The 57671-nt window shown below is 42.5% G+C and carries 46 protein-coding genes and 1 other RNA gene (1 of these 47 running past the window's edge); 17 read left to right on the top strand and 30 right to left on the bottom strand.

What is annotated here, in order from left to right; translation table 11 throughout:
* Both ACO052_RS13085 and ACO052_RS13090 read right to left on the bottom strand, forming a co-directional pair.
* Positions 1-1082, bottom strand: the 5' portion of a protein-coding gene (locus tag ACO052_RS13085; RefSeq protein ID WP_422104220.1) for a lamin tail domain-containing protein. 1588 nt of this gene lie to the left of the window's left edge; only the first 1082 of its 2670 coding nucleotides appear in the window; it begins with the start codon at positions 1080-1082; the stop codon falls past the left edge of the window.
* A gap of 26 nt (positions 1083-1108) precedes the next feature.
* Positions 1109-8422, bottom strand: a complete 7314-nt coding sequence (locus ACO052_RS13090) for a BspA family leucine-rich repeat surface protein (protein WP_422104224.1) — start codon at positions 8420-8422, stop codon at positions 1109-1111.
* A gap of 636 nt (positions 8423-9058) precedes the next feature.
* Here ACO052_RS13090 and ACO052_RS13095 point away from each other — a divergent pair.
* Positions 9059-9226, top strand: a complete 168-nt coding sequence (locus ACO052_RS13095) for a hypothetical protein (RefSeq protein WP_422104222.1) — start codon at positions 9059-9061, stop codon at positions 9224-9226.
* A gap of 233 nt (positions 9227-9459) precedes the next feature.
* Here ACO052_RS13095 and ACO052_RS13100 read toward each other — a convergent pair whose 3' ends face one another.
* From ACO052_RS13100 to ACO052_RS13120, 5 genes are all read right to left on the bottom strand, one after another.
* Positions 9460-18603 (bottom strand): HYR domain-containing protein, encoded by a 9144-nt coding sequence (locus ACO052_RS13100; protein WP_422104225.1) that lies wholly within the window; start codon positions 18601-18603, stop codon positions 9460-9462.
* Positions 18600-18974 carry a hypothetical protein gene (locus tag ACO052_RS13105; protein ID WP_422104226.1) on the bottom strand — a complete coding sequence of 125 codons (375 nt, stop codon included), beginning with the start codon at positions 18972-18974 and terminating at the stop codon, positions 18600-18602. Before ACO052_RS13105 ends, ACO052_RS13100 begins: the two co-directional genes overlap by 4 nt.
* A 224-nt stretch (positions 18975-19198) precedes the next feature.
* Positions 19199-20359, bottom strand: coding sequence for a sensor histidine kinase (locus ACO052_RS13110; protein WP_422104227.1), 1161 nt, complete (start codon positions 20357-20359; stop codon positions 19199-19201).
* A gap of 381 nt (positions 20360-20740) precedes the next feature.
* A complete protein-coding gene (locus ACO052_RS13115) occupies positions 20741-21388 on the bottom strand; it encodes a response regulator (RefSeq protein WP_422104228.1) in 648 nt (215 codons plus the stop codon).
* Positions 21385-23397 (bottom strand): tetratricopeptide repeat-containing sensor histidine kinase, encoded by a 2013-nt coding sequence (locus ACO052_RS13120; protein WP_422104229.1) that lies wholly within the window; start codon positions 23395-23397, stop codon positions 21385-21387. Before ACO052_RS13120 ends, ACO052_RS13115 begins: the two co-directional genes overlap by 4 nt.
* A 310-nt stretch (positions 23398-23707) precedes the next feature.
* Between ACO052_RS13120 and ACO052_RS13125 the strand changes: the two genes are divergently transcribed.
* Both ACO052_RS13125 and ACO052_RS13130 read left to right on the top strand, forming a co-directional pair.
* Positions 23708-23860 carry a hypothetical protein gene (locus tag ACO052_RS13125; RefSeq protein WP_422104230.1) on the top strand — a complete coding sequence of 51 codons (153 nt, stop codon included), beginning with the start codon at positions 23708-23710 and terminating at the stop codon, positions 23858-23860.
* A gap of 95 nt (positions 23861-23955) precedes the next feature.
* Complete coding sequence (locus ACO052_RS13130; protein WP_422104231.1) at positions 23956-24318, top strand: DUF4870 domain-containing protein; 363 nt, start codon at positions 23956-23958, stop codon at positions 24316-24318.
* A gap of 133 nt (positions 24319-24451) precedes the next feature.
* Here ACO052_RS13130 and dnaN read toward each other — a convergent pair whose 3' ends face one another.
* The 6 genes from dnaN to ACO052_RS13160 form a co-directional block, all read right to left on the bottom strand.
* Entirely contained in the window at positions 24452-25570 is a 1119-nt protein-coding gene (gene dnaN / locus ACO052_RS13135) for a DNA polymerase III subunit beta (RefSeq protein ID WP_422104232.1), read from the bottom strand.
* Positions 25571-25659: 89 nt separating this feature from the next.
* Positions 25660-27324 carry a gliding motility-associated ABC transporter substrate-binding protein GldG gene (gene gldG, locus ACO052_RS13140; protein WP_422104233.1) on the bottom strand — a complete coding sequence of 555 codons (1665 nt, stop codon included), beginning with the start codon at positions 27322-27324 and terminating at the stop codon, positions 25660-25662.
* A complete protein-coding gene (locus ACO052_RS13145) occupies positions 27311-27823 on the bottom strand; it encodes a hypothetical protein (RefSeq protein ID WP_422104234.1) in 513 nt (170 codons plus the stop codon). Before ACO052_RS13145 ends, gldG begins: the two co-directional genes overlap by 14 nt.
* Positions 27820-28542: a gliding motility-associated ABC transporter permease subunit GldF gene (gene gldF / locus ACO052_RS13150; RefSeq protein ID WP_422104235.1), complete on the bottom strand. Its 723-nt coding sequence runs from the start codon at positions 28540-28542 to the stop codon at positions 27820-27822. Before gldF ends, ACO052_RS13145 begins: the two co-directional genes overlap by 4 nt.
* 164 nt (positions 28543-28706) lie before the next feature.
* Positions 28707-29003, bottom strand: coding sequence for a putative quinol monooxygenase (locus tag ACO052_RS13155; RefSeq protein ID WP_422104236.1), 297 nt, complete (start codon positions 29001-29003; stop codon positions 28707-28709).
* An 81-nt stretch (positions 29004-29084) separates the two neighbouring features.
* Positions 29085-29954, bottom strand: coding sequence for an SAM hydrolase/SAM-dependent halogenase family protein (locus tag ACO052_RS13160; protein WP_422104237.1), 870 nt, complete (start codon positions 29952-29954; stop codon positions 29085-29087).
* A 120-nt stretch (positions 29955-30074) separates the two neighbouring features.
* Here ACO052_RS13160 and ACO052_RS13165 point away from each other — a divergent pair, with 120 nt between their 5' ends.
* The gene (locus ACO052_RS13165; protein WP_422104238.1) at positions 30075-31028 is read left to right on the top strand and encodes a PhoH family protein; all 954 of its coding nucleotides are present in this window, start codon (positions 30075-30077) and stop codon (positions 31026-31028) included.
* A 162-nt stretch (positions 31029-31190) separates the two neighbouring features.
* Entirely contained in the window at positions 31191-32138 is a 948-nt protein-coding gene (locus ACO052_RS13170) for a phosphoribosylaminoimidazolesuccinocarboxamide synthase (protein ID WP_422104239.1), read from the top strand.
* A gap of 6 nt (positions 32139-32144) precedes the next feature.
* Here ACO052_RS13170 and ACO052_RS13175 read toward each other — a convergent pair whose 3' ends face one another.
* From ACO052_RS13175 to rlmD, 10 genes are all read right to left on the bottom strand, one after another.
* On the bottom strand, positions 32145-32888 hold the full coding sequence (locus ACO052_RS13175) for a DUF6090 family protein (RefSeq protein ID WP_422104240.1): 744 nt from the start codon (positions 32886-32888) through the stop codon (positions 32145-32147).
* A gap of 23 nt (positions 32889-32911) precedes the next feature.
* Positions 32912-33235 (bottom strand): hypothetical protein, encoded by a 324-nt coding sequence (locus ACO052_RS13180; RefSeq protein ID WP_422104241.1) that lies wholly within the window; start codon positions 33233-33235, stop codon positions 32912-32914.
* Positions 33236-33237: 2 nt separating this feature from the next.
* Positions 33238-33678: an SRPBCC family protein gene (locus ACO052_RS13185; RefSeq protein ID WP_422104242.1), complete on the bottom strand. Its 441-nt coding sequence runs from the start codon at positions 33676-33678 to the stop codon at positions 33238-33240.
* Positions 33679-33753: 75 nt separating this feature from the next.
* Entirely contained in the window at positions 33754-34848 is a 1095-nt protein-coding gene (locus ACO052_RS13190) for a helix-turn-helix domain-containing protein (protein WP_422104243.1), read from the bottom strand.
* 173 nt (positions 34849-35021) lie between these two features.
* Positions 35022-35546, bottom strand: coding sequence for a DinB family protein (locus ACO052_RS13195; RefSeq protein ID WP_422104244.1), 525 nt, complete (start codon positions 35544-35546; stop codon positions 35022-35024).
* A 41-nt stretch (positions 35547-35587) separates the two neighbouring features.
* A complete protein-coding gene (locus ACO052_RS13200) occupies positions 35588-36781 on the bottom strand; it encodes a flavin monoamine oxidase family protein (RefSeq protein ID WP_422104245.1) in 1194 nt (397 codons plus the stop codon).
* 24 nt (positions 36782-36805) lie between these two features.
* Positions 36806-37564: a DUF6048 family protein gene (locus ACO052_RS13205; protein WP_422104246.1), complete on the bottom strand. Its 759-nt coding sequence runs from the start codon at positions 37562-37564 to the stop codon at positions 36806-36808.
* A complete protein-coding gene (locus ACO052_RS13210) occupies positions 37530-38030 on the bottom strand; it encodes a DUF6452 family protein (protein WP_422104247.1) in 501 nt (166 codons plus the stop codon). Before ACO052_RS13210 ends, ACO052_RS13205 begins: the two co-directional genes overlap by 35 nt.
* A gap of 73 nt (positions 38031-38103) precedes the next feature.
* Positions 38104-38466, bottom strand: a complete 363-nt coding sequence (locus tag ACO052_RS13215) for a four helix bundle protein (RefSeq protein WP_422104248.1) — start codon at positions 38464-38466, stop codon at positions 38104-38106.
* Positions 38467-38498: 32 nt separating this feature from the next.
* Complete coding sequence (rlmD, locus tag ACO052_RS13220; RefSeq protein WP_422104249.1) at positions 38499-39953, bottom strand: 23S rRNA (uracil(1939)-C(5))-methyltransferase RlmD; 1455 nt, start codon at positions 39951-39953, stop codon at positions 38499-38501.
* Positions 39954-40124: 171 nt separating this feature from the next.
* On the opposite strand from rlmD, the gene ACO052_RS13225 reads away from it, so the two are divergent.
* The 4 genes from ACO052_RS13225 to rocD all read left to right on the top strand — a co-directional run bounded on the left by ACO052_RS13225 (position 40125) and on the right by rocD (position 43016).
* Positions 40125-40631 carry a hypothetical protein gene (locus tag ACO052_RS13225; protein WP_422104250.1) on the top strand — a complete coding sequence of 169 codons (507 nt, stop codon included), beginning with the start codon at positions 40125-40127 and terminating at the stop codon, positions 40629-40631.
* Positions 40632-41189, top strand: coding sequence for an RNA polymerase sigma factor (locus ACO052_RS13230; RefSeq protein ID WP_422104251.1), 558 nt, complete (start codon positions 40632-40634; stop codon positions 41187-41189).
* A complete protein-coding gene (locus ACO052_RS13235; RefSeq protein WP_422104252.1) occupies positions 41179-41565 on the top strand; it encodes a DUF6768 family protein in 387 nt (128 codons plus the stop codon). The genes ACO052_RS13230 and ACO052_RS13235 overlap by 11 nt, the downstream gene beginning before the upstream one ends.
* Before the next feature lie 170 nt (positions 41566-41735).
* Positions 41736-43016 (top strand): ornithine--oxo-acid transaminase, encoded by a 1281-nt coding sequence (gene rocD / locus ACO052_RS13240; RefSeq protein ID WP_422104253.1) that lies wholly within the window; start codon positions 41736-41738, stop codon positions 43014-43016.
* A gap of 75 nt (positions 43017-43091) precedes the next feature.
* Here the strand turns inward: rocD and ACO052_RS13245 are convergent, their stop codons facing one another.
* Together ACO052_RS13245 and ACO052_RS13250 are read right to left on the bottom strand one after the other, a co-directional pair.
* Positions 43092-43430: a CCC motif membrane protein gene (locus ACO052_RS13245; RefSeq protein WP_422104254.1), complete on the bottom strand. Its 339-nt coding sequence runs from the start codon at positions 43428-43430 to the stop codon at positions 43092-43094.
* A gap of 7 nt (positions 43431-43437) precedes the next feature.
* Positions 43438-43731: a DUF2752 domain-containing protein gene (locus tag ACO052_RS13250; protein ID WP_422104255.1), complete on the bottom strand. Its 294-nt coding sequence runs from the start codon at positions 43729-43731 to the stop codon at positions 43438-43440.
* A gap of 132 nt (positions 43732-43863) precedes the next feature.
* Between ACO052_RS13250 and ACO052_RS13255 the strand changes: the two genes are divergently transcribed.
* Entirely contained in the window at positions 43864-44034 is a 171-nt protein-coding gene (locus ACO052_RS13255; RefSeq protein ID WP_422104256.1) for a hypothetical protein, read from the top strand.
* On the top strand, positions 44024-44581 hold the full coding sequence (locus ACO052_RS13260) for a Smr/MutS family protein (protein ID WP_422104257.1): 558 nt from the start codon (positions 44024-44026) through the stop codon (positions 44579-44581). Before ACO052_RS13255 ends, ACO052_RS13260 begins: the two co-directional genes overlap by 11 nt.
* Here the strand turns inward: ACO052_RS13260 and ACO052_RS13265 are convergent.
* Positions 44578-45513 (bottom strand): hypothetical protein, encoded by a 936-nt coding sequence (locus ACO052_RS13265; RefSeq protein WP_422104258.1) that lies wholly within the window; start codon positions 45511-45513, stop codon positions 44578-44580. The genes ACO052_RS13260 and ACO052_RS13265 overlap by 4 nt on opposite strands.
* Before the next feature lie 87 nt (positions 45514-45600).
* Here ACO052_RS13265 and ACO052_RS13270 point away from each other — a divergent pair, with 87 nt between their 5' ends.
* On the top strand, positions 45601-46746 hold the full coding sequence (locus ACO052_RS13270) for a cysteine desulfurase family protein (protein ID WP_422104259.1): 1146 nt from the start codon (positions 45601-45603) through the stop codon (positions 46744-46746).
* A 194-nt stretch (positions 46747-46940) separates the two neighbouring features.
* Here the strand turns inward: ACO052_RS13270 and ACO052_RS13275 are convergent, their stop codons facing one another.
* The 3 genes from ACO052_RS13275 to ACO052_RS13285 form a co-directional block, all read right to left on the bottom strand.
* Entirely contained in the window at positions 46941-48785 is a 1845-nt protein-coding gene (locus tag ACO052_RS13275) for a T9SS type A sorting domain-containing protein (protein WP_422104260.1), read from the bottom strand.
* Between the two features lie 158 nt (positions 48786-48943).
* Positions 48944-51433, bottom strand: a complete 2490-nt coding sequence (locus ACO052_RS13280) for a carboxypeptidase-like regulatory domain-containing protein (RefSeq protein WP_422104261.1) — start codon at positions 51431-51433, stop codon at positions 48944-48946.
* Positions 51434-51444: 11 nt separating this feature from the next.
* Positions 51445-53133 (bottom strand): M23 family metallopeptidase, encoded by a 1689-nt coding sequence (locus tag ACO052_RS13285; protein ID WP_422104262.1) that lies wholly within the window; start codon positions 53131-53133, stop codon positions 51445-51447.
* Positions 53134-53311: 178 nt separating this feature from the next.
* Here ACO052_RS13285 and ACO052_RS13290 point away from each other — a divergent pair, with 178 nt between their 5' ends.
* The 4 genes from ACO052_RS13290 (at position 53312) to rny (ending at position 55749) form a co-directional block, all read left to right on the top strand.
* Complete coding sequence (locus ACO052_RS13290) at positions 53312-53602, top strand: hypothetical protein (protein ID WP_422104263.1); 291 nt, start codon at positions 53312-53314, stop codon at positions 53600-53602.
* A gap of 18 nt (positions 53603-53620) precedes the next feature.
* Positions 53621-53908 (top strand): cell division protein ZapA, encoded by a 288-nt coding sequence (locus ACO052_RS13295; protein ID WP_422104264.1) that lies wholly within the window; start codon positions 53621-53623, stop codon positions 53906-53908.
* Positions 53909-53968: 60 nt separating this feature from the next.
* Positions 53969-54115, top strand: a non-coding RNA gene (gene ssrS, locus ACO052_RS13300) — 6S RNA.
* A gap of 56 nt (positions 54116-54171) precedes the next feature.
* Positions 54172-55749, top strand: coding sequence for a ribonuclease Y (gene rny, locus ACO052_RS13305; RefSeq protein ID WP_422104265.1), 1578 nt, complete (start codon positions 54172-54174; stop codon positions 55747-55749).
* Positions 55750-55801: 52 nt separating this feature from the next.
* Here rny and ACO052_RS13310 read toward each other — a convergent pair whose 3' ends face one another.
* On the bottom strand, positions 55802-56710 hold the full coding sequence (locus ACO052_RS13310; RefSeq protein WP_422104266.1) for a site-specific tyrosine recombinase: 909 nt from the start codon (positions 56708-56710) through the stop codon (positions 55802-55804).
* 217 nt (positions 56711-56927) lie between these two features.
* Between ACO052_RS13310 and ACO052_RS13315 the strand changes: the two genes are divergently transcribed.
* Positions 56928-57425 carry an outer membrane beta-barrel protein gene (locus ACO052_RS13315; RefSeq protein WP_422104267.1) on the top strand — a complete coding sequence of 166 codons (498 nt, stop codon included), beginning with the start codon at positions 56928-56930 and terminating at the stop codon, positions 57423-57425.
* Positions 57426-57671: the final 246 nt, after the last annotated feature.

Here is a 57671-nt window from a genome sequence, read left to right on the forward strand (position 1 = left end):
CTTCCGGGGGATCCCAGGTCCGGGGATATGCCCTCCGCGGCAGTAGCGGCCTGCCAAAGGGCCCCGCTGTTGTTGTTCTCGATATTGCTTCCCGTATATATCATGGCCTTACCGTCGGGGTTGGGCCAATTGGTGCCGCCATCGTATTCCACGCGGTCGATCTCGGTAGAGGCCCCATTCGTTAAAATGATCTCGTCGGCGGTATTGTCCATGGCGATTCCGGAATACTGGTAATGCACGGTCACGCCTCCATTGGTCGTGGAATTGCTGTTTCTGCCAAGAACGATAAAGCCATCGGGCTTTACTATCAGTCCGTTGCCTATGGTATGGGTATCGGTCCCACCGTCCGAAACGGTCCAGCCCTGGAGGTTGACGGGCGAGGTCTCATCGTTGTAGAGCTCAAAGTACTCGCCATTGGCATCGGTGACCCCGCTGGGGTTTTTCATGATCTCGCTGATGACGAGTTTTCCCGTACTTTGGAATGCCGCTCCCGAAGAGCTATAGCTGTCATCGGTAATCTGTGTGCCGGGGTTATTGGTACAGTCCGCTATGGCGGTTCCGCCACATGCGGTAAAGAACTGGTCCTGGAATACGCCATCACTGAAAAAACGTATGCCGGGAGCCTCGACCGCATTGGTGTAGCGTATCTTGATATGCAGCAGTACTTTCGGTGTGGAGGTGACCTGTATGGCCGTCGCGGTCTGTAGGCCTGCCAAAGCAATGTTCTGCTGGAAGGACAGTGAGACCCTTGATGCGGTATTGTCGTTCTGTACGAAATCCTTGTATGCCGGCGAGAACATGCCGAAGCTATGGGCTAGTATGGCCCCCGCTGGCCGTCCGTAGTCCAAATTGTTGTTGGCGGATATATTGCTCCCAAAAGCTGCGGTATTATAGTCCAGGTAAACTTGGCCCGAACCGAGATAAAAGTCCGTGGTACTTGCGATGAGGATATCTGCTTCGTAAAAATCGTCGGTACCGTCATTGGTGATCTGCGGATTGGCAAATGTCAGTGTAATGGCCTGGGAATTAATGATGTTCGTGCCCAGGAGCACCAACAGTACCGTGCATAGTTTTGTTTTCATGGTCGTTTTATAATTATCGGTTTGTGTCAATGGCTTTTCTTTATCAATCGTTTGGTTACGGCCCCCCTTGCATTGCCGATCACCACCAGATAGACCCCGTCGTCATAGGGGCGCATATCTATCGGTCTGTCATCGTGCCTTTCCTCCTGTACGATGAGCCTTCCGCTGATGTCGTATACCCTCACGCTGTGCATGGTGCCCAGTCCTTTTATGCTGAAGCTGGCGCTTGCGGGGTTGGGATATAGCGCTATGCGATTATCTTCGTTGCCGGCTATACCGAGTGTACCCACTCCGGCTTGCGAACAGTCATAGGTATCATCGGTGATCTGTGTGCCGGGGCTATTGGTACAGTCCGCCGTTCCGGTTCCTCCGCATGCGGTAAAGAACTGGTCCTGGAAGACCCCGTCGCTAAAGAAACAGATACCGGCATCCTGTGCGGCGTCTTGATAGCGTATCTTGATATGGAACAGGACCTTCGGTGCTGCGTTCACCTGAAGTTCCGTTGCGGTTTGCAAGCCTGCCAGGGCGATGTTCTGCTGGAATGACAGTGAGACCCTGGATGCGGTGTTGTCGTTCTGCACAAAATCCTTGTATGCCGGTGCGAAGGCCCCGAAGCTGTGCCCGAGTATGGAGCCGTCGGGCTGGCTGTATTCTATGTTGCCGTTGGCCGATACGTTCTGCCCGAAGGCCCCGTTGGCGTAATCGATATAGACCTGTCCCGAGCCGATGTATAGGTCCGTAGAGCTCGATATGAGGATATCCGCCTCGTAGAAATCATCGGTGCCGTCATTGGTGATCTGCGCATTGGCAAAGGCCAGAGCGACGTCGTTGGACATCGGTCCGGTCGGCATGTTCCTGCCGGACTGCGCCCCACGGCCAATGTTGGGGCTGATCAGTATGTTGACGTCCGTGTTCTGTACCTGTGTATTGGCGTCCATGTCTGCGGCATCGTAGCCCGACCCGCCTATCAACTGGATCACGGCATTGGCGTCCGCGTTCTGTACCTGTGCATTGCCGTCATGGTCGCCGCTGTACATCCCGTACGATCCGTTGGCCAACAGTACCAGTGCATTGCTTCCGCCCTCTACCGCGGTCAGGTTGGAGGATAGGTCCACAGCGGCTGTGGTAGTGCCCAGCGTCTGCGTTGCGGCGGTCATGATGCCGACATGGTTGCGGTGTTTAATGGCCACATAGTAATTGCCTGAGGATTGATAGAATACCAATGATGATGTACCATTTATATCAACAATATCCCCATCGCGCTGCAAGAGTGCCGAACGGCCATCGATTACGATGGTGCTATCCGTAGCATCGCGCAGCTCCACCCATACCCAGTCTACGATAGCGTTGCTTCCCGTGGTGCTGAAGACCGATGCGTCACAGGTAAGCCCATCGGTATAGGGACTGGTGGTGGGTAAAAGATTACCTGCCCTCAGGTCATCACGCATCAACGTCTCTTCGTTAGTAATGGGGGATATAGCAGCACCTTGCAGATATGCTTTTGGTGCTAAGCTCACATAACAATCTGTGGCTTGCCCATTATCGGTAATCACCCAACTGTATGGATCACTGGTTAAAATTAGACGTGCTGCTGCTGCTAAACAGTATTTGCTGGTGCCTGCATGGAAAGTGATTACGGAAGGGATGTCATCGGTATTATCATCTGCAGAACCACTGGTGTCGGTGCTCCAGCCAATCAAGGTAGAATCATAGTTGAGTGAGGATAAGCCTGCAGATTCGAACATATTTTCGGCAGTGCTCAAACTACTGAGGTCCCAATCGCCAAGGTTCTGATTAAAGGCACTTGCCTCTTTGAACATACCGGTCATATTAGTAACATTGTTAACATTCCAGCTACTTATATCCTGATCAAAGGCGGATGCTTCCAGAAACATATTTGCCATAGTGGTCACACTATTTGTGTTCCAACCACTAATGTCCTGGTTGAAGGCACTGTTACTTGCAAACATACCCGACATATTGGTGACGCTAGCCGTGTTCCAGGAACCGATGTCCCGGTTAAATGACGTATTATCGAACATTCCGCCCATAGTCTCCACTTTGGCCACATTCCATAAACTGATATCCGCATTGAAGGCGCTTGCATCCATAAACGTCTGATCCATTAAAGTCACATTGCTTGTGTTCCAACCGCCAATGTCCTGATTGAAGGCAGTTGCATTCCAAAACATTCTGTTCATATTCCAGACACTGCTCGTGTTCCAAGAACCGATATCCTGGTTAAAGGCGCTTGCATTCATAAACATCTGACCCATTCTTTGCACGTTGCTAGTGTTCCAAGAACTGATGTTCCCGTTAAAGGCAGTTGCTCCCGCAAATGTGTTGGTCATATTAGTCACGATGGACGTGTTCCAGGAACCGATATCCTGGTTAAAGGCGGATGCATTCCAAAACATCCCACCCATATGAGTCACATTGGCTGTGTTCCAGGAACCGATGTCCTGGTTAAAGATTGTTGCTCCATTAAATGTTCTTCTCATATTGGTTACGCTACTCGTGTCCCAAGAACTGATATTCCCATTAAAGGAGTTTGCAGATTCAAACAGGGCTTCCATATTGGTCACGTTGCTTGTATTCCAGTTAGGGAAGCTTGTCGTTCCGATAAGTGCCCCACATCCATCGAACATACGGGACATACTGGTGACTCCACTCAGATCGGGGGCGTCGGTCGCCTTGATCTTCAAATTGTTACAGCCGCTAAATGCATTCTGCATTGCGCTCCAGGATATGTTGCTTCCCCATTGGTCTACGGAGAGCAGCTTTTCTTTATCTCCCCCATAGTTGAACTTTATCCCGGTCAGAGTCCCAGCCCCGGAGGCGGCATTGCGAAGGACTAACTTTATCTCCCCAGCGGTATAGTTATAGAGGGTAACATCCACAGTGGTGGTCCCGTTCTTATCGAATAGGTCATAGGTGCCGTCATTACCCACGTCAATATCGTAGGTCCCTACAGCGGGTATAACGATAAGGTTACCGCTAGAGCCATTATTGGTCGTGTTCCAAGTGGTGACGAAATTTTCGCGAACAACTGTCACTATAAAGGAGCAGGTCTCAGAGCTTCCGGAGTCGTTCTCGGCATAGAATACATTGGTTGTTATCCCCACGGGGAATGTGGAACCCGAGGGCAGTCCAGAGGCCAGGATCGGGCCTGCGCTGTAGTCGTGGTACTCGATGACTACTTTTCCGGTAAAGGATCCACCTGCATCACTCCACTCTCCGTTGGTCCCCATTGTTGCATAGGCGCCAGTATCGTTTGGTTCGCCGTTGGCCCAGTTGGTGTAGGTGGCGGGCTGCCCGCTCTGCCACGCATAGGTATCGTCTGTGGTAGCATCATTGATCCCGATAATGATAGACGCACTTATTTGGTCTTTCAGGTAATCGTTCTCTGCCTGTGAGTTGATGGTCACCAGTTCATAGCCGTTGGTCTGTGCGTTGTTATAGGCCGCAGTTATGGAAGTGGTACCGGTTGAAATAAAATAGGTACTGTTGCCAAAGCTCCCCAACTCCTCAAACCCGGAGACTGAAGTCGGAACGGTGGGGAGGGATCCGCAATTATTCAATGTGGGCGGGGTATAGATGATGGTATTGTTAAAGTCCGCTATGATGTCCGCAGGACAATTGTTCAATATGGCATTGCTTATGGTTACGTTGAACGCACAGGTATTAACGTTTCCGGAGATGTCCTTGGCATAGAACGTATTGGTCGTGGTCCCCGATGGGAAGGTCGAACTCGAGGGGAGTCCCGAAGCCAGAATGGGCCCTGTGCTGTAGTCGTGGTACTCGATCACCACACGGGCCCCGGTATAGCTATCTCTTGCATCATCCCATTTGCCACTACTGGTCACCATTACCGCATAGTTCCCCCCAACATCGTTGGGCTGTCCCACACCCCAATTAGTATAGGTGGCGGGCTGTCCGCTCTGCCACTCGTAATCAATATTTGTGAAGTTGGGATCATTGAACCCGATTAGGAGTCGATCGACCCCACTAAGATTAGTGGCCAATGTCTGTATAGCGTTGTTCTCTGCCAGTGAATTGATGGTCACCAGCTCATAACCGTTGGCCTCGGCGTTGGCATATGCCGTGCTTATCTGAGTATTCTGGTCCGAGATAAAATAGGTGCTGTTGCCAAAGGTCCCGAGCGATGAGAACCCGGTTGGTGCAGTCGTGGGAACGGTGGGAAAGCAGTCCGATACCGATGGCGGTGTATAGGTGATGGTAGCGTTACAGCTAGAGATGTCGGCCGGACAGGCAGTAAATGTGGGAAGTGTACTGTCTTCTACGGTCACTGTGGCGGTACAGGTATCTGTATTCCCCACAGGATCCGTGGCTGTCAGCGTAACGGTTACTGGGCTACCCAGATCGTCACAGTCGAAGGTATCGATATCCACAGACAGGGTGACCGTACCACTGTCATCAGTGGATCCATCATCAATATTGGATGCCACGATGGTAGCAGCATTATTGGTGCCCAATTGTACGGTAATGTCCTTGCATACCGCCGTAGGGTTTTCGTCCACGTTGGTTACCGTAATGGAAATATCCTCTACACCCGTCAGCCCTTGAGAATCCGTTACCGTGACCTGTATTAGATAGACATTGTTTGTATCATCGTCAATGGGGTTCTCATAATCGGGGGCACTGATAAAGGCCACCACCCCCGTGGCCGTATCGAGGCTGAACAGGCCGTTGTCCGTACCTCCATTGTTGCCGGTACTAAAGCTATAGGTGAGTCCCGAGCCTTCCGAATCGTAGTCATCGCTGGCTGCCACATCGATCGCTGCGGTCTGGTTCTCCGATACGCTCGGGGTAACGGAGCTGGTGATGCTCGGGGCCGTGTTAGACGCATAGGTCACCGTAAAGGAGCAGGTCTCGATGGTTCCAGAAGTGTTTTTGGCATAGAATTTATTGGTCGTGGTCCCCAAGGGGAATGTCGAACCTGATGGCAGTCCCGAGGCCAGGATCGGGCCCGAGCTGTAGTCGTGGTATTCGATGACGACCTTTCCACTATCGGATCCACCCACATCGCTCCATTCTCCGTTGGTCCCCATTGTTGCATAGTTTCCAGTATCGTTTGGCTCGCCGTTGGCCCAGTTGGTATAGTTGGCGGGCTGTCCGCTCTGCCACACATAGTCGTCCTCGGTGCCAACATCATTGATCCCTATAATGATAGGCGCACTTATTTGGTCCTTTAGCCAATCGTTCTCCGCCTGTGAGTTGATGGTCACCAGGTCATGGCCGTTGGCCTGTGCATCGGTAAATGCTGCACTGGCAGAGGTGGTGGCTGTTGAGATGAAATAGGTACTGTTGCCAAAGGTGCCCAGTGATGAGAACCCGGAGGGTGCAGAGGTGGGAAGGGTGGGTAATCCACAGTTGTCCGGTAACTCTGGCATTGTATAGTCGATGGTACTGTTAAAACTCGTGATGTCAGCGGGACAATTGTTCAATAGGGTATTGGTGATGGTCACATCAAAGGAACAGGTCGCCGAATTGCCGGCACCATCTTTGGCATAGAAGGCGTTGGTCGTGGTCCCCGAGGGGAAGGTAGAGTCCGAGGGGAGTCCCGAAGCCAGTATGGGCCCTGTGCTGTAGTCGTGGTACTCGATGACCATACGGGCCCCGGTATAGTTACCTCTTGCATCATCCCATTTACCACTATTGGTCACCATTACCACATAGTTACCCCCAACATCGTTGGGCTGTCCCGTACCCCAATTGGTATAGGTGGCGGGCTGTCCGCTCTGCCACTCGTAATCAACATTTGTGAAGTTGGGATCATTGAACCCGATCAGGAGCCGATTGGCCCCACTAAGATTAGTGGCCAATGCCTGTATAGCGTTGTTCTCTGCCTGCGAGTTGATGGTTACCAGATCATAGCCGTTGGCCCCGGCGTTGGCATATGCCGTGCCAATATGGGTATTCTGGTCCGAGATAAAATAGGTGCTGTTGCCAAAGGTCCCTAGCGATGAGAACCCTGAGGGTGCAGTGGTCGGAACGGTGGGGAAGCAGCTGTTCGATACCGAGGGCGGTGTATAGGTGACGGTAGCGTTACAGCTAAGGACGTCGGCCGGACAGGCAGTAAATGAGGGAAGTGTACTGTTTTCCACGGTCACTTCAACGTCAATACTGGTAACATTACCATCCGCATCTGTGGCCCTCAACTGAACGGTATTGGTTCCAAGATTTGCACAGGTGAACGTGGATTGGCTTAAACTGAGCGTTGGTGTACCGCAGTTGTCCGTAGCGGTAATTGAAAAATCACCGGCAGCTACCGTTGCGTTTCCCGAAGCGTCCAACTGTACCGTAATACTCGTGGTACTGAAAGCAGGTGAGAGGTCCCCGCGTACCCACACCCTGTGGATGGTACTATAAGCGTTTAGATTACTACCAACGGTAATATCATCGACTTCCCAACGGCTATCTAATCCACGTATTCCCCAGTGGGCCACACCACCATTAAAGAACGGGAACTCGGTCAATGCTCTATCCCCCCTATTTCCATATGTGTGGGGAGCATTTTGGGGTATGGAGGCCGTATGCGAGGAAAGCAGGTTGTAGTTGGCGGTATTGTTGATACCCGCAAAGCTTCCCGACCCCGTCTTTACATAGTCCACCGCACTTGCATATGAGGTGGTAAAGTCGATGATATCACCGGGGTCTCGCGAGGTCTGGCCGTAAAGACGCATCTCTTCAAAATCGATGGCATTGGCCAGCGTATTTCCGATATGCCCCCAGTTTGAGGTCCCTGCCTCACTGTCCCCCAATGTGGATGACCCTTTCAGTGGCAGGTCCGAGTTCCGTACCACAAGTTCGGAGTTGTCTCCCGCTTGGTGGACGTAGTTCAGTACCATGAGCCACCCTTCATCCAGAACGCCCTGAAAGGTACTGCCGTTGAAAGAAAAGTAGTAGGTGCCCGAGGTACTTCCAATTACTGCGGGATCGATCGAGGTAAAGGGATCGGTCGCGGTACCTGTTCCTGCAATGTTTGTAAAAACAGGTTTAAAAGGATCTTCTACGGTCACGGTGGCGGTACAGGTATTTGTATTCCCCGCAGGATCCGTGGCTGTCAGCGTAATGGTTACGGGGCTACCCAGATCGTCACAGTCGAAGGTATCGATATCCACAGACAGGGTGACCGAACCACTGTCATCAGTGGATCCAGCATCAACATCGGCCGCCACAATAGAAGCAGTACCGTTGGCGTTTAATTGTACGGTAATATTTTGGCATGCCGCAACTGGATCTGTAGTATCTTGCCCCCAGCTCAATGGAGTAACACCTATACATAAGATAACGAAGAGGATAAATGTATGTTTCATAGTTTATGTTTTTTAATTATATAGTGTCTTTAACTATTGCGAGAGGAGTTACTGCTCCTAGGAACGATCGGCTTTACGGATGCTATTTACGAGTATCCCCTGCTTTGGTAACCTTGGAAGTGGCCAATCGCTTAGCGGTTTCGTTTTGAAGGCGTGCCAAGTCGACTGTCTCAGCAGAACGCTATTGGGCCGGTGTTAAGGTCCAGGGTTCATTTTGATGTTGTCCCATGAGTGCTGTTGAACACAAAAGGCAACACATAAAAATTTCGTTTAAAAAATAGATTTGGTACATAACTAAAGAGGTTATTAAAAAGTTTTGGTCTAATATACACTCGGACCTCATGGCCTGAAATAAGAAGCAACACGTAATAACTACGTGTTATCACGTATTAGGGCTCTAAGGACCCTGGGTCCTCCGAATCCCATGGTCACGGGGCGACCAGCCTATTTTGAGGGCCGTATTTTCACCGTTCTAAACCAGAAAACCCCCTTAATTGCTCAAGGGGGTTTTGCACATTTTGCTGACCTGAATCTTACCCCTTTAAAAAGTTCAACAAAATAGCGTGCATCATTTAAGACTGGTTGTAGCGAGCGATGCCCCTTCCGTTTTTGGCCATAAGGTAAAACGGTTCTGCCATGGCATGGCAAGCAGCTCAATCAAAGGGATTGTCTCCGGGATCCGGTGGGGACGAGGACTGTGCCCTTAAGGGATCGAGTATAACGAATGTGCCCAGTGCGGTAAGGGCGGCGTATTTTCCGAGCTTTGCTACGGCTTTCCTACGGGTCATCCCATTGTCTTTATGATTGTGTCTGTTCATCTATGTCCTGGTATTTGTAATGTTGTTGTCCATTCTTTTTATTATTGGGTCTTGGGCCGCAACGCCATGTGTGCCCACGATCCAAGGGGCTGGCTTTTGTCGGTTATCCAAGGGCCATGATCCCTTGTTCGCTATTAATTCAATCCTAGGGAAGGACGATGTATCATGGCCCTTTTCAATAACCGTTTTTTTTAAAAATTCGTTGCATATGCCTTAGGGTCAGTCCAATATGACCTTATGTGCTTTTCGCACATCACCGTTATTGAGCTCAACAAGGTAAACGCCCCCATTGAGCGCACCGGCCTCTATATGCCGTACCATCACATGGGGTTCCAACGCGCCCTGCATGACCAAACGTCCCTGTATATCGTACAGCTTAAAGTCGGTACTTTCCACAAGCTGTCCCTCGATAAGGATATGCCCTTCCCGGGCATAGACCCTCACTCGGTCGATCTCGTGGCTTCCCGTGGATAGGAGGCCGTTGGAAAAGCCGAGGTAAAACCGCCCCGTCCCGTTAAGGTCGCCGGTAGGGGTTATGCCAAAGGTTTCCGTGTTAAGGTGGGCCACCTGTTGCTCCTGGACATCCATCAGGTATATATCCACGTCCTGGGGCAGGTTTGAACTTTCTATACCGATGGTCAGGGATGTGCCCGCACCGGCATTGATCCCCAGCGGAACGAGGTCGTCGCTTGTATATATATCTTGTGGCAGTGATTGGATGGCAAGATCGATGCCCTGATCATCGGCGACCAATCGCGAATAGATCGAAAATGCACCGGCCACATTGCCGAACACCCCGGCATCGTAACCTGGGTCCAGACCATAGGTGGAGTTGCCGTTAAAATAAAGGTCGGTATGTGAAACGTTACCGTTGCCGGCCAATTGCAGCCTTAAGTGCTGGTTGTCGTCCGTTGTACGCCCGGTGATAAAATCATCGCTGCTCCCGTGGCTCCGCATGCTGGGCGAAAAACTGATCCAGCCGCCATTCTCGGTGGATACGAAAAAGCCCTGCCCAGGGGCAATAACCGTACCGGCCGTCGTTGTGTTCAGGTTATAGATGGTCCAACCGTCGGAAGCATCGCCGTCATAGCCATAGATGGCCACATTGGTCGCCCCGAGCACGGAGGCATTGGTGGCGTTGTTCAAGAATGCCTGTACGTTGATATAGGACGGATAGGGGTTTCCGATAAGGTTCCATTTGCTGAATTCCAGCGGGCCGGAGTTGGATATGGATACGCTGACACCGGAGCGGTTGATGCCACCGCTAAAGTCCAGGGTGCCGTTGTCCGTCGTGGCGGCCCTGTAGCCCATGCCGGGTGTCAGTGCATCGGTGGCCGTACTGGAATAGGTGAGATAACTTCCCGAGGTCTTGTCGAACGGCCCGAAGAGGTATAGCGTGCCCGCTGTATTTGATGGGATGTTGCCGTTAGCGGCCAACAGGCCGTCAAAGGTCTGTCCGGTCACGGGCGGCGATATGAGGTCGTTGCCGCCCGAAGTGGCCACCTGGTTGACATGTCGCCTGTAGGTGACCGTGGTCCCCGATAGGGTGCCGTCCAGGATCAGGCTCGCATAGTCCGTCGAGGTCGATTCGAGGACGATATCGGTTATGCCCAGGGTTACGGAGGGGGATACGTCCACATCGGCATCCGGTTCGACGATCAGGGTGTTTAGGCTGATGTCCGCGCCGAGGGTGAGGGCTTCCGATTTACGTACCAGTGCGTTTCTCGCGCCGGTACCTTGCGAAGGGGCCTCGTTCCAGGCGCTATTCTCATAGACCAGCCAATCGAGGATCTGGTCGTTGCCGTTGCTTCCCGGTGAGCCCAGGTCCGGCGATATGCCCTCTGCCGCCGTGGCGGCCTGCCAGAGGCTGCCGCTGTTGTTGTTCTGTATGTTGCTGCCGGTATAGACCATGGCCGCGCCGTCTGGGTCTGGCCAATCGGTGCCGCCATCGTATTCCACGCGGTCGATCTCCGTGGAGGCCGCATCGGTGAGAATGATCTCGTCCGCGGTATTGTCCAGGGCAATGCCGGAATACTGGTAATGTACCTCCACGCCGCCATTGGTCGCCGGATCGTCGTTGATCCCCAGGACGATAAAGCCCCCGGGCGCTACGATAAGGTCCGTTGCGATGGTATGCGTATCGGTTCCGCTGTCCGAGATGGTCCACCCTTTGAGGTTCACAGGCTCGGTCTCATTGTTATAGACCTCAAAATACTCGCCGTTGGCATCGGTGACATCGTCGGGGTTCTGCATGACCTCGGTGATCATAAGGTTCCCCGTGGCCAGATCGACGTTCACCGTAAAGGAACAGGTCACCGAATTGCCGGCCCTATCCTCAAGATAGAGCGTGTTGGTCGTGGTCCCCAAGGGGAAATCGGCCCCGGGGGGCAGCCCTTCGACAAGGACCGGTCCGGTACTACTGAACTCGATGACCACACGGGCCCCGGTAAAGTTACCCCTTACATCATCCCATTTACCGCTACTGGTCTGCATTACCGCATAGTTCCCCCCGAAATCGTTGGGCTGTCCCGTACCCCAATTGGTATAGGTAACGGGCTGTCCGCTCTGCCACTGGTAATCGACATTTGTGAAGTTGGGATCGTTGAGCCCTATTATGAGTTTATCGGCCCCACTAAGATTGGCAGCCCATGTTTGTATAGCGTCGTTCTCTGCCTGTGAATTGATGGTCACCAGCTTATGGCCGTTGGTCCCGGCGTTGGCATATGCGTTGCCGATATGGGTATTCTGGTTCGAGATAAAATAGGTACTGTCGCCAAAGGTCCCCAAGAGGGAGAACCCCGATACCGAAGTGGGAACGGCAGTGTAATCGTTGTACTCGATGACCACATGGGCCGTAAAGTTAGCGCGCCTATCGTTCCATAGGCCGTCGGATCGCATTTCCCCATAATCCTCACCTCCCCCAAAATTGTTGGGCTCGCCACTGTTCCAGTTGGTATAGGAGACCGGTTGTCCGCTCTGCCACTCGTAGGTTCCCTCCGTGGAAATGTCGTTGATCCCGATAAAGACGGGCGAGCTTATCCGGCCCTGAAGGTAATCGTTCTCCGCCTGTGAATTGATGGTCGCCAGCTCATAGCCATCCAGCTCGGCACTGGTAAATGCACTTCTCGCAGTGACGGTATCGTCCGAGATAAAATAGGTACTGTTGCCAAAGGTCCCCAAAAGGCTGAATCCGGGCACCGATGTGGGAACGGCGCGGAATCCGCAGTTGTCCGAGAAGGTGGGGGCATAGGCCACGGGTACGGCAGCACCGGTACTGCTAGTACTTGTAATATCTGCAGGACAGCTGATCGTGGGGGCGGTATCGTCGACTACCGTTACGGTAAACCGGCATGTGCTCGTATTGCAAGAGGCATCGGTGGCCGAAAACTCGACGATGGTATCCCCGGGGGGGAAGGTACTCCCATTGGCCGGCCCGAGGGTCCGTGTTACGGTCAACGACTGTCCGCTAGCATCTTGGGCCGTTGGGGGCGTATAGCTTACCGTGGGATTGCAGCTCCCGGTGGCGGTGATATCGGCGGGACAGTTGCTGAAAGTCGGGGGAGAAGCCGTATCGAACGTAATGGACCAGCTGTTCAGGGTGCCGGGGTCCGGAGTTTCGTTGTCACAGACGAGCAGGGTCCAGGTCCCATTGGATGCCTCCCCCGCAAAGGCCGATGCAAAGGTCCCTCCCTGTGGCCGGAACACTCCCGTAAACGGAGCACTCGCAGAAGCAATGTTGTCCCCTCCGTCCTGGAACATGGTCCCGGTGAAATTGTCACCATCGCCCCCCACACCGACTGCAAGGTTAAGGGTGGTTCCCCCTGGGCTTTTCAGGCGGATTTGTAGATCCTCATTCCAGCGATGACTTATATCGAGTGCTACGGAGGCGATGGCGACATCCGTCCCGAGGGTGCCCACAAGGGTGGATGTGGCCGTAAAGGATGTGTTGGTGGGGCACCCTCCATCGGGAATGCCCCCCGTACCGCCAGCGAACGCATTCGAGATGATCACATCAAAGGAACAGGTGGCCGAATTGCCGGCCCTGTCCTCGGCATAGAAGGTATTGGTGGTGGTTCCTCCCGGGAAATCGGAGCCAGAGGGCAGCCCTTCGGCAAGGACCGGACCTGCGCTGTAGTCGTGGTACTCGATGACCGCATGGGCCGTAAAATCACCGGGCCGATCGTTCCATAGGCCATCGGACCGCATTTCCCCGTAGTCCTCATTTCCCCCAGAGTTGTTGGGTTCACCACCGCCCCAGTTGGTATAGGAAGCCGGTTGCCCGCTCTGCCATGCGAAGGTATTCTCTGTGGCGACATCGTTGATCCCGATAATGATACTTGAGCTTATCTGGCCCTTCAGGTAATCGTTCTCCTCTTGGGAATTGACGGTCACCAGCTCATGGCCGTACAGCTCGGCATCGGCAAATGCCTTTAGAACTTCTACGGTAGTATCAGAAATGAAATAGGTACTGTTGCCAAAGGTCCCCAAAAGGCTGAACCCGGGCACCGCGGTGGGGACGGAACGGAATCCGCAGTTGTCCGAGAAGGTGGGTGCGGTGTAGGCCACCGAATTGCAGCTGCTTGTAATGTCCGAAGGACAGCCGGCCGCGGTGGGGGCGGTGTTGTCGACTACCGTTATGGTAAACCGGCATGTGCTCGTATTGCAATAGGCATCGGTGGCCGAAAACTCGATGAGGGTATCCCCAGGGGGGAAGGTACTTCCAGTGGCCGGTCCCCGGGTCCGTGTTACGGTCAGTGACTGGCCACTGGCGTCCTGGGCCGTGGGGGCCGTATAGCTTACCGTCGGGTTGCAGCTCCCGTTGTTGACGGTGATATCGGCTGGACAGTTGCTGAAGGTCGGGACCGAACCCTTAATAAATGTAATGGACCAGCTGTTCAGGGTGCCGGAGTCCGAAGCTTCGTCGTCACAGATTTGCAGGGTCCAATCACCATTGGATGCCTTCCCCGCAAAGGCCGATGCAAAGGTCCCCCCCTGTGGCTGGAACGTTCCCGTAAACGGGGCACTCGCAGAAGCAATGGTGGCACCCCCGTCCCGGAACACGGTCCCGGTGAAATCGTCACCGTCGCTTCCCAGATCGAGCGCAAGGTTCAGGGTGGTCCCATCCGGGCTTTCCAGAACAATATCCAGGTTATCCGTGGAGGTATGGCTTATATCGAGTGCTACGGAGGCGATGGCGACGTCCGTTCCCAGGGTGCCCACAACGGTGGATGTGGCCGTAAATGGGGTATTGGTGGGGCACCCGTTATCGGGAATGCCCCCCGTACCGCCGACGAATGTCCCCGGGACTGTAACATCAAAGGAACAGGTGGCCGAATTGCCGGCACCATCCTCGGCATAGAAGGTGTTGGCCGTGGTCCCCAACGGGAAAACGGAGCCGGAGGGGAGTCCTTCGGCAAGGATTGGGCCTTGACTGTAATCGTGGTACTCGATGACCGCATGGGCCGTAAAGTCAGCGCTTTGATCTTGCCATTGGCCGTCGGACCGCATTCGCCCATAGTGCTCATTTCCCCCAAAATTGTTGGGATTACTACCGCGCCAGTTGGTATAGGAAACGGGTTGTCCGCTCTGCCACTCGAAGGTCCCCTCGGTGGCAACATCGTTGATACCGATGATGATAATGCCGCCTGTTTGGCTCTGCAGGTAATCGTTCTCCGCCCGGGAATTGATGGTCACCAGCTCATAGCCATTTAGTTCGGCATCGGTAAAGGCTACTGAAGCCATTACGGGGTCGTCCGAGATAAAATAGGTACTATTGCCAAAGGTCCCCAAAAGGCTGAACCCGGGCACCGTATTGGGAACGGTGGGGAATCCGCAGTTGTCCGAAAAGGTGGGCGCGGTGTAGGCCACCGGATTGCAGCTGCTTGTAATATCCGAAGGACAGCTGGCCGTGGTGGGGGCGGTGTTGTCGGTTACCGTTACGGTAAACCGGCATGTGCTCGTATTGCAATCGGCATCGGTGGCCGAGAACTCGACGATGGTGTCCCCGGCGGGGAAGGTACTCCCAGTGGCCGGTCCCCGGGTCCGTGTTACGGTCAGTGACTGGCCACTGGCATCGCTGGCCGTGGGGGCCGTATAGCTTACCGCCGGATTGCAGCTCCCGTTGTTGACGGTGATATCGGCTGGACAGTTGCTGAAGGTCGGGAGCGAACCCTTAGCGAACGTAATGGACCAGCTGTCCAGGGTACCGACATCCGAAGCCTCGTCGTCACAGATTTGCAGGGTCCAGGTCCCATCGGATGCCTTCCCCGCAAATGCCGATGCAAAGGTCCCGCCCTGTGGCTGGAATACCCCCGTAAACGGGGCGCTCGCCGAGGCAATGGCAGCACCCCCGTCCCGGAACAGGGTCCCGGCAAAATTGCCACCGTTGCCCCCCACATCGAGCGCAAGGTTCAGGGTGGTCCCATCCGGGCTTTCCAGAACAATATCCAGGTTGTCTGTAGAGGTATGGCTTATATCGAGTGCTACGGAGGCGATGGCGACGTCCGTTCCCAGGGTGCCCACAACGGTGGATGTGGCCGTAAATGGGGTATTGGTGGGGCACCCGTTATCGGGAATGCTCCCCGTACCGCCGACGAATGTCCCCGGGACTGTAACATCGAAGGAACAGGTGGCCGAATTGCCGGCACCATCCTTGGCATAGAAGGTGTTGGTCGTGGTCCCCAACGGGAAAACGGAGCCGTTGGGTAGCCCTTCGGCAAGGACCGGGCCTTCACTGTAATCGTGGTACTCGATGACCGCACGGGCCGTAAAGTCAGCGCGCCTATCGTTCCATTGGCCGTCGGACCGCATTTCCCCGTAGTCCTCATTTCCAGAATTGTTGGGCTCACCATTGCCCCAGTTGGTATAGGAAGCCGGTTGCCCGCTCTGCCACTCGAAGGTCCCCTCGGTGGAAAGGTCGTTGATCCCAATGACGATGGATGCGCCACCTGTTTGCTCGTTCAGGTAATCGTTCTCCGCTTGTGAATTGATGGTCACCAGCTCATGGCCGTACAGCTCGGCACTGGCAATGGCCTTTCCCGCGGTGATTTTTTCGTCCGAGATAAAATAGGTACTGTTGCCAAAGGTCCCCAATAGGCTGAACCCGGGCACCGTGTTGGGAACGGGGGGGAATCCGCAGTTGTCCGAGAATGTGGGCGCGGTGTAGACCACCGGATTGCAGCTGCTTACAATATCCGAAGGACAGCCGGCCGTGGTGGGGGCGGCGTTGTCCACTACCGTTACGGTAAACCGGCATGTGCTCGTATTACAATCGGCATCGGTGGCCGAAAACTCGACGATGGTATCCCCGGGGGGGAAGGTACTCCCAGTGGCCGGTCCCCGGGTCCGTGTTACGGTCAGCGACTGGCCACTGGCATCGCTGGCCGTGGGGGCCGTATAGCTTACCGCCGGATTGCAGCTCCCGTTGTTGACGGTGATATCGGCTGGACAGCCGCTGAAGGTCGGGAGCGAACCCTTAGTGAACGTAATGGACCAGCTGTCCAGGGTGCCGGTGTCCGAGGCCTCGTCGTCACAGATGAGCAGGGTCCAGGTCCCATTGGATGCCTGCCCCGAGAAGGCCGATGCAAAGGTCCCTCCCTGTGGCTGGAACGCCCCCGTAAACGGGGCACTTGCGGAAGCAATGGAGGCCCCTCCGTCCCGGAACACGGTCCCGGTGAAATTGTCACCGTCGCTTCCCAGATCGAGCGCAAGGTTCAGGGTGCTCCCCCCCGGGCTCAACAGGCGAATTTCCAGGTTGTCCGTAGAGGCATGGCTTATATCGAGTGTTACGGAAGCGATGGTGACGTCCGTCCCCAGGGTGCCCGCGACCGTGGATGTGGCCGTAAATGAGGTATTGGTGGGGCACCCGTTATCGGGAATGTTCCCCGTACCGCCGACGAATGTCCCCGGGACGGTAACATCAAAGGAACAGGTGGCCGAATTGCCGGCCCTGTCCTCAACATAGAAGGTATTGGTCGTGGTCCCCAACGGGAAATCGGAGCCAGTGGGCAGTCCTTCGACCAGCACCGGAGCTTCACTGTAATCGTGGTATTCGATCACCACATAAGCTGTGTTAGGGCCAATGTGTTGAAAGTTAGGAGTTACATCATTCCATCGACCATTATGATGGTTCATTATTGTATGGTCCTGTCCACCAAGATCATTGGGCTGGGAATTATCCCAATTGGTATAGGAGACCGGTTGTCCGCTCTGCCATACGAAGGTTCCCTCCGTGGCAACATCGTTGAGCCCGATGATGATGGGTGAGCTTATCTGGCCCTGTAGGTAGTCGTTTTCCGCTTGGGTATTGATGGTCACCAGCTCATAGCCATTTAGCCCGGCATCGGAAAATGCTGGGAGAGGGAGAGTTTTTTCATTCGATATAAAATAGGTACTGTTGCCAAAGGTGCCCAATAGGCTGAATCCGGGCACCGAGGTGGGCACGGTGGGGAATCCGCAGTTGTCCGAAAAGGTGGGCGGGGTATAGGTCACCGGATTGCAGCCGGTTGTAATATCCGAAGGACAGCTGACGGTCGTGGTGGGGGCTGTGTTGTCGGTTACCGTTACGGTAAACCGGCATGTGCTTGTATTGCCATCGGAATCGGTAGCCGAAAACTCGACGACGGTATCCCCGGCGGGGAAGGTACTCCCAGTGGCCGGTCCCCGGGTCCGTGTTGTGGTCAGTGTCCCGTCCTCGGTATCGCTGGCCGAAGGGAGCGAATAGCTTACCGTCGGATTGCAGCTCGCGTTGTTGACGGTGATATCGTTGGGACAGCTAATGACCGGGTCCGAACCTATGTCGAACGTCATGGACCAGCTGTTCAAGGTGCCCGAGTACAGACCTTCGTCATCACAGATGAGCAGGGTCCAGGTCCCATTGGATGCCTCACCCGAAAAGGTCGATGCAAAGGTCCCTCCCTGGGGCTGGAACGTTCCCGTAAACGGGGCACTCGCGGAAGCGATGGTGGCCCCTGAGTCCCGGAACACGGTATTGGTGAAATTGTCACCGGCATCTCCCACACCGATCGCAAGGTCTAGGGTACTCCCCCCCGGACTTAACAGGCGGATCTGCAGATCCGCTGTCCAGCGATGGCTTATATCGAGTTCTAAATAAATGTCGTTGATATCCGTGCCGAAGGTGCCCACGGCCGTGGATGTGGCCGTAAATGACGTATTGGTGGGGCATCCGTCGTCAGGAATGGCCCCCGTACCGCCAATGAATGTCAGTTGGGCGTAAGCCGGTTGTAAAGAGGACAGGCACAGGCCAAGGGCCAATACTATCGGCAATGCTCTTAATACGTTAATATTTGGGCTATTGACTGCTGTTAAGGGCAACAATCGCATTTTCTGTAATTGTGTTTTCATCGTGATATGTGGTTATTTGATTCGGTATGATTCATCGGGTTGGTCAATGGTTGAAAGGCTCCGTTTGGTTTGGGTACGGCCACAGTTGTTTTTGTAGTACACTTTTTAGGACAATGGCCACCGGTATTTATGGGGCCATCAGGATTTCGGGCCCTGTTATCGGGGTCTTTTATCGTTGTTACGGTAAATGGCGTCGGCCGGTCTGTTATTTTCGGTTTTGGTCCCGTTCTCGGCTGTTTCCAAAGGATAGCGAGGATTATGGTCGGGGGTTGGGATTTGGGTTTTATTTTGAATCTTAGCTGTAGGAGGGAGGGTGTGCATAAAACACAAGGGGTAAACCATAAAAGTACTGTAGGGGTAAATAGATCCATGATTATTAAGAAGTTAATACCAACATAAAGATATGCTCGGGCCTTATGGCCTGAAATAAGAAGCAACACGTAATAACTACGTGTTATCCCTTATAAAATGTTACTTCTTAGAGGATTGATTCATATTTATCTTTTTAGTTCTAATTGGCATTTTTGTAAAATCGTCTTCTACTTTATCTGATGTATTTCTATTTTGAAATGTAGTTTTTGGTGTCTTTTGATATTTAGAATGGAATCGTTAATTTAATAGAGGTACCTTTATCGGGTTCCGTCAATATATGTATGCTTGATTCCATGATTTTGGCGCGTTCCATGAGGGTTTTCATACCCAAACTGCCCTCTTTCCTCAATTTTTCGGTAATGGTAAAGCCCGTACCGTTGTCTTTTATGGTGGCTTTAATCCCAGCACATTTTTTTCTAACCGTAATAGATACGCTTTTTGCTTCTGAGTGCTTGATAATATTATTTAAGGCTTCTTGAACAATACGGTAGAGATGTAGTGCATTTTTCGCAGTTACTAGATGATCGATATCTTCGATATCGGCTGTAAAGAAAATATTCGAATTTTTATCGGCTTCATGAATTAGTGCCTTTAAAGCTTTGGTAATTCCCAGTCGCCCTAAGACCTCTGGATGTAAGGCCTTTAAAATGCTTCTAAGTTCATCTAGTATCTCGCCACATAAATGTTCCATATTGTGTTGTCTCTTACAGGATAACTTTTTTTTGAGCAGTACCAATTTTTGGCCTACACCGTCGTGCAATTCCCTGGCAATTCTAAGGCGTTCCTCTTCCTGTCCTTTAATGAGACCTTGTGTGAATTCCCTTTGCAACTTCTGTTTGCGTTTTGCGGAGTATTGCGAACGCCAGAAGTAGATGCTAATGACCAGTAAAAAAAGACCAAATCCACCAAAGAATAGCCATTGTCGTTTTACGTGGTTTTTTTTGTCAAGGGTGACAATTTTAGATTCTAGTGCAGCGGTTCTAAAGTCGTGGTTTTCTGTACCGTGCACATACAATTTTGCAGGGAATCCATAGTTACCATTGGTTAAACCTTGACTGCCAAAGTCATCAAAAATGCGTTGTGCTTCCTCAAGCTTTCCAGACCTATTGGTGAGGTAAGACATAAGCTCTGAGATGTGGGTCAAAACCATATCACTAACATTCAATTCATAGGCATAGTTTATAGTTGCCTTGATAATGAAATCGTAGTGGTATGCTTTTTTGTACCTAATGCTTTGGCTTGGACTATCCATATAGCCCAACTTTTCAACGCGATTTGAGCATGCAATACTTTTCTTTAATTCCTTAACTTGCTCAGTTAAGCTATCGTTTGAAAATGCGAGCATTGTAATTACTATCAATACGTATGTAATACTTGTTTTCATGCTTTTTTAATTAAAAAAAGACATGAAACCGTCCCTTTGGCTTTAATAACTAGGGTGAAGAAAGTAAGCCTTGATAAAATGACAATAAGAGGGCAATGAGCCCTTTTGGTATCTATATCGTTATTTCAACTAGAATTGAGGATATCTTGGATAATATCTTTGTTTTTTTGACTTTGCCTATAGCTATTCCATTCCGAAAAATAGCATGAATAGCGTGAGGTCATAAGAGAGGGATTCGCTTTCATGACATTTTGCTTTATAATTGCAAGTTATTTAGTCAAGCGCTTTTATATAATAAGTGATACCTCGTATTATATTCGTATTACCTCTTAAAGTATTACCTGTTTTAATAATGAGACCGTCTTTAAGCTCTGTAAGCCATTATAATTCTGTAATAGCATTACGATAAGCCAATGCCCATTTAGAGAGGCTATGGGTTTCGTTTTTGAGTCGAAGCTTAATAATAATATTACTTCGGTGTTTTTCGACCGTTCTCATAGAAATTCCCAATTTTTCGGCAATAGTCGTGGTAGGCATTTCCTGAGCCACCATCTTTAAAACTGTTTTTTCGGAAGCCGTGAGTGCGTTTAATCCTTTGATTTCATCGGAGGCTATATCGGAATAGGGGCTTTCAAAGGAGTTGCTAAAATACGTCTTACCCGCAATAACCGCCTTAATCCCTTTCTCTATTTCTAAAAATGGGTCTTCCTTTAACAAGTAGGCATCGATTTGAAGGCTTTTGGCTTCCATCACGTAGGCGTCAAGTTTGTGTAAGGACAGCATAATAAACTTTGTATGGGTTCCTTTTCCTTTACTCATTCTTACCACGTCGAATCCTGACAATAGAGGCATGTCAATATCCAGTAAGGCTACGGTTGGTTTAAGCTTAAGGATCAGCTCCAAGGCTTGCATACCATCTGTGGCTTGGGCAATAACATTGTAGTCATTTTCCTTTAGCTCTTTGTAGAGTCCTGAGAGCAGTAAGGGATGATCGTCAGCAATAATAATTGTGATGTCGTTTTTTTTCATAACTTGGGAATCGTTAACTCTATTAATGTGCCTTTATTGGGTGCGCTATTAATATCTATTTTAGCCCCCATGATCTTAGCGCGTTCCATGAGAGTCTTCATACCTAGACTAGTTCCTTTTCTTAGCTTTTCGATAACTGTAAATCCTTTGCCATTATCTGTTACGGTGGCTTTAATAATGTTTCTTTTCTTTTCAATGGTGACCGTGGCGCTCTTTGCTTTGGAGTGTTTGATAATATTGTTTAACAATTCCTGAATGATGCGATATAGGTGCAGTGCATTTTGTTTGTTGAGTATGTCATCAATATTATCGATCTCGGCGGTGAAAAATAGATCTGAGTGCTCATCGACCTGATGGATCAATGCCTCCAAAGCTTTTGTAATACCAAGACGTTCCAATACCCCTGGCCTTAGACCTTCCAGGATATCTCTAAGCTCATCGAGCGTGTTGCCCATTAAGTTTTGCATATTCACAGGACCTGTTGTATGGCTCTTTTTTTTGAGTAGCACCAATTTTTGTCCAATACCGTCATGCAACTCCCTGGCAATTCTATAACGTTCCTCCTCCTGGCCTTTAATAAGGTCTTGTGAGAACTTCATTTGCATTTTCTGTTTACGCTTGGCGAAGTACTGCGAGCGCCAGAGGTAGATAATGGTGAAGAGCAATACTAAGCCAAGTCCACCAAAGACGATTAATTGTTGCTTTGCGTGGTTTTTTTGATCGAGAATCTCAATGTCCGATTGTTGGGAAGCAATTTTAAAGTCGCGCTTTTCGGTCTCGTACAAGGTTTGGTAATAGGCTAAAGCTCTGGCCTTTTGCACGCTGTTTATAGAATCCTTATAGGTCGCATATTTATGGTAATACTCATAGGCTTTTTTATAGCTTCCCAGCCCCTTGTAAGAATGATAGAGTTTTTCGTAAGCATTAAAGATACCTTCTTGGTTTGCTATCTCAAGACGTAATGCTTCTAGTTGTTGTGCACGGGTAAGAGCCTCACTATATTTTTCCTGTGCCAATAGGAAATCTGTTTCGGCGGAGATATAAACACTCTCCCAATATGATATAGGCAGGATTGTTTTGTGTCTTTCCTGTATCTTCTTATGAACGACTTTAGCTTTTTCCAGATGGCCAGCTACAGCATAAGCAGATAGTAATTGATACAATACCACCAACCCTACTTGTGGATTTGCCGGAACGTATTGCGAGGCTTCTTCTAGATATGCAATTCGTTTGGCACTGTCCTCTTGTTTGCCTGCATCGATTGCGGCATTTACAAGATTTGGTATCAAAGCCCTAATATCATTTTGTTCCCTGGCTATTTTAATGACTTCATCCCGCTCTTTGGCGGCCTCTTCAAAGAAGCCTATTTTTGAATAGATATTGGCCAATGAATTTCCCGTATAAAGCAAGCCGACAGTATCTTTCCTTCTTGTAAAAAAGTCGGCTGTTTCCTTTAATAGCTTAGAGGACCTAACATCATCACCGTTATCGGAATAGGCTGTGGCCTTGTACGATCTTGTATATGCATAGAGACTGCTGTCACCAGCCTTGATGGCATAATGCTCGGCTTTATCATAAATAGGTATGGATTCCTCTAGTTGTTTTGAGAAGAAATAGCTATCGGCTCCGTTACTATATAATCTTGCAAGGAGGTCATAATTATCGGTATCTAACTCTTTGCTATTAAACTCATCGAAAATTTGTCGTGCTTCTTCTGGCTTTCCCGATCTGTTGATGCAGTAATAAATGAGATCGGAGGTATGGCCCAATATGATATTTAGAGAGTCCAATTCGTAGGCATAAGCAATAGTAGCTTTTGCAATGGAATCATAGCGGTATTCTGTCCTGTACCTAATGAGTACAGTTAAGCTGTCCATGAATGCTAGCTTCTCACTTCCTTTTGAACTTTCGATGCTGTGCTTTAATACCTCAACTTGCTTGGTTAGGTCGTCCTGGGACATCATATTTATAGGTCCGAGGAGCAGAAAGCACATAATTATTTTTTTCATGCCAAAGGGGTAACGATGTTGTAAAGGTATATTATTACCTAGTGACTAAAGATGGGTATTAACTCGTAATATTTAAGTATTAGTACGGATATTAGAGGTCTAATCTATGAGTTTAGAGTCCGCTGTACTGAAGGTTACCTCTAATTCGGCACTTTTTTTGATCTATCAATCACGTCTTTTAATGAAATGGTACACTTTTTTTGTGTTTGGCTAAAGTTTCTTATCGAGGAGCCTTAACCTGACAAATATCATAGTTCTTGAGTTATACGCCATGTATTTTTATGATGTTTAAAACTAAAACATACATCATATGATTAATACTATAATTCCGCTAGTTTACGATTGGTCCATGGGAGTCATTATGATCGGTGTCTTTGCCTTGGTATGTATCATATTAATAGGTGTACTTATCAGTTCAATGTCGAGTGGAGGTAAAGACAAGAAGGACCTTCAGGATAACTAGTTATTTATCGTTTTTTTAAGAGCACTTATTTTGTGCTCTTTTTTTGTAACATTTTTTAATTGTTAGCGTCACATAGGTGTTAACTTAAATAGATCATGGAATCGAATTATCATACACTTAGGCGCACAGACAATCAATTGTTAGTCATTACGCACTTGACCCAGTTACTGACTTATATCACAGGTTTTGGTGGGTTAATAGTTCCACTAGTGATATGGGCTACCCAAAAGGATAGGGTAGACGGTATGGATGCTCATGGTAAAGATATACTCAACTTTCAGTTAAGTATAATTATTTACAGTCTTTTGAGTATTCCTTTAATCTTAGTATTCGGATTAGGTATTCTCACACTGATATTAATAGGTATATTGGCATTTGTCATGCCAATAGTTAATGCTATAAAGGCTAGTAATGGTGAATTACCTAGCTATCCATTATCTCTTAATTTTGTTAGTTAGTTATTTTGTTCTGGACCATCGCACAGTGCATTGCCACAGTGGTGTTTCAGTTTCTAAGAGGTAATAAAAAATGCTCATCGTTTTTGATGAGCATTTTTTTATTTATACGACTATGACTATGACTTTCTAATTCTTAATTATTGAGCATAACTGGCATAACGAGCATAGTAACATGTTCTCCTTCATCTAGACCGTCAATTGGTGTTAAAATACCAGCTCTGTTTGGCAAACTCATTTCTAATTGTACATCATCAGAGTTTAAGTTGTTGATCATTTCGGTTAAGAAACGTGAGTTGAACCCTATTTGCATATCGTCTCCCTGATAATCACAGCTTAGACGTTCTTCGGCCTTATTACTGTAATCGATATCCTCTGCCGAAATATTTAATTCTGCTCCAGCAATTTTTAAACGAATCTGATGCGTGGTCTTATTAGAGAAAATACTAACACGACGTACAGAATTTAAAAACTGTGTTCTGCCAATGACTAATTTATTTGGATTCTCTTTTGGAATAACAGCTTCGTAGTTAGGATACTTACCATCGATTAAACGACAGATTAATACCGCATTGTCAAAAGTAAATCTAGCATTAGATTCATTATACTCTATAAGTACATCCTCATCACTACCCGCTAAAATACCTTTTAAAAGATTTAAAGGCTTTTTAGGCATAATAAATTCTGCAGACTCTGTTGCGCTTACATCCTTACGTGTATACTTCACTAATTTATGGGCATCAGTAGCCACAAAAGTTAAATTATCTTGAGAGAATTGAAAGAACACACCGCTCATTACTGGCCTTAAATCATCATTGCCAGCGGCAAAAATCGTTTTGCTTATGGCCGTTGCTAAGATATCTCCCATCAGACTTGTTTTGCTAGCGTCTTCTACCGACACAGCATTAGGAAACTCAGCCCCATCCGCATAAGCCAAAGCGTATTTCCCATGATTAGAACTTATCTCAACAGTATTATTGTCTTCTGCAACAAAGGTTAAAGGCTGTTCCGGGAACGTTTTTAAGGTGTCTAATAATAGTCGCGCGGGTAAAGCAATACTACCTTCAGAATCACTTTCTACATTAATGGTAGAAGACATGGTCGTTTCTAAATCGCTTGCAGAAACCGTTAGTTTTGATTGGTTAAGTTCAAATAAAAAATTATCAAGAATCGGTAGTGTATTACTATTGTTAATGACCCCACCTAAGACTTGGAGTTGTTTTAATAAATATGTACTTGAAACAATAAATTTCATGCGCTGAAAATCTAAATTTTAACTTTTGGGTTTATCCTACAAATATATCTCAATAGAAGGGTTTTATAAAACAAACTTATTAACAAAGTCTAGGTATATTTTTTCTTTCTGAAGTAGTTAAAGGCCAACCCAAAACATCCTAATAAGACCAAGGGCAAAGCAATATTAATCAATTGCCATTTCCCTTTACCGTCTCTGATTTTATCGGAATCTAAATAAGCGATGCTAATTTCCTTTGTCCTTATGTTTATAAGTCCTGTGTCATCCAGTAGGTAATTGATAGTATTTAACAGAAATTCTTTATTTCCATATTCGAAACCTCTATAATCAACTCCTAGTTCAAGAGGTCTGTTTTTTCTAATATCATTTTTTATAACATCACCATCCGAGATGACCACCATTTTAGTTTCAGGACTTACAGATTTAAAATCGTTGATCTTAAAGGGTAGCACACGTTTATCATATACCGAAGTGAATTCCCCTTCAAGTAACACGGCCAAAGGTTGTGGGCCTGAATTGAAGGAATCCCTATCTAGCTTTTCAGTCACATCAGCTAAAGAAATGACTGTAGGAACACCTTCTAATTTCGATTGAGGAGAGCTTTGCAGTAAAATGGTCTTTTTAATTGAATTTTTTAAGGTATCTATTGGACTAGCAAAATCATACTTCACTAATTCGAGATTCTTGGTAATAGGATGATTCTGATTTGCAGTTGCCAATGGCGAATATTGCCATTGAATGGGTTGTAATTGTGCCTGGCTTCCCTCTCCAATGGCCAACATAATAGGAGCGGATAAGAGGTCTTTAACCAAGCTCGGATTTACTCTAACACCATATTTGAAGAAGAAATCATTAAGATTTAAATCGCGCAATACGGAAATGCTGGAATTACCGCTATTTCTTAGACTATCCTGATCCATGATAACGGATTCGGTCAGCCATAAACTTTTACCGCCGTTCATGGTGTACTGATCCAAAACCAATTTTTCATTTTCAGTAAATGCTTTACTTGGTTTGGCAGCAACGATTAAGTCATATTTATTAAGATCGTTTAAGGTGCCCTCTGGATTTGTGGATACACTATCTAAAGTAAAAGGAGCAATCTTATAGTAAGGCTGAATGGTCTTTAAGAAATCCGCAATATAAATATCATCGAGCTGGCCATTGCCTTTTAAAATGGCAATTTGTTTCGTTTTTCCCTTAATGAGTTTACTAAAGCCGTCGGCAAAGGCATATTCTAAACCTTGCACCGAATTGTTGATTTGTTCTTGAAGTCCTTGGGTAATACTTCGCTTTAATAGCGGAATTTTCACGGTTTGTCCATTGTAGCTGGCAAAAGCCCAAGGAAAGATGAGTTCTTGTGTCACTTTGCCTGAGCTATTATCGGTATTGATATAAGGCTCTAATCCCGATTTGGTCAACTCTTCAATATAGAGTTGACGTTTGGCTTCATCTTCTAGAGGATCAATATAATTGACTTTTATTTTATTGGTCTGCCATTGAAACTCCTCGATGATCTGTCGTACTTCGGTCTGTAGTAGTCTAAACTCCGAGGGAAAATCCCCTTCTAGAAACACATCGATAATAAGTGGAACATCAATCTCTTTGATTAGACGTTTGCTAGCATCCGAAAGGGTATAGCGCTTATCTTTAGTAAGGTCATAACGCCCATAAATCTGGCTAGAAATCATATTGATAACTACCAAGCCCACAATAACAGCCAATATGTATAGTACCGTTTTATTCTTTTTCATCTACTTTCGCTTCCTTTTCGAAGGTAATTTCCTCTTGATAATGCTTTACAGCAATGACATTGCCGTTTTCAAAACTAATTTCCGCACATTCTTTTTGGTCGTTGAAAGCACCCGGTTCTATACCCAAAGCATAATTCCATTTATTCTCATCATGTGCGTTTTGTTGCTCATCCCAAGTCAGCCATTCGTAGTTTCCCAATAGTTTTGTAATCGTATTTTTGGGAAGGCCAATCAGCGTATCGGATGCGATGGTTTGGTCGATCATTTCATATCGCAAAGTTGGCTTTTCAATCCAAGCTTCACTATTAAAGTACTTTTGGTGGTGATAGTTGCTCACAATATTTACAAATGGATAGAACATGTAGAAATACACAAATGGTGTCAAAACCAAGCTAATTAGAGCAGTTAACCACTTGCGTTTATCAACGGTATTCAAAAACAGGAAAAGTAGTGCAAACACCACAATCATGGCTATAACTAAGAATGGAGTGATGATCATCGTTTTTGAATTCTAAGAGTTGTACATATTAAAAATGCCACTGCTACGCTTATAAAGTAAACAAGATCCCGAGTGTCTATAACACCTCTACTCATACTGTTGTAATGCGAAGACATTCCGAGGTTTTCCATATAGACCAAATTACCAAACACCTTATAGCTCGAAAGCCCTTCAAAACCAAAATACATAAAGAAACACATAAACACAGCTATGATAAAGGTTACGATTTGATTATCGGAAAGGGTAGATGCAAATATGCCCATTGCCGTATAGGAAGCTACTAAAAATAATAAGCCAAAATACGACCCCAAGGTGCTTCCCATATCTAGATTGCCTTTAGACTGTCCTAACTGCGAGACTGTGTATATATATAATAATGTTGGAAGTAGTGCTAAGGCGATAAGGATAAAAGCCCCAAAATATTTACCCAGTACGATTCGAAAATGAGAAATGGGTTTTGTCACTAATAACTCTAGCGTCCCTTGTTTTTTTTCGTCACTAAAACTACGCATCGTGACTGCAGGAACGAGGAATATAAGAATCCAAGGGGCCAATAGAAAAAAGGACGACAAACTCGCTACGCCATTATCTAAAATATTGAATTCGCTTTTAAACACCCAGAGAAATAAGCCGTTCAATACCAAAAATACGCCAATGACCAGATAACCGATGGGTGAGGCGAAGAAGGTATGTATTTCTTTTTTTAAGATGGCTAGCATTAAATCTTCATATTTCTGTCATTACGAATCATGCTTTTTAGCATGACGCGGTAATCTTTATGTTTATATTTGAGATTGCCACGCTAACAACTTCTCTAGAGCTTCGTTGTTCAAGCCGCTCGCAATGACATTCTAATTTTATTTTAGTTCAATTCAAAAAACCGTTAGTCTAAACGCACTAACTTATCAACACTCCAGGCTTCCGGTTTGCCATTAAACAAAGGCTTGGTTTTTGCCCAAACGGATTTAAATAAATTTGACTGTCTATAATTTTCAAGACTGGTTTCAGAGTTCCAATAACTATACGTAAAAAAGATATTTGTATTGTTTTGGTCGCGATACAATTCTAAAAAATTACAGCCTTCAAAATTCCGGATGTTGTTTTTATTGGCGTCAAAATTAGACAAGAATTCATCAATTTTAGACGGTTCAAAACTCATTTTTACAATTCTTACTAACATATATTAAAAAGCCTTTCCTAAATCCTTTCCAAAGGAAAGGACTTTCTCACTGCTGTGAAAACAATTTTTTAGTTTTTTGCGTCATCTTAGACTTCCTTCCCTTTGGGAAGGACTGAGGATGGGCAAGAAATTAACGGTTACCGTATCCATAGTGTTTAAGCCCATTAATGTAGAAGCACTGCCCACAGTACTACAATTACTTCGGTATACAGCAATTTCTAAGTACCCCGATGAGTTAAAAACCACAAGGCCTTTCCCTTCGTCATTACGCTTAGATTCCTCGATGTCAAAATTTACAATAGCGCTATACCTATTGTAAATCTTCTTAAATTTGTGGTTTCGTGCTGAGATTTCATAAGCACGTGTTTTTTGAACGTCTTCGAAAAACTTCTTCTTAATATTAGTGACTACATTGCCGTAATTGTCAATATATATAACACTACCTATGATTTGATTTTTTTCATCGTTGACAAAGGGGATCAGATTTTTAATAGGCTTAATGGTGTTAATAACTTTTCCGATGATTTCTAAAGTTCCACCTCTGGCAATATGGCAAGCTACTTTTACAAAAACATCCAATACAGGGAAATTGGTCTCTATTTTGTCGTGAATATTAATCTCTACGATTTTTTCGGGTACGATTTCAGCACAGATCATACTCATAATACCATTGTTGGCACATATAAAGTAATGGTCGTCTAACTTAAGCGCAATATGCTTATTTTCAGGACTTAACTCAGAATCGATTCCGATGATATGAATGGTTCCTTTTGGAAAACTGCTGTAGGCATTAAGAATGATGTAGGCCGCCTCAGAAATGTTAAAAGGCGATACAGAATGCGATACATCTACAATATTTACATCCGACAATTCACTGTAAATCGCACCTTTAATCGCACCAGCAAAGTGATCTTTTTCTCCAAAATCAGTGATCAAAGTAATAATTGCCATGAATTAATTGTTGATATTTTTTTTAGAATCGAGGTTGTAAAATTGTTAGATTTGTTGTGTGCCTACGTTCCACAAAACTAAGAAAAGAAAACAGATTAACACACTAAATTTAGTAGCCTTTTGAACGAACTTATTCTAGAACTCGAAGAAATAACTCCTAAAGAATTCTTCGGTGCCCAAAATGCCAATATTGAACTACTTAAAAAGTACTTTCCTAAATTAAAAATCGTTGCTCGTGGTAATAAAATTAAGGCCTACGGTGATGAAGATTTGTTGGAGGAATTCGATACCCGAATGATGATGCTGATGAAACATTTTGGAAAGTATAATAAACTCGACGAAAATGTTATTGAGCGTATATTAACCAGTAATAGTAGTGAAGACTATTCGACATCGGCCAAGAGTGGCGAAGTCATTGTACATGGTGTTGGTGGCAAGCTGATAAAAGCACAAACGGTTAATCAACGAAAACTGGTTGAAAGTATACGTAAAAACGATATGGTTTTTGCCATTGGCCCAGCAGGTACAGGAAAAACTTATACAGGCGTGGCCTTAGCGGTACAGGCTTTAAAGAATAAAGAAGTTAAGCGTATTATATTAACCAGACCAGCAGTGGAAGCCGGTGAGAATCTCGGTTTTTTACCTGGAGATTTAAAAGAAAAGTTGGATCCGTATATGCAACCGCTGTATGATGCTTTACGCGATATGATTCCACATGAGAAGTTAGACAGTTATATTGAAAAAGGAGTCATACAAATAGCGCCTTTAGCCTTTATGCGTGGTCGTACTTTAGATAATGCTTTTGTGATTCTAGACGAAGGCCAAAATACGACGCATGCACAGATGAAAATGTTTTTAACACGTATGGGAAAGAACGCTAAGTTTTTACTGACTGGTGACCCTGGTCAAGTCGATTTGCCCCGAAGAACCATTTCTGGATTAAAAGAGGCTTTACTAGTGTTGAAGAATGTCGAAGGTATCGGTATGGTCTATCTCGATGATAAGGATGTAATTCGCCATAAACTGGTTAAGAAAGTGATTGCGGCCTATAAGAGTATAGAGAATAGGGATTAAAAAAGCCCCTTTGCCTGACGGCATTTCCCCACAGGGGAAAATTTGTAATATTCTAAACGGATAACAAAACCTTATGTAGTATTAAATGTCAATTGAAACATTAAATTTTAAAATAGTGTGTCTTTCCCTTTGGGAAAGATGTCTGAAAGACAGAAAGGGCTTATGAGCAATACAATAATAGATACCAATTTTAACTTCCCTAATCAGAAAAGTGTTTACAAAGGAAAGGTCCGAGAGGTCTATAATATCAACAATGAACAATTGGTCATGATAGCCACAGATCGACTAAGTGCTTTTGATGTGGTGATGCCTAAGGGGATTCCTTATAAAGGGCAAATTCTCAATCAGATTGCGACTAAAATGATGAAGGATACCGAAGATTTGGTCCCCAATTGGTTGGTGGCTACACCAGACCCTAATGTGGCCGTAGGTCATTTATGTGAACCCTTTAAAGTTGAAATGGTCATTAGAGGCTATATGTCTGGTCATGCTGCTCGTGAATATAAGGCCGGAAAGCGACTACTTTGTGGCGTACCCATGCCAGAAGGTATGAAGGAAAATGATCAGTTTCCAAAACCTATAATTACACCGGCAACCAAAGCGGAAAAAGGTGATCATGATGAAGATATCTCGAGAGAGGATATTTTAAAACGTGGTATCGTTTCTGAAGAAGACTATATTATCCTTGAAGATTATACCAGAAAGTTGTTTCAACGAGGAACCGAAATAGCTGCAGAACGTGGATTGATATTAGTAGATACCAAATATGAATTTGGTAAAACCAAAGACGGAAAAATCGTTTTGATAGACGAAATCCATACACCAGATTCTTCCCGTTATTTCTACGCTGAAGGCTATCAAGAACGTCAGGATAGAGGAGAGGCTCAAAAGCAATTATCTAAGGAGTTTGTGCGTCAGTGGTTAATAAGTAATGGGTTTCAAGGCTTAGAAGGGCAGACTGTACCTTTTATGAGTGACGACTATATCGAGACCGTTAGTGAGCGCTATATTGAGCTCTACGAAAATATTACCGGGGAGACCTTTGTAAAAGCAGATGTCGGTGATATTCAGCGTCGTATAGAGGCTAATGTTCTCAACTATTTGGGGTAAATTGTATTAACTATCCACAGTTTTAAGCTCTTCTTGAATTTTCTTTTTGAGATTTTTAGCATGCTGCAGGTAGTTCTGCCAATTCAATATCTGTACGTACTTACCTTTGGCAGAGATTAAAATACTAAAATAGTCTTTATCATTTGCCAAAACATCTAAGTCTAATTTTGGCAATTGCGCTTTGGTTTTAAAAATAAACCGGATCGATTGTTCCGTATTGTATATATTGCTATTGATATAAGGAAGAAATAGTTCATCACGCATCTTACTCATAGCATCATCTGCGCTGCATTTTGACACTTCTCTATAGTATTTAAAAATTTGTTCCCTTAAGGTATCGTTTAAAACCAATTGTAATTTACCTGAAGAAATACTTTCGTCATAAGTTCCCATATTGGGCTTAAATGTGTTAATGTCATGAATGCTCCTTTGAAGTTTAAAGAATTTTGAAATGTCGTCTTTATCATCCATAATTTGTATAATAAGGTCTAAATCGACCAATTGTTTTTCAGTTGCATTTATAAGTTGCGTTAGTTGATCGATATCACTAATGAGATCAGTGCTAAATCGATTTAAAGCGTATCGTTCCTGATTTTTATTGGATTTTTGCGTATTCCATAAGTTAATTTGAAGGGCAATAAGGATCCCCATGACCACTAAAATGAGTTCGCCAAAAGCATAGAGCAAATACTTGCCAAAGTTTCTTTTAACCAGTACTTTTTTGCGAAACACTCTGAGTATGCTGAGCATTATAAATAAATTTAATATTAATCTTATTTCGGTGGCAAACTCATAACGTAGTCATAGCTTTCATTTAAATATTCGGCCAGTTTGTCTAAATCGTCCCACATATTTTCAGGTATTAGAACATAGCCTTGCATGATCGCGTTATAGGAGGTGTATGTTGAGCTATTAAATTCCTGAATGTATTTATGTTGTACCTCTTTAGAGAATCTAATTCCTATTTCACCGGCCTTATTAAATAATGAAAACATATAGCCATTAGCTGAGGTGTATGGCATAGTTTTTCCCTTGCGTTCAAATCTGCTGCACCTGTCAATAAGTGCATCGTAAACTTTGAGTTTTTCTTTCCACATAGCTATTGTTTTTCTACAAATTCCTTAAACTGTGTCATCCATTTGTCGCCTTGTTTTTTATACATGCCAGGAAACAATATTGAAATTAATCTAGGTAAAAACCAATTGATCCTTGTGTACTCGTATTCATAGTTATACGCTGTCTTGTTGGGTTCAATTTCTACGAAAGTACATATCATGGTATTATCCATATGCTTATGGTGATAAAAGGCTTCAAAACTGTTGGGTAAATCGTTTTTCAAGATTTCTTCAGTTAAGACCATGGATCTTTTTCCATATTGGTAATACATCTTGGATTTAGAACCCGCTTCACCTTGTTTACCGCTGATCAATTCTTTTTTTAAGAAACCATCCTGGTACTCCTTATTGTAGTCCGAATTCATAAAAATAGCAGTTACTAGCTCTCGAGGTTTATTAATAATTAGCGAACCTGTGTATTTCATATGTCTTAGTATTGATTAACAGGACATAATTATGAAATGCAAAAATAGTTTTGGTTACAGAATGGTTTTGTTACCTCATTTTTTGTGCTTTTTTACTTTTTCGAGGTATGAGGATGGTGAAATACCTTCTAATTCTTTAAAAGCTCTATAGAATGATACCTTATTATTAAAACCAGAATCGAATGCCACATCTATAAGCTTTATTTTATCATCCTTTTTGTTTTCAATGATGCTTTTGGCCTCAGCAAGTCTATATTTATTAATGAGTCTCTTAAAAGAACAATTAAAGGTCTGATTGATAATTTCGGATACAATAGACGATGAGATGTTCACTGAATTGGAAAAAGAAAGTAGGCTTAGGCTATCATCTAAATAGGCCTTGTCATTAACAAGTTTATTTATAATGATTTTCTTATACTCCAGACGGTCAGAAGTATTGCTAAGGATTTGTGTCTTGTTTTTAAAGATAGTGGATTTGTCAAATATTTTGTAGGCAATCGACTGAATAATAAAGGTCATGGCCAACATGCTCAGTTGATTGAACAAGGCGAAATTGTATTTCCCAATAGGTTGGATTAGATGATATATAAGGTGTAGGATTAGAAATAGTGAATATCCAAGAAGTACTTTATATAGCCAATTGACCAAGTCGTTATTTGAAATTTGATGGTGGTATATTCTTAGTTTTTTTATACTCAGATAAACGTATATTCCTATATAAGCAAAAAAGCTCAAATAGAAATAAAACATAAAACTAGAATACGATGGAATCTGATTCATGAAGGTCTCTACTGTTGCTAACTTTTCTGAACCTGATAAAAAGTAGAAAGGTATATTTAAAAGGCCTATAAAAGCAAAGCCACTAAGGTGCCATAAATGTTTGCGCAATAGTCTAAAATTCTGAACGACGATACTCGAGGTCATGAGTAAAATGAGTGGTGGTTTTAGAAAGCTTATGGGATAAGCGATTCCTAAAAGATGAGGCAGGTCTCTTATGATTTGGGTTTCAACTAAAAGTCGTTCCATAAGTATAATACCTTCAACTACTAAAAGCGTGGCGAATAAGCTTTTAAACAGCGTCCTATTTGATTTTAAAAGAATAAAAGCAATAAAAAATGCTTGAAACGTTCCAAAGACAATTAGAGCATTAATTACCAATGAAGTTTTCACTGCATAAAATAGATTTGGGAATATTGAACAATGGAATAATTTAATTGTTTCACTCATTGTATAGTAAAATGTAAATCGTTTATTGCTATGACTTCATTCGTATTAGAAGTTATTTTTTTACGATTTCTCGTGTTTCGATTTCATATTTTTAAATTGAAAATCTGCTAAAGCGTTTAGTACTTAGATTTAAGTGTTTCTGTGTGATGCGCCACATGATGCGCGGTCCACATAATGATTTCGCGCACGGGCATTTTGCCCATGAGTGGATGCGGCAAGATGAGATGATCCAGATGTTTATTACTCATCTTTTTGGTTTTGTATTGTAATTTTTTGCTCTCGGTTTGTAATCTGTTAAGTATATAGCGCCTTTCTTTAAGGGAAGGAACTTTCATATTTTGTGAGCCTTTATAAGTTTTTCCCTTAGCTTGTTCTAGACGTTCTTCGTAGCGCTTTACAATGGCATCATAATCTCTTACGGGTCTGTTAGCCGTTCCAAATTTATAGCGCAATACAAACTTTGGAAGACTCAATGCGTTATTTAGGGGTTTAATACTTTGTAATAAATGCAGTGCATGTTGCCCTGTGGTCCATTTGCCTTCAGGACCTTCGGTCCAGGATACACTAGGCTGTTCGTTCAACCAATCAATGAGCATCGTGTGTTTCGTGTCAATTAAATCAGCAATGGTTTCTTTATCCATAGGGGTATTTTGATAAAGAAAAGATAGGGAATTTTTAGAAATTAACTGACCACCATTTCCTCAACAGCGCGTTTTGCAGACCTTACGGCGGTATGAACACTGCTCCAATCCTCACCAGTGGTATAAGCATCTCCTGCAAAATAAAGCTTATCATTAACGGATTCCCCCAGCGTTCTAAGCAATTGCCAGTTTTCCTGATCTCTTATATAGGCCCCTTGGGCATAAGGTTCAGCATTCCAGTTTTGTACAATATGATCTACATAATTACCACTAGCTATGTTGCTGCCAAAAATATCATCTAATTCGTTCAATATATAATCGCGTTGGGCATTTCCCGATAGGTTTTGATAGGGCTCCGCCTGTACACCAACAGAAAACAGCCCTAAAATATGATCCGATGTATTTTGGGCATAGGCCGCATCATAGTAAATACGCTGTCCTTGGGAGGTTTCACTATCTGGTAACGCTAAGTACGCACCGTAAAATTTAGAAGTGAATTTGAAGAAGGCCTTAAACCCACCCCAAACCTCAACAGTATTAATCGCCTGCTGCTTAGTGTTTGGTAGTGGTGGCGTAAAACTGATCGCTCCGTTCTGTAAAATTTTAACAGGAATAGTAACAATGACTTTTTCAGCAGTAAATGTTTGTCCGTCGGATGCTGTTACGATGACTTCATTAGAGCTATAATTGACTTCTGCAATTGGAGTATTATAAATAATGTTATTTTGAATACTGGGAAGTACATAAGTTTCAAAAAAGTCTAACCAGCTAGAACCGACAAATTTTAGATCTTCCCATCCACCTGTATTGCCAACGGTGGTTTCTGATAATGTATTTCCATCCCACTCTTGAACCAGATCCGAATTATTATAGCCCTGTGTTACGGTCGCAATATTGACAGAAGTATCATTAACAATTTCTGGTAAAATTGTATTGGGGACGTGAATCCATTCACCACCCATTGAAATCGGAAAATCCGAAAACGTTGTATTGTGCTTTATCCGTCCACCAAAGCTTGAATTTGCCTCGATAATCTGGAAATCTATACCTTGCTGAGCTAATAAATAGCCGGCAGTCATACCAGCTGGCCCTGCACCAATGATGATGACTGATTCTGGCGGAGTTGAATTTGAATTGGTATTAGGATTAGAGCTGTTGCAAGAAGATAATAGCGGTTGTAGTGGTAATGAGATACCTAATAGTCCGCTCAATCTTAGGAATTCATGTCTTCTCATAGGGATTTTTTTAATTTATATTATTTACTCATCGACCTCTTTTTCCTGGATCACTACTTTATCCTTTTTAAAGATAGGCACTAAATAGGATAAGTTAAATCCAAATCCTGTACCAAAACGTCCACTATCGTAGGTGCGATTAAAACCAGGTATGTATAGGTTTTCAAAATTATCGGGAGCAGTTTCGGTAATTAAACCCTTTAGCTGCACATTGATTCCAGCGAAAAAATTGTTAAACAATTCGGCTTTAAGTCCGATCATTACCTCAACCCAAAATGCAGTTAATCCCCCAAATTCAGTACCTTCTTCAACACTAAACTGCTGATTCCAATATTGATTATTAACATTATAGATATTATAACTATTCAATGTTTGGCTAAAGGTACTGGCGCCTCCCCTAAAACCAATATAGATCATATTTTCCATGTCCAGCCAGTTTCTATAAAAGTTTAAATCTATACCACCTTTAAAGTAACTTCCTTTTGTGGTATTGTTTAACACTTCGTTATCAATAGTGCGTTCCTCATTGCCAATTTCACCTGCCAAATAAATTCGTTTTGTCAAACGATAATCGCCCATAAGCTCAAACCCAGTGTAATTGTCATCGATAAAGGTTCGTGCTAATTTTCCGATATCAGCACCTAAACGCAAACCATACTTTTGCTTGTAAATCAGTGTATCCCTTACGGTTTTCTTATCGTCTTGCGCCAAAACTGTTGATGAAAACAACAGCAGTATAGCAATGCTTTTAATGAAAGATTTGAACATGTACTGTGTTTTCATTGTCTACGGTCGATTCTATAACGTCAATGGAGCTGATCCATGTATCACCATCATTATCCAAGCTTATACTGAGATTTGTAAATATACTTTTAAAACCACAGGCTCTTGAAACATACTGAAATTCTGAATTATATGAGATTTCAATGATATCTACATTAGAATCTCCAGTTTCGTCGATACGTAAGTTGCTACTTTGTTCTAATATAAACCTAGAGGTTGTTGTTTCGTTTTCTGGACCTACGAGTAGTGGTAATTCTGCTGCATTGGCATTAGAATTAAATATGAGCGTAGCATCTGAAGACTCGATGGGGTCGGTCACTAGTCCTTCACCGTATAAAGTTAATCGCGGCACACTTTTTAAATCTTCTGGGCTTGTTGCATCATAAAACTCAATGAGCAGTCTAGGGGTTGTTGGTGTACCTTCGGCACAAATATCATCGCGTTCGCAATTTTGTACTGTAAGCAAAATCATTAGGCTTAAGGCCAAGACTATTACAGTTTTTATTTTATTCAATATATCCATAAACTCGTTGATGCGTTTATTTGTTGAGTTGATAATTTCTTAACGCATTCAGCATGTTTGTTATTTTTTCAATTTTGTTTCTGGCTAATATATAATCATTCTCAGATATAAAGCCTAAATCTTTGCTAATTATTAGTTGGTTTAAAACCTCCATTACAGAACTAAAAGAAATAGTTGTAAAATAAGCCTTATCCTTTGGCGTAGCTCGTGAAGTTCCTTCTGCTAAATTTGACGAAATCGAAACGGTTGCTCTTTTAAGTTGACTTGTCAAACCAAATTTTTCATCGATTGGAAAGGATTCAGTTAAACTATAAATTATTTTTACTAAGGCAATAGATTCTTGCCAAACATCTAACTTTTCAAATGAGTATATTTTCATATTCGAATCAACAAATCAACAAATCGACAGTATTACCCTTTCTCAAATAAAACCACAGTCTCAATATGGGCCGTATGTGGAAATTGATCCACCAAACTTAACTTTTTTATTTGATATCCCGCAAGCATTAATTGCTCAGTATCCCTTGCTTGGGTGGCAGGATTACAAGATACATAAACCAAACGTTCTGCATTTAGGTTTATTACTTTTTTTAGGGTTTTGGGCGCAATACCGGCACGAGCTGGATCTAGTATAAGCGTTCGGATGTTATTGATATATTCTGGGTGCTCATTTAAAAACTTGCCAACATCGGCTGTGTAGAATTCTAAACCTTTGATAGTGTTGCGTTTTGCATTTTGCTTGGCATCTTCAATAGCCGAAGCTACAATATCCACACCAATGATTTTGGTGTTATTAGCTTTACTGGCTATAATTTGTCCAATGGTACCCGTACCGCAAAATAGGTCCAAAACTACAGTATTATCCACGGCCTCTTTATGTTCTAGTGCATAATCTACAACCTTAGCATATAATTTTTCGGCACATTTAGGGTTGGTTTGAAAAAAGCTCTTCATGCTGATTTCAAAATTCAAACCAAGCAATTCTTCAACAATCTTATCCTCTCCATATATTAGACGAATACTCCCTGTAGTAGCAATAGTTCTATCTCCGATTTCATCGTTAATGGTATGCAATACACCAGCAACACGATCACCAAAAAGTTTAACCAAATAGCTTGAGAACTCGTCCAAATTAAACTCTGGTAAATTATGGGATGTCGTCACCAAGTTGAATAAAAGCCGTTGGGTTTTATAGGATTTTCGAACGATAAAATAACGGAAAAAGCCTTCTTTTTTTGGTGCATGCCAAGGAGCCAAACCGGTACGTTCACAATAGGCTCTAATCGTTTTAAGATGGTTTTCTACGTCTGCATCAAATAGTCCTGAATCCTTATCTAGATTATCACCACACCACCAAAGCCCACGTCTTTTAAAACCAAGAGTAAACTCATCCACATCCTTTTTAAGGGTTCTATCATAGCCTATGGCCGAAAACCCATATTCCATTTTATTGCGATAATGAAATGGATGGGGCGAACTTACAAATGCATCAAACTTTGTTTCAATATCTGGGACTTTACCTATGCGCTTAAAAAGTTCTAAGGTGCTGTCTTTTTTATACTGATGTTGAAGCGCGATAGGAAGCTTAATATATGGGGCGCCAGGTATGTCCTGAAAAGGCACATCTATCTCATCGTCTGACGGTTTTAGTACATCAAGTAGTTTGCACTCAGCATAGGTCTTGCTCGACTTTTTCACTTGAGCTCTTACAAGTTGTCCAGGAAGGGTATTAGGCACAAAAACAACGAACTCACCGTGTTCGTTTCTAATACGTCCTATACCTTTACCACCAAAGGCGTAGTCTTCGATTAAGATATCGATGATTTGTCCTCGCTTTACAAATTTATTGCGTTCTCGTCTGGGCATCTATGCGGAAATTTGAGTGCAAAAGTACATGATTTTTTTAGTTTGAAAATGTACTAGAATTCAAATGAAAAGAATTCATGAACTACTGAAGACCTATAGTGGCATTTTAGAGTATCTTTAAATACTTTAAAACAAAATTGAACCTTTTCATAACATCGACGTCTTAATAATATGAGAGTTATAAATGTTCATAAACGTCACGTCCATCAACCTAAAGAAAAGGTGTCTCAATTATTTAGGACACTGGCTACCAAAGACGATTTAATATGGCCCTATAAAAATTGGCCAGCGATAAAGTTTAAAAATGGTTTAAAAATTGGTAGCAAAGGAGGACATGGCCCTATTCGTTATACGATTATTGATTTTATAGAAGGCGAGTATATAAAATTTCAATTTTCTAAGCCAGAGGGATTTAGTGGCACCCATCAATTAAGCATTAATGCTATCGATGATTTTAACACAGAAATAATTCATGAAATAAGAGCAAAAACGGCTTTTAGAGCGACTCTTTTCTGGGTTTTTGTCATACGCTGGCTTCATGATGCCTTAATTGAAGATGCTTTCGACAAGGTCGAGAATTATTTTACGAATGGTCAAAAACGTACAAGGCATCATAGTTGGGTTAAGTTTTTGAGAGGTGTCTATAAGGGCTCATCGTTGCGAACAAAAATTACCTGATTGAAGACAGACGGACATATAGACGAAGTTTTAGTTGAAACCTTTAAAGATGGTGATAAAAAAGCATTAGCCACTTTAGTAGAACGTTGGCACAAGCGATTCTGCAATAAGGCCTATTGGATGGTTAATGATAAAGAGGCTGCAAAGGACATTGCCCAAGATAGTTGGACGACTATAATTCAGAATATAGATAAGCTTAGAGAACCTAAACGATTTAAATATTGGGCCTTTAGGATTGTGTGTAATAAATCCACGGATTGGTTACGGTTACAGGCAAAGAAGAATACAACGGGCATTAGTTATGAACTTAAAGCTAATGTTAATAGTGATGATACTGATTATTTAGAAAAAGAACGACTCAAGCGATTACTCTTAACAACTGTGAACGCTTTACCTGCGCATCAAAGTGCAGTAATCAGGCTCTTTTATTTACAATCCTATAGTCTAAAACAAATAAGTGACTTACTTGATATATCTGTTGGAACAGCAAAATCCAGACTGTTCCACGCAAGAGAAAAATTAAAAACAATTTTAAAAACTAGTAATTATGAAAGCTAATATGGAAGACATAGACCAATTAATCAAAGAGACCTTAACCGAACAAGAGGCAAAATTTTATGATGATTTAGACGAACAGAACCTTTGGCAGATGATTTTAGACATTTTTAGGGGAAAAAACAGCTGGGTTGTTTACGTTATGAGTATTGTGCAAGTCCTATTTTTCGGAGTATTCGTTTACTGTGCTATTCAATTTTTTGAAGTAGAAGCGACTAATGATTTAATACGATGGGGGATTTTTGGCACTTTAGCCTTAATGGCATCAAGTATGCTTAAGTTGTTTTCTTGGATGCAAATGGATAAAAAAGCAATTATTAGAGAAATTAAAAGATTGGAATTACAGGTATCTTCGCTATCTGGAAAAATCTCAGAATAGGATTTTAATTCAAAAAGAATATTTTGTATTTTGCGTCCATCTAGGGATGATTTCTCTCCCACGCTGCTTTTTCAAGGCTTCACCATGACTTCAAAATGGTACGCTAAGCCTTCGAAGGAATAAAGGTAGAGCAGGAATGGTTATTTTATTCACATTTAAATTTTATTAAAATGGCTGTTTTAGACCACATTTCGTCGCAAGAAGCGATGGCACTAGAAAACAAATATGGAGCGCAAAATTACCATCCCTTGCCAGTAGTATTGAGTAAAGGTGAAGGCGTTTTTGTTTGGGACGTTGAAGGAAAAAAGTACTACGACTTTTTGTCGGCTTATTCCTCTTTAAATCAAGGGCATTGTCACCCCAAGATAGTTGATGCCATGACGGCACAAGCACAGCGGTTAACATTAACCTCAAGGGCGTTTTATAATGATATGCTCGGACGCTACGAGAAGTACGCTACAGAGTATTTTAAGTTCGATAAAATGTTACCTATGAATTCTGGAGCAGAAGCTGTAGAAACCGCTTTAAAGCTTTGTAGAAAATGGGCTTATGAAGTCAAAGGAATAGACCTTAACAAAGCAGAAATCGTTGTATGTAAAAATAACTTCCATGGAAGAACGACAACAATAATTTCATTCTCTAATGATCCAGTGGCGCGTAAGCACTTCGGACCATATACAGATGGATTTATAAAGGTCGAATATGATAATTTGCAAGAACTGGAGGCAGTACTTAGTACTAATACCAATGTTGCAGGCTTCTTGGTAGAACCTATTCAAGGGGAAGCTGGTGTCTACGTACCAAGCGATAATTATTTAATAGCCGCAAAAGCACTTTGTGAGAAATATAATGTGCTGTTTATTGCAGATGAGGTACAGACTGGTATTGCACGCACAGGCAGGCTTTTAGCAACCTGTGGAAACTGTACTTGTGCCAATAAAGACTGTTCAGGAACTCCAGATGTTAAACCAGATATTTTGGTTTTAGGAAAAGCACTAAGTGGTGGTTTGTATCCTGTATCGGCTGTGATGGCAAGTAATGAGATTATGAATGTCATACAGCCAGGAAACCATGGTAGTACCTTTGGCGGTAACCCAGTTGCTGCTGCCGTGGCTATTGCTGCTTTAGAAGTGGTTAAAGAGGAAAGATTAGCCGAGAACGCCGATTATTTGGGTAAAGTCTTTAGAGCCGAAATGAATAAATACATCCAAAACAGTTCTATTGTAAGTTCCGTAAGAGGTAAAGGCTTGTTAAATGCTATTGTGATTAATGATGACGAGGATAGTGATACAGCTTGGAATATCTGTTTAAAGCTTAGGGATAATGGCTTATTGGCCAAACCAACCCATGGTAATATTATTCGTTTTGCACCGCCTTTAGTGATGACCGAAGATCAGTTGCTAGACTGTGTGTCCATTATCACTAAGACCTTAAATGCGTTTGAAGATTAGGTATTTAGTCTAATTATAAAAATAAAAAGCGATTCTAATTTAGAATCGCTTTTTTTATGTGTTGAGAATGACTTTTTAATCAATATCAATACCCATTTGTCTGTAGACATCTTTAGTCTGTTCCATGTAAGCATCCCATCCGCCTGCAGCTATGATAGTGTATATAGACCATGCAAATGTGAGGGCGCCAAGGATTAAACCAATTATCGCTATAATTTTAGCAGTTTTTACTTGACTAAAGTTGGAGTAAAGATCAGGTTGTTCTGCATAAAGCTTTTCATCTTTTTTAGCGAGAAAAAAGGCAATACCAGAAAGAATTAAACCTCCAATACCCATACTAAAGCAACAACAAATAAAGGAAATACTTCCAAGAACGATTGATGTAGTTGCATTAGGTAATTTTTGTTGTTCCATAATAAATTTATTTAAGATAAAGTTTAAGTAAATAACTGCCTACGATAACGGCCACATTCACTATAGCCAATATAGTAATTATTTTATTGCCCTTTTTAAAGTTTTTAAAGGTATTGACACCTATAAATCCAAATAAAGCAATGAGCGTGTAAAGACCAGGATACATTAAAAAAGATTCTACAATTTCGCCTCTAAGCAATAAGGCTATTGAGCGCTGCAGTCCACAACCTAAACATTCAAAACCAAAGAGCTTTTTGTTTAAGCAGGGCAACATGTAATCTTCTAGTTCAGTAACTAACATATACATAGTGCTAAAGTACGGATTTGCTAAATATGACGCATTAATAATTATCCAAAATCTTATTTTTGTATTAAAATCAGCAGAATGGATATATCTAGAATTATAAATTTTGTTTGTATAATAGTAGGGGGTATGGTTGCTATTTATGGGCAAGCCGAAGCACAACAGAACACCTATTTATTAATAGGTGGTATCGTACTTTTGATGTTTGGAATTTATAGAACGTCTAGAAATATCCCAAGCAGATATGATCAGCAGGAAGAGGATGCTTCTATTAAAAACGAAACATTAGATGAAGATTAAGCTTGGGGATATGGTAGAGACGATTGATGATGCTATATCTGGCAGAGTCAAAAGCATATCTAAAGATGCTGTAACCTTAGAGACTGCGGATGGGTTTGAGTTTCAATTCAGTGAAGATGAACTTATGGTCATCACCCCAAAAAATACCCTAGAACGTGCCATTTATGATGTTGATATCGAAGCTGTAAAAAAAGAAAAAGAAACAGTAAAAAGAAAAGCAGCAGTCTCCCTAAAACCCAAAGAGCGGCATATACCAAAGTTTGAGGTCGATTTACATATCCATAAGTTAACGGATTCTACCAAGGGGATGACTAATTTCGATATACTCAATTTGCAGTTGGATACGGCAAGGCGGCAACTAGAATTTGCCATAAAGAAACGCATCCCAAAAATGGTATTTATCCATGGTGTAGGTGAAGGTGTCTTGCGACAAGAACTCGAAACACTATTGGGAAGATATAATAACCTAAAGTTTTACGATGCTGATTACAAGACCTATGGCATTGGAGCCACAGAGGTCAGAATTTTTCAGAACTTACAACCTTAATCGTCATTAACGGTCGTTATGGTCTGCTCTGGACTTGCGAAAGTGCCAAAATCTATTACCGTAGCATCAATGATATCCAAGCCAATGTTTTCTAAAATAAAGCTAGTGGTTACCGATCGCGTGTAAACGTTATCTATAAAACCAGAATCCGTAAATGCTTCCATAGCTGTAGGATGGTTGTAAAGATATCTAAAGATGAGCTCGCCATCTTCATCGACTACCTGATCATCAACACCACGAGGGTTCTTGTCCTCATCCACATCTTCAAGGCGCGTTAGCACACCATCACCATCATCATCATCGTCTAAATAATCAGGAAGATCGTCACCATCCGTATTTAATGGATTGGTGCTTGGGTCGTCATCACCATCTGCATTTTCAGTGTCAATTTCGTTGATGGTTTTTACGTTGTCATTATCATCATCTTCGTCCAAATAATTAGGAATACCATCTTCGTCCGAATCATCGTCGTCTAAGTCGCCATTACCATTGAGGTCCTCACTAGCACTAGGTATACCATCATTATCATCGTCAACTACCGTAACTTCAATAATCACTTGCCCACTATCAGTTTCATAGTCATTAGTGACCACCAGATTAGCATCTGGTAGTTCATTGCAAAGTGCAGTGCCTGTTACAACGCTATTATAGGTGCGGTAATTGAATCGTATGCCTGTAGTAGAACCAATCTCTAAGGTCGTAGCATCATCTTCGCCTAATTCATCAAAAATATAGTCGTAGGTTGGCTTTGGTAATGAAAGGATCAGGGCTTCGTTTGGATCTTCTCTGGTATCGTATAGTAAATAGAAATTTTCGAAATTGTCACATCTTTCCAATTCTTGATCAAACTCCAAAGTGATATTTATAATATCACCATCGTCACAAGTTGTTAACAACACGAATAAAAATAATAGGTAAAATCGATGACGCATAGACTTACTTTTTCAGCAAAAATAAATGATTTGTAAAATTATAACGTAGCATTATCTAAATAATTTTATTTGCAATATTTTTGCAGCATGAAGCAAGTTTATTTGGATAATGCGGCTACAACCGCCATACGACCACAGGTTATTGATCGCATGACTGAGGTTTTAAAACATCATTTTGGCAATGCATCTTCAACCCATAGTTTTGGGCGCACGTCTAAGGGATTGTTAGAGCAATGCAGGAAAAACATAGCCAGCTATTTTAATGTATCTGCTTCTGAAATTGTCTTTACTTCCGGAGGTACCGAAGCAGATAACTTGGCCTTGAGAAGTGTCGTTAGAGATTTGGGTGCTACGGAGATAATTACTTCTAAAATCGAACATCATGCTGTTTTGCACACTGCTGAACAATTACAAAGCGAATATGGCATTTCATTGCGTTTTGTAAATCTGGATGCTTGTGGAATGATCAACTATGAGCATTTAGAAACCCTATTACAAAATGCCGAAAAGCCTATCGTCAGCTTAATGCATATTAATAATGAAATTGGAAATATTTTAGATATTGAACGTGTGGCCAAACTTTGCAAAAGTCACGATGCTCTGTTTCATTCCGATTGCGTACAGTCCGTAGGGCATTTTGAATTGGATTTAAAGGAAATACCACTGGATTTTTTAGCGGCTAGTGCCCACAAGTTTCATGGACCCAAAGGTGTTGGGTTTTGTTATGTTAGAAAGGAGTCGGGATTAAAGCCCTTAATCTTTGGTGGGGAGCAGGAGAGAGGCTACAGAGCTGGAACAGAAGCGATACATAATATAGTAGGTATGGATGAAGCCTTAAAATTAGCCTACGAAAACCTTGATCAAGAGCGGAGATATGTCTCAGAGATAAAAAACTACTTTATTGAAAGGCTAAAAGCCCAGATACCCGATGTAAGCTTTAATGGCGGATGTGAGGATTCAGAAAAAAGTACATATACTTTGGTTAATGTAGGTCTTCCAATGGCTCCAGAGCGCGCCGCTATGCTGCAATTCCAGCTCGACTTAAAAGGGATTGCCTGTTCCAAAGGCAGTGCGTGCCAAAGTGGAAGTAGTCAGCAATCTCATGTACTCTCGGCGTTATTGGATGATGAACGGCTAAAGCAGCCTTCAGTGCGTTTTTCCTTCAGTATTTTTACTACAAAAGAAGATATTGATTATGTTGTAGAGGTATTAAAGGATGTGGTTAGTGCTTAATTAATGCGAGTTCGATGTAAGAATTCAAAAGCAACTTGTTTTATTTTAATAAAATAATAGCAAGTCACCTTGAGCGCAGTCGAAAGGTTTTTAAAATTTAGTTTCCAAATAGGTTTCGACTGCGCTCAACCTGACATAAAACATTAATTAAAAAATTATCAGAATTTAAATAATACTTTTATATCGAACTGACGTTAGTTAACAACGATCTTTTCTGATTTTAGCGTGTCGGTATTTGAAGTCACGTTTACAATATAGATACCCTCACTCAAGTCTACAGTGGATAATTCATAACGATTTAAAACGGAATCATAGAGTGCATTATATATGCGTTTACCAGTCATATCAAATATTTCAATAGATTTTATATCTAGTCCATCAGGATTTATAACAGATAATTGACGTAAATCATTGTTTTGTCGAATGGTCAAGTCCCTAAATTCGATGTCGCTAGTACTTAAAACCTGATTTGGTGTAAAAACAATTTCAAATCGATCCGTGTAGTGACCAGGGTCAATATTGATCAAATAATTTTGCTCTTTTAAATTTTGATACACATCATATGCTGCATCGTAGAGATAAATACCTTGATCCTCGTCAAAGTTCTGTACATCGTAAATTCCCAAGCTTAGAGGTTGCTCTTCTTCAATGTCTATAACCAAAGGTATCTTCAAATCAACTTCAAAAGCATTGGCTTGAATTACATAATCATCCCCATTTTGTATCCAATAAGCATCAGATGCCAATTCACTAGGTCGTTTAGCTTCTAATCCGTAATCAAAACCGTCCGTAGCCGTGTCGTGAAAATTGGCAAGTAACTCTCTAGAGTACAGTTCGTTAAAACTAATGGTTAACCTAAACCTTTTGTAATCGGAGGGCACAATAAAATTTCCGTACTCGTCATATTGACTAGTTGCTGCTTCATTATTTTGATGACTTGATCTGAAAAAATCACTACTGCTCGCATCGGTTTCCTTGACATAGTCTCTATGACTGTTTTTTACATAAACAAGAGAACCTCCTGGAATACCGGCTGCACCTTCGACCATAAACCCTTGGCCGACCTGTAGATACCGTCTCACGTCTCTTAGACCCATTTGGGGTACATCTGGTGTTATAGGTGTTCCATCCGTTAAATAGAAAATATAGGTCGCCCTAACAGAAGATTCTACAACAGCACCTAAACCAGGATCAGTACATGTAAAAGTGGCATAACCACCCACATAATCCGCCGTCAAGTGCGAATCGGAGTTTGCCGGATCTTGCTCCCAAAAATAGGCAACACCTGTTGTATTTGCAGATGGTGGATCAATATCGAATAAATTAGTATTGTCGGTATCCCACAGAAAATCAGCTAAATCTAATGCAGAAGGATAGGGATTACCTATAAGTGTTAACTGACCTGCGGCTATACTGTTGGTAATTGTACCATTATTTGGTTTTCCTCTAAAGTCATATGTTTGGCTAACTGTAGCCCCGAAATCACCCATGCCTTTCATTGTAAAGCCTAATCCAGGGGCAACATCAGTTACTTCATTTATGGCATTCCACTCTGTATATTCGTCAGATGTTACGAAGGTGTATAACCATCTCCTAGAGATGACGAGACTTGGCGTGGTTGTCGTCATATTTGGCGTTCCATTGAGGCTATTGGTATAGGTCGGATCCCCACTGTCAATAGGCAGAGGGGTTGCGACTAATGGATCATCAATTTGGTTAACCCTAAATGGATTGTTTGCTGAGCTCGCAGATGTGCTACCAACAGGAGAGCACCAAAGGTTATAGGCGAATTGGTTAACATCGCTGTTTTGATAGATGCTTAACTCACCAGTACCAGAATTTCCAGTCGTTCCCGTGCCTTGAACGAGTTGTGCATCATTGCGCAGATAAATCTTTGAATCATTATCATCAAGGTTGACATCGTCTGTTACGAATAGGACCTGATCATTAACAAAAATGTAAGCATTATTTTGAACACTAAGTTGTGCAGAAGCCACTCCAAAACAGAGTAATAGGCATGTAATGAGGGAATACTTCATGCTTTAAAAATTTATACTGTAAATGCGTAGGAAAATCTAAAGGGAATGGGATATCTACAAATTTATAAATTTTGATACATCTCAAATGGCCATACAACGAGGAATTCGGCTGTTTCGCTAAAAATTTGATCTAATTTGAGAGATTGACCTAAAGTCTATTAGAATTTGGCAGCCAATCTTACATTAAAGACTCGAGGCGTTAAAAAGTTAGGAATGGCAAACTGACGCTGTGTATATACGTCTCGCACCCAAGTATTGGTAATCGTATTTTGGTTGTTGAACATGTTGTAAATCTCAAAACCGATAGATAGCTCCTTAAAGGCTTTCTTCCATTGTTTATTATAGGTTTTGGTAGGATTGACGAGCTCTAGAGAAATACCTAAGTCGGCACGTCTGTAATCGCGAAGGCGTATCTGAAAATCATAGGGATCAGCATAACTCGGTGAACCACCAGGGACTCCCGTATTATAAACAAGGTTCAGATACATCTTTAAATCCGGCATGTTAGGGACATAATCTTGAAAGAGGGCACCAAACTTTAAGCGCTGGTCCGTCGGTCGCGAGATATAACCGCGATTATCAATGTTCTCCTCGGTTTTAAGATATCCAAAACTAAACCAAGATTCCGTTCCAGGTACAAACTCACCATTCAGTCGCATACTTAGACCATAGGCATAAGCTTCGGCATTATTTCGAGCTCTATAGCGGATCCTTACATTTTCAATAGTATAAGGATTAACATCGGTCAATCCTTTGTAATAGGCTTCGGTAACTAATTTAAAGGGGCGGTCCCAAATCTCAAAACTGTATTCGTTACCCAATACAACATGAAATGATTTCTGTGCTTTTACATTAGGTTGTACCACACCAGATGAATCTCTAAGCTCTCTGTAAAAAGGAGGCTGGTAGTATAGACCTCCGGCCACTCTAAAGAGCATATCCTTATCCCAATTGGGTTTAATGGCGAATTGCGCCCTAGGACTAAATACGGTTTGGGTAGCGGAGGTAACGCCTTCTTCATTAAGGATATCGGTGTCGTCAACGTTTACCGTCCAGTTATGAATTCTAACCCCAGCATTATAAAAGACGTCATGATCACCCCACTCGGTGCGCTTACTATACTGTGCAAAAGCTTGAAGTCGATCGATTTTTATAGCATTAGTGTTTCGTATGTTTTCGAAAGCGGTTAATGGTCCAGAAAAAGGCTCGTAGGGTTGTTCATTGGGGATACTAAAATTTGGTGGTCGAATGGAGAATCCCGCAGAATCGATAATCTCATATTCCACAAGGCGATCTCTAATATCTTCATGTGTATATTTTACAGACCATTCAACCGTAGACTCTTCATCAATTCTATAATCGCCACGATGCTCAGCATTAATGATAAGAGCATCTAAATTATTACGCGCATGCGTTAGTTGCGAACCAATACCTTCACTAAATTCGACGTCTCCCAAATCTTCGTCACCTATGTTGGTGTTGACTTCACCCAAACGATATTGAGCGAAAATATCAAAATACTCTTGCTCAGTCGTATGATAGGCCGAACCAATAATTTTTAGGGTTAAATCCTCATTGACAAAGTAGTTGGCCTTAAAAGCCCCAAAGGATGTAAAATACTCGTCTTCTTCTTGTCCATCATAAAACACCAATAGGGCAACGGGTTCTTGAAGCGTCCCAAAATTAGTCTGGCGATTTTCGGGTTGAAACTTATATTCATTTAAAGAGATATTACCCAGAAAATTTAAATGAAATTTATCTGAAAAACGATAGGTTAGGTACGTTTGTGCATCTGCAAAAACAGGTTCAACATTACCCTCGGTTTCTAGATTGTTTAATATTAGGCTATTGTCTCTGTAGCGTACACCGGCTATACCCGAAAATTTCCCATCCTTAGAAATCGTTTCGGCAGCAATGCTCCCGCCCAATAGACTTAAGTCGGTTCTAATTCCGAAATTAACAGGATTTCTATAGGTAATATCTAAAACCGAAGATAATTTGTCACCATACTTTGCTTGAAAACCACCCGCAGAAAAATCCACATTTTGCACCAAATCGGTATTCACAAAACTTAAGCCTTCTTGATTTCCCGAACGTATTAAGAATGGTCTATAGACTTCAATTTCGTTGACATATACTAAGTTTTCATCAAAATTTCCCCCGCGAACCGAGTATTGTGTACTCAATTCATTTGAAATATTGACATCGGGTAGTGATTTGAGAATGTTTTCAACGCCGGGTTGTGCTCCTTTTATCGTCCTAATCGTTTGAGGGGAAATAGTGGTCACACCTTCAACAGACTGCCTTGTATTATAATTAATGACTACGGCAGCAATCTGTTCTACACCTTCTAGCATTACCGGATTGTACTCTAGTTCCTGTCCATTCTTCAGGTTGAATTTTGCCACCACACGTTCGTGCCCCAGATGTGTAAATTCTACTGTAACTTCTGTATCGGATGGTATTTTTAGTTCAAAAAATCCATTTTCATTACTCGCTGTACCTTCGCCACTACTGGCTTTAATATTTACGTTTTCGATCGGATTATTATTCTGGTCTAAGATAACACCTCTTATCTTGGCAGATTGCGAAAAGGAAAGCCCACTAACGAGCAAGCCAAGTAGAACAATACAATGTAAGCGTTTCAAATAGTTTAGTTTTATTTTCGAAAAAAGGTTGCTTCAAATGTAGAACTATTTCCAACATTATCGGTAACAATTATCTTTAAATCGTTCTTTGTGTCTTTAACGATATTATCATTAAAATCGTGTACGAGCATCTTGGTTTTATAATCGTACTCCATCAATATCCATTTTCCGTTGACCGTAGCTCTATATTTGCTGATTCCCGAAAGGTCATCGTCAATTTTCACTTTTAGATAGCGATATTTGCTTAACCATTTCTTATTCTGAAAGTTGATGGGTTTAATCGTAGGGGCAATAGTATCCATAGCTAGGGCATAGGTCCCTAAGGTCTTGCTTCGAGCGCTTAAGACATTTCCTCTGCGTTTTGTCGAAACATAGCTTGGTCTATTGTAAAAACCATACATTCTGGCAATATATACCTTATCTAAATGTTCGGATTTATAATTACTTAAATCATAATGGATATAGAAATTCTTTTGGAGCGGAATATTGTCCTTATGTAGATAAAGTGTATCGGAATTGACCTTAAAATCGATATGTACATCATCATAGACAGTGTTTTTATAAAAATCCACCATAACATTCCCTTCGTCTAGGGTTGTTGGCTCATTTACACTTATGAGCGTTTTATTTAAAATTACCTCATATGGATCGATACCTACTTTTTCATGTTTTCCATTAATAGGAACATTCACCCAAGTTTCATTCCCTTTATAATCGCGTATCCTGATTTTATACACCGATGATGTGCTGTCTTCTATGCGTACATATCCATTATCATAGGCATCTTTATATAGGCTTAGCGGATTGTTTTTTTCAATGAATAATTTTTGAATTCTGGATTTCTTCTCCTTATAGTAGGCATAATCTATTAATCGCTTAATATGCTTGGATTCGTCAAAACTGAATCTTCTAAAGTCTATTTCTAAGCTTTTATTGCCGTTAAAAAATGTTTGAATATTACTTAAACCATTATTATTTGGAGCCAAATCTTGTTTGTCGTAAGACGTAATCCCAAAGCCAATGTGGCCATAAGCCGAAATCTTTTCGACCTCGTAGCTTCCATTCTTCTGTGGAATTAACCGAAGTGGTACGCGCTCATTTTTACCATTAATGACGGCATGCTCATCTTTGGGGTAAGCATAAACTGCAGATACAAAGGGTGCTTTAGTGTCTTTGACGTCTATACCAAAAAGCATGGGGTTGATGGGACGTTCTAGATTATCCCTGATCTCAAAGTGTAAATGTGGACCGCCAGAACCTCCTGTATTTCCTGAATATGCGATAACTTCATTTGAGGCGACCAACAATTCCTCAGAACTAGGAAAAACCTCTACTTCATAACTTTCTTTTTCGTACTGGCATTCTTTAATGTATTTCTCCAAGCGTTCTGAGAATTTTTGGAGATGCCCATATACAGTAGTATAACCATTGGGGTGTGTAATATAGAGTGCCTTTCCGTAACCATAATGGGATATCTTGATTCGGCTCACATAACCCTCGGCTGAGGTATATACCTTAAGTCCCTCTTTCTGCTGCGTTTTAAAATCCAAGCCTGCGTGAAAATGCGAGGAACGAAGTTCACCAAACGTACCAGAAAGTACCAAAGTAATATCCAAAGGATTTTTAAAATAGTCCTGCGGGTACTCGGATTGAGCCTGCAAAGAACATGTAATTAATAAAAGAATAAGAATCTTTTTCATATAGAATGCCGATGTAGCTAAAATATCAATTTGATTAAAATTTGCAAACTCAAAAACTGTATTATTTTTCTGAACGTTTTAATTCTGCTAATGTTATGCCAATCAAAAATAATTGTAAAAGAATTGTGTTTTTTCATTTGGTATGTTAACTTTGTTTCGGTAGTATTGAATTACTTTAATGAGTAAAATAGAAGACATTGTTGACGCTTTAGAGAATAAGATTAGTAAGGTTTTACATAAGCAAGAGGTCTTAAAGCAAACAAATGCCAAGCTCTCTGAACAGTTAGAACAGCAACAAAAAAAACTCTTAGAGCAGCAAGAAGAAATTGCTTCTTGGGCCGACAAATATCAAACACTCAAAATTGCAAATTCAATGCTTGGTAGTGACGAAAATAAACGAGAAACTAAGCTCAAAATAAATGCACTTATTAGAGATATTGATCATTGTATAGGTCAACTCTCAGAATAAAGTCGTAAATTAGACTAAATGTCAGATCAGTTAAAAATCAAGCTTTCAATTGCTAATCGGGTATATCCATTGACGATTAACCCAAAACAAGAAGAAGGTTTGAGAAAAGCCACGAAGAAGATTGAGGCTATGATAGGACAGTTTGAGCAAAATTACTCTGTGAGAGATAAGCAAGATGTACTGGCCATGTGCGCCCTTCAGTTTGCAGCTCAAGTAGAGCAAAAGTCGATAGATAAAGAATATGTCAATGAAGAAGTTCAGCAGAAGTTAGAAGCGCTAAACGATCTTTTGAGCAATCATATTTAACTCGTAAGTTCTTTAAAATATTAAAAGGTTACTGCCTACATTAGTTATATTTTTTGATAAACTCAACGTTAATTCTTTAAAAAGGGTGAGTTGAAATTGTAAAAGCAAGCCACTAGTGCTGTTTATGCTGAATTTATTTCAGTAACTCAGTATCTCGAGTGGATCCTTGATCAGTTTGTTAGCCCTAAACTTGTTTTTAAGGAGTTTATACAGAATCCAAAACTGATGTAGGCTTTTTTTATATACTAAACTAAATAACTATAATGGACACTAACACAATTTTATATATTGTTGGGGGGGTAGTATTAGGACTAATACTCGGCTATATCATAGCCAAGTCTCTTGAGAAAGGGAAAGTATCAAAACTCATCTCCAATGCAGAGAGTGAATCAAAATCTATACTGAAACAAGCAAAAGTAGATGCTGAAGCGCTAAAAAAGGATAAAATTCTTCAGGCCAAGGAAAAGTTTATAGAGCTTAAGGCGGAGCACGAAAAAGTCATTTTATCTCGGGACAAGAAAATGGCCGAAGCCGAAAAACGTATTAGAGACAAAGAATCTCAAATTTCTAATGAATTATCTAAGGCCAAAAAGTCCAGTCAATCCCTAGAAGATAAAATAAAGGATTATAATTTTAGACTGGAGTTTTTAGACAAGAAAAAGGTGGAGGTCGAAAAAGCCCACAAGAGTCAAATAAAACAACTGGAGGTCATATCTCAATTGTCTGCAGAAGAAGCCAAAGAGCAATTGGTAGAATCGCTTAAGGAAGAAGCAAAAACTGATGCTATGGCTTTTGTTCAAGACCGGCTAGAAGAAGCTAAGTTAACGGCACAACAAGAAGCAAAGAAAATCATCATAAATACCATACAGCGTATAGGCACTGAAGAGGCCATAGATAATTGCGTATCGGTCTTTAATATCGAATCCGATGATGTTAAAGGTAGAATTATTGGTAGAGAAGGTCGTAATATACGAGCCATTGAAGCTGCTACTGGTGTAGAAATTATTGTTGATGATACACCCGAAGCCATTATTTTATCTTGTTTTGATTCGGTGAGACGAGAAATAGCACGTCTATCACTGCATAGATTGGTCACGGACGGAAGAATACATCCTGCTCGAATTGAAGAAGTGGTAAGGAAAACAACAAAACAAATAGAACAGGAGATTATTGAAGTCGGAAAACGCACGGTTATCGATCTTGGCATTCATGGCTTGCATCCAGAATTAATTAAGATGGTAGGAAGAATGAAGTACCGCTCGTCCTACGGACAAAACCTACTGCAGCACTCCCGAGAAGTTGCTAAACTCTGTGGGGTCATGGCGGCAGAACTTGGGCTAAATCCAAAATTGGCGAAGCGTGCCGGTCTATTACACGATATAGGTAAGGTGCCATCTTCGGAAGCCGATGTAGAAACACCACATGCTATTCTTGGAATGCAGTGGGCAGAAAAGCACGGTGAAAAAGCAGAAGTCTGCAACGCTATCGGTGCACACCACGACGAAATAGAAATGACCACCTTGTTATCACCTATTGTACAAGTTTGTGATGCCATTTCCGGAGCGCGACCAGGGGCGAGGCGTCAAGTTCTAGATTCCTATATACAACGTCTTAAGGATTTAGAAGATGTTGCGTTTGGGTTTAACGGTGTTAAGAAAGCCTATGCGATTCAAGCGGGTAGAGAACTCCGTGTAATTGTAGAAAGCGAAAAAGTTTCTGATGATAGGGCAGCCAGCCTTTCTTTTGAAATATCCCAAAAGATTCAGACGGATATGACCTATCCAGGGCAAGTAAAAGTTACGGTAATTAGAGAAACAAGAGCAGTGAATATTGCGAAATAAAGATAACTAACTCAAGTGTTGTAAAGGGGGTATTTTTTTTAAAATGCCCTTTTTATTTTCTCGGATGGAATTTGTTGAGTACATCGCTTAAGTAAGACCGATCGACATGCATATAAACTTCCGTGGTCGTAATACTTTCATGGCCCAACATCATCTGAATGGCTCTTAAGTCCGCTCCATTTTCCAATAAATGGGTGGCAAAAGAATGCCTAAAGGTATGCGGAGACACAGTCTTTTTGAGACCGGATTTTTCAACCAGTTGTCTTATAATGGTAAAAATCATTGCTCTCGTAAGCTTTTTTCCCTTATAGTTTAAGAATAAGATATCCTTTGAGTTGGCTTCAATAGCAATATCATTTCTATACCCTCTCCAAGTTTGGATATAGCCTTGGGTAGTGTCTCCAATGGGCACAAAACGTTGTTTATTCCCTTTTCCAGTGACTTTTATAAACCCTTCTTCAAAAAACAAATCGGAAAGCTTTAATTCAATAAGCTCACTGACACGCAAGCCACAACTATATAAGGTCTCTATAATGGCTCTATTGCGTTCCCCTAAATTGATTCCATTGTACTCGTATTTGAGGTTGATGTTATTGATTAATAAGTCAATATCGCTAACCGATAGGGTATCGGGAAGCTTTCTTCCAATTTTCGGGGATTCGATTAAATCCATAGGATTGGACTCTCGGTAATTCTCAAAGACCAGATAATCAAAGAAATTCCTCAGGCCAGAAATCAATCGACCTTGAGATCGAGGTTTTATGGTGGTTGAGATCTTATAAATGAATTGTTTTATAATGTCGTTGTCAATACTAATGGGTGAACAACTGATGTTATGTGCTTCGAGATGCTTTATGAGCTTTTTAATATCATAACTATAGTTTTCTATTGAGTTTTTGGAGAGTCCACGTTCAATTTTTAGATAGTGTTGATAATCTGTTATGGCTTGCGACCAATTCATACTTTAGGTGTACTAAATGTACTCAAATGTACTAAAATGACTACACAATCTATGCGATTTTCATAAAAAATTGTTAATAACCATATGTTTAAAATACTATTTATCAATACTTTATAAAAAAATGTTTACAAAATTGTTAATAACTGGGCCTAGAAACTTTATTATTTCAAAAAAAAGACTTTAGTTTGTATTAATCAATTTTAAAACTTAAAAGATTATGAGAAAATTAATTTTCGCTGCGTTTGCAGTATTAGCATTTGCATCGGTAAGTGCACAAGGACAATTTAGAGCAGGACTTAGTGGAGGACTTCCAATCGGGGATGCTGGTGATGCGGCAACTTTTGCTATTGCCGTGGATTTAGGATATTTATTCGAAGTCTCTGACAAATTCGATGCTGGTGTTACCACTGGTTATTCACATTCATTTGGTGATGAAATCGAAATTCTAGGTGTTACAGTAGAAATAGACGATGTACAGTTTATTCCTGTGGCGGCTTCTGGTCGTTTTGAGGTGGCTCCAGATTTCACTTTAGGTGCGGATCTTGGTTATGCTATTGGTATCAATGATGGTAATGACGGTGGTTTTTACTATTCACCAAGAGTTCAGTACAGTGTTTCTGAAGCTATAGATATCGTTGCAGCTTACCGAGGCGTAAGCGTGGACGGTGGTTCTTGGGATATCATTAGTGCTGGGGTAGAGTTCGGTCTCGACTAGGGCCCTAATACAATCCATTTAAAAGTAAAACCGAAGCAACTTGCTTCGGTTTTTTTCTCCATAATATTAAAGCCTTTATAGTTCTCAATAGCCTTTGATTTAATAGGTAAAGTAGGGCTTATTTTTGCATTTTGTCGATTAATAATGTTTGTTAATCGATAAAAAGTCAAAAAATTTAACATAATTGTATATATGAGTTAATAATTCATGACTTAGATTTGCCGTCCAAATTAAATTTTAAATAAA

It is taken from the genome of Winogradskyella sp., from assembly GCF_965228925.1.
GTDB lineage: Bacteria > Bacteroidota > Bacteroidia > Flavobacteriales > Flavobacteriaceae > Winogradskyella.

Excerpts from the sequence above, each read along its gene's own strand:
- ACO052_RS13090 (WP_422104224.1), bottom strand. The coding sequence starts at position 8,422 with ATGAAACATACATTTATCCTCTTCGTTATCTTATGTATAGGTGTTACT.
- ACO052_RS13095 (WP_422104222.1), top strand. The coding sequence starts at position 9,059 with ATGGCATGGCAAGCAGCTCAATCAAAGGGATTGTCTCCGGGATCCGGT.
- ACO052_RS13100 (WP_422104225.1), bottom strand. The coding sequence starts at position 18,603 with ATGAAAACACAATTACAGAAAATGCGATTGTTGCCCTTAACAGCAGTC.
- ACO052_RS13105 (WP_422104226.1), bottom strand. The coding sequence starts at position 18,974 with ATGGATCTATTTACCCCTACAGTACTTTTATGGTTTACCCCTTGTGTT.
- ACO052_RS13110 (WP_422104227.1), bottom strand. The coding sequence starts at position 20,359 with ATGAAAACAAGTATTACATACGTATTGATAGTAATTACAATGCTCGCA.
- ACO052_RS13115 (WP_422104228.1), bottom strand. The coding sequence starts at position 21,388 with ATGAAAAAAAACGACATCACAATTATTATTGCTGACGATCATCCCTTA.
- ACO052_RS13120 (WP_422104229.1), bottom strand. The coding sequence starts at position 23,397 with ATGAAAAAAATAATTATGTGCTTTCTGCTCCTCGGACCTATAAATATG.
- ACO052_RS13125 (WP_422104230.1), top strand. The coding sequence starts at position 23,708 with ATGATTAATACTATAATTCCGCTAGTTTACGATTGGTCCATGGGAGTC.
- ACO052_RS13130 (WP_422104231.1), top strand. The coding sequence starts at position 23,956 with ATGGAATCGAATTATCATACACTTAGGCGCACAGACAATCAATTGTTA.
- dnaN (WP_422104232.1), bottom strand. The coding sequence starts at position 25,570 with ATGAAATTTATTGTTTCAAGTACATATTTATTAAAACAACTCCAAGTC.
- gldG (WP_422104233.1), bottom strand. The coding sequence starts at position 27,324 with ATGAAAAAGAATAAAACGGTACTATACATATTGGCTGTTATTGTGGGC.
- ACO052_RS13145 (WP_422104234.1), bottom strand. The coding sequence starts at position 27,823 with ATGATCATCACTCCATTCTTAGTTATAGCCATGATTGTGGTGTTTGCA.
- gldF (WP_422104235.1), bottom strand. The coding sequence starts at position 28,542 with ATGCTAGCCATCTTAAAAAAAGAAATACATACCTTCTTCGCCTCACCC.
- ACO052_RS13155 (WP_422104236.1), bottom strand. The coding sequence starts at position 29,003 with ATGTTAGTAAGAATTGTAAAAATGAGTTTTGAACCGTCTAAAATTGAT.
- ACO052_RS13160 (WP_422104237.1), bottom strand. The coding sequence starts at position 29,954 with ATGGCAATTATTACTTTGATCACTGATTTTGGAGAAAAAGATCACTTT.
- ACO052_RS13170 (WP_422104239.1), top strand. The coding sequence starts at position 31,191 with ATGAGCAATACAATAATAGATACCAATTTTAACTTCCCTAATCAGAAA.
- ACO052_RS13175 (WP_422104240.1), bottom strand. The coding sequence starts at position 32,888 with ATGCTCAGCATACTCAGAGTGTTTCGCAAAAAAGTACTGGTTAAAAGA.
- ACO052_RS13180 (WP_422104241.1), bottom strand. The coding sequence starts at position 33,235 with ATGTGGAAAGAAAAACTCAAAGTTTACGATGCACTTATTGACAGGTGC.
- ACO052_RS13185 (WP_422104242.1), bottom strand. The coding sequence starts at position 33,678 with ATGAAATACACAGGTTCGCTAATTATTAATAAACCTCGAGAGCTAGTA.
- ACO052_RS13195 (WP_422104244.1), bottom strand. The coding sequence starts at position 35,546 with ATGGATAAAGAAACCATTGCTGATTTAATTGACACGAAACACACGATG.
- ACO052_RS13200 (WP_422104245.1), bottom strand. The coding sequence starts at position 36,781 with ATGAGAAGACATGAATTCCTAAGATTGAGCGGACTATTAGGTATCTCA.
- ACO052_RS13205 (WP_422104246.1), bottom strand. The coding sequence starts at position 37,564 with ATGAAAACACAGTACATGTTCAAATCTTTCATTAAAAGCATTGCTATA.
- ACO052_RS13215 (WP_422104248.1), bottom strand. The coding sequence starts at position 38,466 with ATGAAAATATACTCATTTGAAAAGTTAGATGTTTGGCAAGAATCTATT.
- rlmD (WP_422104249.1), bottom strand. The coding sequence starts at position 39,953 with ATGCCCAGACGAGAACGCAATAAATTTGTAAAGCGAGGACAAATCATC.
- ACO052_RS13225 (WP_422104250.1), top strand. The coding sequence starts at position 40,125 with ATGAGAGTTATAAATGTTCATAAACGTCACGTCCATCAACCTAAAGAA.
- ACO052_RS13235 (WP_422104252.1), top strand. The coding sequence starts at position 41,179 with ATGAAAGCTAATATGGAAGACATAGACCAATTAATCAAAGAGACCTTA.
- rocD (WP_422104253.1), top strand. The coding sequence starts at position 41,736 with ATGGCTGTTTTAGACCACATTTCGTCGCAAGAAGCGATGGCACTAGAA.
- ACO052_RS13245 (WP_422104254.1), bottom strand. The coding sequence starts at position 43,430 with ATGGAACAACAAAAATTACCTAATGCAACTACATCAATCGTTCTTGGA.
- ACO052_RS13250 (WP_422104255.1), bottom strand. The coding sequence starts at position 43,731 with ATGTTAGTTACTGAACTAGAAGATTACATGTTGCCCTGCTTAAACAAA.
- ACO052_RS13255 (WP_422104256.1), top strand. The coding sequence starts at position 43,864 with ATGGTTGCTATTTATGGGCAAGCCGAAGCACAACAGAACACCTATTTA.
- ACO052_RS13260 (WP_422104257.1), top strand. The coding sequence starts at position 44,024 with ATGAAGATTAAGCTTGGGGATATGGTAGAGACGATTGATGATGCTATA.
- ACO052_RS13265 (WP_422104258.1), bottom strand. The coding sequence starts at position 45,513 with ATGCGTCATCGATTTTACCTATTATTTTTATTCGTGTTGTTAACAACT.
- ACO052_RS13270 (WP_422104259.1), top strand. The coding sequence starts at position 45,601 with ATGAAGCAAGTTTATTTGGATAATGCGGCTACAACCGCCATACGACCA.
- ACO052_RS13275 (WP_422104260.1), bottom strand. The coding sequence starts at position 48,785 with ATGAAGTATTCCCTCATTACATGCCTATTACTCTGTTTTGGAGTGGCT.
- ACO052_RS13285 (WP_422104262.1), bottom strand. The coding sequence starts at position 53,133 with ATGAAAAAGATTCTTATTCTTTTATTAATTACATGTTCTTTGCAGGCT.
- ACO052_RS13290 (WP_422104263.1), top strand. The coding sequence starts at position 53,312 with ATGAGTAAAATAGAAGACATTGTTGACGCTTTAGAGAATAAGATTAGT.
- ACO052_RS13295 (WP_422104264.1), top strand. The coding sequence starts at position 53,621 with ATGTCAGATCAGTTAAAAATCAAGCTTTCAATTGCTAATCGGGTATAT.
- rny (WP_422104265.1), top strand. The coding sequence starts at position 54,172 with ATGGACACTAACACAATTTTATATATTGTTGGGGGGGTAGTATTAGGA.
- ACO052_RS13310 (WP_422104266.1), bottom strand. The coding sequence starts at position 56,710 with ATGAATTGGTCGCAAGCCATAACAGATTATCAACACTATCTAAAAATT.
- ACO052_RS13315 (WP_422104267.1), top strand. The coding sequence starts at position 56,928 with ATGAGAAAATTAATTTTCGCTGCGTTTGCAGTATTAGCATTTGCATCG.